Source organism: Uniformispora flossi (assembly GCF_049534875.1).
In the GTDB taxonomy this organism is placed as follows: domain Bacteria; phylum Actinomycetota; class Actinomycetes; order Streptomycetales; family Streptomycetaceae; genus Yinghuangia; species Yinghuangia aomiensis.
Window position 1 is genome coordinate 574,856 of sequence record NZ_JBMULZ010000002.1, and the last position, 55,129, is coordinate 629,984.

At 72.1% G+C, this 55,129-nt stretch carries 55 protein-coding genes, 4 tRNA genes and 1 pseudogene (2 of these 60 cut by a window edge); 43 read left to right on the forward strand and 17 right to left on the reverse strand.

Translation table 11 applies throughout. The features are described from left to right. The 5 genes from ACPA54_RS06850 to ACPA54_RS06870 all read left to right on the forward strand — a co-directional run. Positions 1 to 600, forward strand: partial view of a flavin-containing monooxygenase gene (locus ACPA54_RS06850; RefSeq protein ID WP_423527764.1) — the 3' portion only. It extends 864 nt beyond the left edge of the window; 600 of the gene's 1,464 nt are visible here — the last part of the coding sequence; the start codon falls outside the window, past its left edge; its stop codon occupies positions 598 to 600. A 65-nt stretch (positions 601 to 665) separates the two neighbouring features. Next, positions 666 to 2,315 (forward strand): N-acyl-D-amino-acid deacylase family protein, encoded by a 1,650-nt coding sequence (locus ACPA54_RS06855; protein ID WP_423527765.1) that lies wholly within the window; start codon positions 666 to 668, stop codon positions 2,313 to 2,315. A gap of 1 nt (position 2,316) precedes the next feature. Beyond that, positions 2,317 to 3,135, forward strand: coding sequence for a TauD/TfdA dioxygenase family protein (locus tag ACPA54_RS06860; protein ID WP_423527766.1), 819 nt, complete (start codon positions 2,317 to 2,319; stop codon positions 3,133 to 3,135). A 237-nt stretch (positions 3,136 to 3,372) separates the two neighbouring features. After that, a complete protein-coding gene (locus ACPA54_RS06865) occupies positions 3,373 to 5,043 on the forward strand; it encodes an ABC transporter substrate-binding protein (protein ID WP_423527767.1) in 1,671 nt (556 codons plus the stop codon). Between the two features lie 197 nt (positions 5,044 to 5,240). Further along, entirely contained in the window at positions 5,241 to 6,125 is an 885-nt protein-coding gene (locus ACPA54_RS06870; protein ID WP_423527768.1) for a universal stress protein, read from the forward strand. Positions 6,126 to 6,150: 25 nt separating this feature from the next. Here the strand turns inward: ACPA54_RS06870 and ACPA54_RS06875 are convergent, their stop codons facing one another. Continuing rightward, a complete protein-coding gene (locus ACPA54_RS06875) occupies positions 6,151 to 6,618 on the reverse strand; it encodes a 2,4'-dihydroxyacetophenone dioxygenase family protein (protein ID WP_423527769.1) in 468 nt (155 codons plus the stop codon). Between the two features lie 116 nt (positions 6,619 to 6,734). Here ACPA54_RS06875 and ACPA54_RS06880 point away from each other — a divergent pair, with 116 nt between their 5' ends. The 12 genes from ACPA54_RS06880 (at position 6,735) to ACPA54_RS06935 (ending at position 15,613) form a co-directional block, all read left to right on the forward strand. Continuing rightward, positions 6,735 to 7,190 carry a tellurite resistance TerB family protein gene (locus ACPA54_RS06880; RefSeq protein WP_423527770.1) on the forward strand — a complete coding sequence of 152 codons (456 nt, stop codon included), beginning with the start codon at positions 6,735 to 6,737 and terminating at the stop codon, positions 7,188 to 7,190. A gap of 258 nt (positions 7,191 to 7,448) precedes the next feature. Further along, on the forward strand, positions 7,449 to 7,919 hold the full coding sequence (locus ACPA54_RS06885; RefSeq protein WP_423527839.1) for a cation:proton antiporter regulatory subunit: 471 nt from the start codon (positions 7,449 to 7,451) through the stop codon (positions 7,917 to 7,919). 3 nt (positions 7,920 to 7,922) lie between these two features. Continuing rightward, positions 7,923 to 9,206 (forward strand): cation:proton antiporter, encoded by a 1,284-nt coding sequence (locus tag ACPA54_RS06890; RefSeq protein WP_423527771.1) that lies wholly within the window; start codon positions 7,923 to 7,925, stop codon positions 9,204 to 9,206. 91 nt (positions 9,207 to 9,297) lie between these two features. Then, positions 9,298 to 10,164 carry an alpha/beta fold hydrolase gene (locus tag ACPA54_RS06895; protein WP_423527772.1) on the forward strand — a complete coding sequence of 289 codons (867 nt, stop codon included), beginning with the start codon at positions 9,298 to 9,300 and terminating at the stop codon, positions 10,162 to 10,164. Between the two features lie 57 nt (positions 10,165 to 10,221). After that, entirely contained in the window at positions 10,222 to 10,731 is a 510-nt protein-coding gene (locus tag ACPA54_RS06900; protein WP_423527773.1) for a MarR family winged helix-turn-helix transcriptional regulator, read from the forward strand. Positions 10,732 to 10,919: 188 nt separating this feature from the next. Beyond that, positions 10,920 to 12,269: an MFS transporter gene (locus tag ACPA54_RS06905; RefSeq protein WP_423527840.1), complete on the forward strand. Its 1,350-nt coding sequence runs from the start codon at positions 10,920 to 10,922 to the stop codon at positions 12,267 to 12,269. 6 nt (positions 12,270 to 12,275) lie between these two features. Beyond that, positions 12,276 to 12,845: a cysteine hydrolase family protein gene (locus ACPA54_RS06910; protein ID WP_423527774.1), complete on the forward strand. Its 570-nt coding sequence runs from the start codon at positions 12,276 to 12,278 to the stop codon at positions 12,843 to 12,845. Positions 12,846 to 12,959: 114 nt separating this feature from the next. Next, a tRNA-Gln gene (locus ACPA54_RS06915) sits at positions 12,960 to 13,032 on the forward strand. Between the two features lie 12 nt (positions 13,033 to 13,044). Next, positions 13,045 to 13,117, forward strand: a tRNA-Glu gene (locus ACPA54_RS06920). Between the two features lie 16 nt (positions 13,118 to 13,133). After that, a tRNA-Trp gene (locus ACPA54_RS06925) sits at positions 13,134 to 13,206 on the forward strand. 11 nt (positions 13,207 to 13,217) lie between these two features. Then, positions 13,218 to 13,290 (forward strand) — tRNA-Arg (locus ACPA54_RS06930). 1 nt (position 13,291) lies between these two features. After that, a complete protein-coding gene (locus ACPA54_RS06935; RefSeq protein ID WP_423527775.1) occupies positions 13,292 to 15,613 on the forward strand; it encodes a hypothetical protein in 2,322 nt (773 codons plus the stop codon). Between the two features lie 159 nt (positions 15,614 to 15,772). Here the strand turns inward: ACPA54_RS06935 and ACPA54_RS06940 are convergent, their stop codons facing one another. Next, positions 15,773 to 16,600 carry an SAM-dependent methyltransferase gene (locus ACPA54_RS06940; RefSeq protein WP_423527776.1) on the reverse strand — a complete coding sequence of 276 codons (828 nt, stop codon included), beginning with the start codon at positions 16,598 to 16,600 and terminating at the stop codon, positions 15,773 to 15,775. A gap of 290 nt (positions 16,601 to 16,890) precedes the next feature. Between ACPA54_RS06940 and ACPA54_RS06945 the strand changes: the two genes are divergently transcribed. The 3 genes from ACPA54_RS06945 to ACPA54_RS06955 all read left to right on the forward strand — a co-directional run bounded on the left by ACPA54_RS06945 (position 16,891) and on the right by ACPA54_RS06955 (position 20,685). Next, positions 16,891 to 17,601, forward strand: coding sequence for a neocarzinostatin apoprotein domain-containing protein (locus ACPA54_RS06945; protein WP_423527777.1), 711 nt, complete (start codon positions 16,891 to 16,893; stop codon positions 17,599 to 17,601). Positions 17,602 to 17,862: 261 nt separating this feature from the next. Next, positions 17,863 to 19,053: a DUF1214 domain-containing protein gene (locus ACPA54_RS06950; RefSeq protein WP_423527778.1), complete on the forward strand. Its 1,191-nt coding sequence runs from the start codon at positions 17,863 to 17,865 to the stop codon at positions 19,051 to 19,053. A 51-nt stretch (positions 19,054 to 19,104) separates the two neighbouring features. Continuing rightward, complete coding sequence (locus tag ACPA54_RS06955) at positions 19,105 to 20,685, forward strand: ABC transporter substrate-binding protein (protein ID WP_423527779.1); 1,581 nt, start codon at positions 19,105 to 19,107, stop codon at positions 20,683 to 20,685. Between the two features lie 88 nt (positions 20,686 to 20,773). Here the strand turns inward: ACPA54_RS06955 and ACPA54_RS06960 are convergent, their stop codons facing one another. Beyond that, entirely contained in the window at positions 20,774 to 22,108 is a 1,335-nt protein-coding gene (locus ACPA54_RS06960) for an aminotransferase class I/II-fold pyridoxal phosphate-dependent enzyme (RefSeq protein WP_423527780.1), read from the reverse strand. 155 nt (positions 22,109 to 22,263) lie between these two features. On the opposite strand from ACPA54_RS06960, the gene ACPA54_RS06965 reads away from it, so the two are divergent. From ACPA54_RS06965 to ACPA54_RS06980, 4 genes are all read left to right on the forward strand, one after another. Further along, positions 22,264 to 22,950: a pyridoxamine 5'-phosphate oxidase family protein gene (locus tag ACPA54_RS06965; protein WP_423527781.1), complete on the forward strand. Its 687-nt coding sequence runs from the start codon at positions 22,264 to 22,266 to the stop codon at positions 22,948 to 22,950. Positions 22,951 to 23,043: 93 nt separating this feature from the next. Beyond that, positions 23,044 to 23,640, forward strand: coding sequence for a helix-turn-helix domain-containing protein (locus tag ACPA54_RS06970; protein ID WP_423527782.1), 597 nt, complete (start codon positions 23,044 to 23,046; stop codon positions 23,638 to 23,640). Beyond that, on the forward strand, positions 23,637 to 24,173 hold the full coding sequence (locus ACPA54_RS06975) for a GNAT family N-acetyltransferase (protein ID WP_423527783.1): 537 nt from the start codon (positions 23,637 to 23,639) through the stop codon (positions 24,171 to 24,173). Before ACPA54_RS06970 ends, ACPA54_RS06975 begins: the two co-directional genes overlap by 4 nt. A gap of 1 nt (position 24,174) precedes the next feature. Continuing rightward, positions 24,175 to 24,939: an HAD family hydrolase gene (locus ACPA54_RS06980; protein ID WP_423527784.1), complete on the forward strand. Its 765-nt coding sequence runs from the start codon at positions 24,175 to 24,177 to the stop codon at positions 24,937 to 24,939. Between the two features lie 30 nt (positions 24,940 to 24,969). On the opposite strand, the gene ACPA54_RS06985 is transcribed toward ACPA54_RS06980, so the two are convergent. Next, positions 24,970 to 25,335, reverse strand: coding sequence for a YybH family protein (locus tag ACPA54_RS06985; protein ID WP_423527785.1), 366 nt, complete (start codon positions 25,333 to 25,335; stop codon positions 24,970 to 24,972). A gap of 146 nt (positions 25,336 to 25,481) precedes the next feature. Between ACPA54_RS06985 and ACPA54_RS06990 the strand changes: the two genes are divergently transcribed. The 3 genes from ACPA54_RS06990 (at position 25,482) to ACPA54_RS07000 (ending at position 28,363) form a co-directional block, all read left to right on the forward strand. Further along, positions 25,482 to 26,378, forward strand: coding sequence for a LysR family transcriptional regulator (locus ACPA54_RS06990; RefSeq protein WP_423527786.1), 897 nt, complete (start codon positions 25,482 to 25,484; stop codon positions 26,376 to 26,378). Between the two features lie 183 nt (positions 26,379 to 26,561). Continuing rightward, on the forward strand, positions 26,562 to 27,182 hold the full coding sequence (locus tag ACPA54_RS06995; protein WP_423527787.1) for a hypothetical protein: 621 nt from the start codon (positions 26,562 to 26,564) through the stop codon (positions 27,180 to 27,182). 107 nt (positions 27,183 to 27,289) lie between these two features. Next, positions 27,290 to 28,363 carry a TIGR03617 family F420-dependent LLM class oxidoreductase gene (locus tag ACPA54_RS07000; RefSeq protein WP_423527788.1) on the forward strand — a complete coding sequence of 358 codons (1,074 nt, stop codon included), beginning with the start codon at positions 27,290 to 27,292 and terminating at the stop codon, positions 28,361 to 28,363. 97 nt (positions 28,364 to 28,460) lie between these two features. On the opposite strand, the gene ACPA54_RS07005 is transcribed toward ACPA54_RS07000, so the two are convergent. Together ACPA54_RS07005 and ACPA54_RS07010 are read right to left on the reverse strand one after the other, a co-directional pair. Beyond that, entirely contained in the window at positions 28,461 to 29,258 is a 798-nt protein-coding gene (locus tag ACPA54_RS07005) for a dioxygenase family protein (RefSeq protein WP_423527841.1), read from the reverse strand. 22 nt (positions 29,259 to 29,280) lie between these two features. Next, positions 29,281 to 29,895, reverse strand: a complete 615-nt coding sequence (locus tag ACPA54_RS07010; protein WP_423527789.1) for a GTP cyclohydrolase II — start codon at positions 29,893 to 29,895, stop codon at positions 29,281 to 29,283. Positions 29,896 to 30,009: 114 nt separating this feature from the next. Between ACPA54_RS07010 and ACPA54_RS07015 the strand changes: the two genes are divergently transcribed. The 4 genes from ACPA54_RS07015 to ACPA54_RS07030 all read left to right on the forward strand — a co-directional run bounded on the left by ACPA54_RS07015 (position 30,010) and on the right by ACPA54_RS07030 (position 34,139). Beyond that, positions 30,010 to 30,474, forward strand: a complete 465-nt coding sequence (locus ACPA54_RS07015) for a MarR family winged helix-turn-helix transcriptional regulator (RefSeq protein WP_423527790.1) — start codon at positions 30,010 to 30,012, stop codon at positions 30,472 to 30,474. Between the two features lie 157 nt (positions 30,475 to 30,631). Further along, positions 30,632 to 31,744: a baeRF3 domain-containing protein gene (locus ACPA54_RS07020; RefSeq protein ID WP_423527791.1), complete on the forward strand. Its 1,113-nt coding sequence runs from the start codon at positions 30,632 to 30,634 to the stop codon at positions 31,742 to 31,744. A 376-nt stretch (positions 31,745 to 32,120) separates the two neighbouring features. Next, positions 32,121 to 33,071, forward strand: coding sequence for a glutamate ABC transporter substrate-binding protein (locus tag ACPA54_RS07025; RefSeq protein ID WP_423527792.1), 951 nt, complete (start codon positions 32,121 to 32,123; stop codon positions 33,069 to 33,071). Positions 33,072 to 33,170: 99 nt separating this feature from the next. Beyond that, positions 33,171 to 34,139, forward strand: coding sequence for a tyrosine-protein phosphatase (locus ACPA54_RS07030; protein ID WP_423527793.1), 969 nt, complete (start codon positions 33,171 to 33,173; stop codon positions 34,137 to 34,139). A gap of 26 nt (positions 34,140 to 34,165) precedes the next feature. On the opposite strand, the gene ACPA54_RS07035 is transcribed toward ACPA54_RS07030, so the two are convergent. After that, entirely contained in the window at positions 34,166 to 35,230 is a 1,065-nt protein-coding gene (locus tag ACPA54_RS07035; protein WP_423527794.1) for a GlxA family transcriptional regulator, read from the reverse strand. Between the two features lie 113 nt (positions 35,231 to 35,343). Here ACPA54_RS07035 and ACPA54_RS07040 point away from each other — a divergent pair, with 113 nt between their 5' ends. Next, entirely contained in the window at positions 35,344 to 36,120 is a 777-nt protein-coding gene (locus ACPA54_RS07040; protein ID WP_423527795.1) for a DJ-1/PfpI family protein, read from the forward strand. A 107-nt stretch (positions 36,121 to 36,227) separates the two neighbouring features. Next, positions 36,228 to 37,154, forward strand: a complete 927-nt coding sequence (locus ACPA54_RS07045; protein ID WP_423527796.1) for an LLM class F420-dependent oxidoreductase — start codon at positions 36,228 to 36,230, stop codon at positions 37,152 to 37,154. Between the two features lie 141 nt (positions 37,155 to 37,295). On the opposite strand, the gene ACPA54_RS07050 is transcribed toward ACPA54_RS07045, so the two are convergent. Together ACPA54_RS07050 and ACPA54_RS07055 are read right to left on the reverse strand one after the other, a co-directional pair. Further along, complete coding sequence (locus ACPA54_RS07050) at positions 37,296 to 37,829, reverse strand: GNAT family N-acetyltransferase (RefSeq protein ID WP_423527797.1); 534 nt, start codon at positions 37,827 to 37,829, stop codon at positions 37,296 to 37,298. Between the two features lie 84 nt (positions 37,830 to 37,913). Then, positions 37,914 to 38,633, reverse strand: a complete 720-nt coding sequence (locus ACPA54_RS07055; RefSeq protein ID WP_423527798.1) for a TetR/AcrR family transcriptional regulator — start codon at positions 38,631 to 38,633, stop codon at positions 37,914 to 37,916. Positions 38,634 to 39,102: 469 nt separating this feature from the next. Between ACPA54_RS07055 and ACPA54_RS07060 the strand changes: the two genes are divergently transcribed. After that, a complete protein-coding gene (locus ACPA54_RS07060) occupies positions 39,103 to 39,501 on the forward strand; it encodes a nitroreductase family deazaflavin-dependent oxidoreductase (protein ID WP_423527842.1) in 399 nt (132 codons plus the stop codon). Positions 39,502 to 39,590: 89 nt separating this feature from the next. On the opposite strand, the gene ACPA54_RS07065 is transcribed toward ACPA54_RS07060, so the two are convergent. From ACPA54_RS07065 to ACPA54_RS07090, 6 genes are all read right to left on the reverse strand, one after another. Continuing rightward, complete coding sequence (locus ACPA54_RS07065) at positions 39,591 to 40,058, reverse strand: hypothetical protein (RefSeq protein WP_423527799.1); 468 nt, start codon at positions 40,056 to 40,058, stop codon at positions 39,591 to 39,593. Between the two features lie 150 nt (positions 40,059 to 40,208). After that, positions 40,209 to 40,769: a GNAT family N-acetyltransferase gene (locus ACPA54_RS07070; RefSeq protein ID WP_423527800.1), complete on the reverse strand. Its 561-nt coding sequence runs from the start codon at positions 40,767 to 40,769 to the stop codon at positions 40,209 to 40,211. 72 nt (positions 40,770 to 40,841) lie between these two features. After that, positions 40,842 to 41,048, reverse strand: coding sequence for a hypothetical protein (locus ACPA54_RS07075; RefSeq protein ID WP_423527801.1), 207 nt, complete (start codon positions 41,046 to 41,048; stop codon positions 40,842 to 40,844). Continuing rightward, the gene (locus ACPA54_RS07080) at positions 41,045 to 44,434 is read right to left on the reverse strand and encodes a DEAD/DEAH box helicase (protein WP_423527802.1); all 3,390 of its coding nucleotides are present in this window, start codon (positions 44,432 to 44,434) and stop codon (positions 41,045 to 41,047) included. The genes ACPA54_RS07075 and ACPA54_RS07080 overlap by 4 nt, the downstream gene beginning before the upstream one ends. Before the next feature lie 48 nt (positions 44,435 to 44,482). Beyond that, positions 44,483 to 45,568, reverse strand: coding sequence for a DMT family transporter (locus tag ACPA54_RS07085; protein ID WP_423527803.1), 1,086 nt, complete (start codon positions 45,566 to 45,568; stop codon positions 44,483 to 44,485). 178 nt (positions 45,569 to 45,746) lie between these two features. Further along, on the reverse strand, positions 45,747 to 46,160 hold the full coding sequence (locus ACPA54_RS07090) for an organic hydroperoxide resistance protein (protein ID WP_423527804.1): 414 nt from the start codon (positions 46,158 to 46,160) through the stop codon (positions 45,747 to 45,749). 123 nt (positions 46,161 to 46,283) lie between these two features. On the opposite strand from ACPA54_RS07090, the gene ACPA54_RS07095 reads away from it, so the two are divergent. Continuing rightward, positions 46,284 to 46,913 (forward strand): TetR/AcrR family transcriptional regulator, encoded by a 630-nt coding sequence (locus ACPA54_RS07095; protein WP_423527805.1) that lies wholly within the window; start codon positions 46,284 to 46,286, stop codon positions 46,911 to 46,913. Positions 46,914 to 47,037: 124 nt separating this feature from the next. Continuing rightward, positions 47,038 to 47,190: a hypothetical protein gene (locus tag ACPA54_RS07100; RefSeq protein ID WP_423527806.1), complete on the forward strand. Its 153-nt coding sequence runs from the start codon at positions 47,038 to 47,040 to the stop codon at positions 47,188 to 47,190. A gap of 69 nt (positions 47,191 to 47,259) precedes the next feature. On the opposite strand, the gene ACPA54_RS07105 is transcribed toward ACPA54_RS07100, so the two are convergent. Continuing rightward, on the reverse strand, positions 47,260 to 48,255 hold the full coding sequence (locus tag ACPA54_RS07105; protein ID WP_423527807.1) for an LLM class flavin-dependent oxidoreductase: 996 nt from the start codon (positions 48,253 to 48,255) through the stop codon (positions 47,260 to 47,262). Positions 48,256 to 48,611: 356 nt separating this feature from the next. Here ACPA54_RS07105 and ACPA54_RS07110 point away from each other — a divergent pair, with 356 nt between their 5' ends. Beyond that, positions 48,612 to 49,628, forward strand: coding sequence for an NAD(P)/FAD-dependent oxidoreductase (locus ACPA54_RS07110; RefSeq protein WP_423527808.1), 1,017 nt, complete (start codon positions 48,612 to 48,614; stop codon positions 49,626 to 49,628). Between the two features lie 97 nt (positions 49,629 to 49,725). Here ACPA54_RS07110 and ACPA54_RS07115 read toward each other — a convergent pair whose 3' ends face one another. Further along, positions 49,726 to 50,280, reverse strand: a complete 555-nt coding sequence (locus ACPA54_RS07115) for a hypothetical protein (RefSeq protein ID WP_423527809.1) — start codon at positions 50,278 to 50,280, stop codon at positions 49,726 to 49,728. A 168-nt stretch (positions 50,281 to 50,448) separates the two neighbouring features. On the opposite strand from ACPA54_RS07115, the gene ACPA54_RS07120 reads away from it, so the two are divergent. The 6 genes and pseudogenes from ACPA54_RS07120 to ACPA54_RS07145 form a co-directional block, all read left to right on the forward strand. Then, a complete protein-coding gene (locus ACPA54_RS07120) occupies positions 50,449 to 51,369 on the forward strand; it encodes a glycoside hydrolase family 26 protein (RefSeq protein WP_423527810.1) in 921 nt (306 codons plus the stop codon). 134 nt (positions 51,370 to 51,503) lie between these two features. Continuing rightward, complete coding sequence (locus ACPA54_RS07125) at positions 51,504 to 52,997, forward strand: hypothetical protein (RefSeq protein WP_423527811.1); 1,494 nt, start codon at positions 51,504 to 51,506, stop codon at positions 52,995 to 52,997. A 460-nt stretch (positions 52,998 to 53,457) separates the two neighbouring features. Next, positions 53,458 to 54,234 (forward strand): glycoside hydrolase family 26 protein, encoded by a 777-nt coding sequence (locus tag ACPA54_RS07130; RefSeq protein WP_423527812.1) that lies wholly within the window; start codon positions 53,458 to 53,460, stop codon positions 54,232 to 54,234. A gap of 297 nt (positions 54,235 to 54,531) precedes the next feature. After that, on the forward strand, positions 54,532 to 54,771 hold the full coding sequence (locus tag ACPA54_RS07135; protein WP_423527813.1) for an HNH endonuclease: 240 nt from the start codon (positions 54,532 to 54,534) through the stop codon (positions 54,769 to 54,771). Positions 54,772 to 54,774: 3 nt separating this feature from the next. Then, positions 54,775 to 54,993, forward strand: a complete 219-nt coding sequence (locus ACPA54_RS07140) for a hypothetical protein (protein ID WP_423527814.1) — start codon at positions 54,775 to 54,777, stop codon at positions 54,991 to 54,993. Continuing rightward, positions 54,929 to 55,129 (forward strand): annotated as a pseudogene (locus ACPA54_RS07145) (hypothetical protein) (its annotated part continues 123 nt past the right edge of the window); the annotation flags it as partial. The gene ACPA54_RS07140 and the pseudogene ACPA54_RS07145, both read left to right, overlap by 65 nt.

Below are 55,129 nucleotides of genomic sequence, written 5' to 3' on the forward strand. Positions count from 1 at the left end.
AAACGTCTGCTGCCGTCGAACACGTGGTTCCCGACGTTCACCCGTCCGGATGTGGAACTCGTCACCGACCCCATCGACCGCGTCACCAAATCGGGTGTCCGCACCGCCGACGGCCGCGAGCGCGAGGTCGACACGATCATCCTCGGCACCGGCTTCCGCGCCACCGAGTACCTCGCCGCCGTGGACGTGTACGGGCGCGACGGGCGCCGCCTGCGCGACGACTGGGCCGACGGCGCCGAGGCGTACCTGGGCATGACCGTCAGCGGTTACCCGAACTTGTTCGTCATGTACGGCCCCAACACCAACCAGGGCGGCGGTTCGATCCTGTTCGTCCTCGAAGCGCAGGCCCACTACATCACCCGCGCGGTCCGCACCCTCGCCCGCCGCGGCGTGGCCGCCCTGGAAGTCCGGGCCTCGGCGCAGCGCCGCTTCAACGACCGGCTCCAGCAGGCCATGGACGGCACCGTGTGGCTGGACTGCCACAGCTACTTCCGTGCACCGAACGGCCGCGTCACCACCCAATGGCCCTATCCGGCGCGCCGCTACTGGTGGGAGACCCGGCGGCTGCGCACCCGGGACTACGATCTCCTGCCCCGCTGACCGCCGACCCAGCCCCACGCGCACACCGGCTCGATGACCCGCTGACCCCCGAAGGAGAACGACCCATGGACCTCGTCCTGCGCGGCGCCACCGTCGTCGACGGCACCGGCGCGGATCCGCGCCCCGCCGACGTCGGCATCGCCGGAGGCGTCATCGCCGCCGTCGGCGAGCCCGGCAGCCTGTCCGGGGCCGTCGCCGAAGGGGCCGCCGAAGTCGACCTGACCGGCCTTGTCCTGGCCCCCGGATTCATCGACATCCACACGCACTTCGACGCGCAGGTGCTGTGGGACCCGGACCTGACGCCGTCGTCGTGGCACGGCGTGACCAGTGTCCTGATGGGCAACTGCGGCTTCGGCATCGCCCCGACCCGGCCCGCGCACCGCGACCTGGTGGCGCGGACGCTGGAGAACGTCGAAGGCATGTCCCTCGATGCGCTGCACGCCGGCATCACTTGGGACTTCGAGTCGTTCCCCGACTACCTCGACACGCTGACCGCGGCCCGGCCGCGCCTCAACGTGGCGGCGATGATCGGGCACACGCCGCTGCGCCTGTTCGTGGTCGGCGAGGAGCAGGAACGCCCGGCGACCGCCGAGGAGATCGCCCGGATGCGGAGTCTGGTCGCGGAGGCGATGGAGGCGGGCGCGTTCGGGTTCGCGTCGTCGCGGGCGACGTCGCATCAGGGCGCGGGCGGGCGGCCGGTGCCCAGCCGTCATGCGGAGCGCGCCGAGTTCGACGAACTCGCGTCCGTCGTCGGCGACTCCGGCCACGGCATCATCCAGGTCACGGCAGGCCCCGACCTCGATGTCGATCATTTGATCGACGTCGGTGCCGCCACCGGGCGGCCGGTCACGTTCACTCCGCTGCTCACCGGCATGGGCGCGCCGGGGGCTGCCGTCAAGCGGGCCGACGCGTGTGCGGCCACGGACGTGTGGGGGCAGACGTCGTGCCGTCCGCTGGTCATGCAGGTGACGCTGGCGGATCCGTTCCCGTTCGCGACGATGCCGAGCTTCCAGGAGATCCTCGCGCTGCCCGCCGACGAGCGCGCCGAGCTGTATGCGGATCCGGCGTGGCGGGACCGTGCCCGCGCGCAGGCCGAGGAGCGCTGGGGCAGCCGGCTGGCGAAGACCGACGTCGACGAGACGGAGCTGCCCGGACTCGCCGGCCGGACGCTGCCCGACCTGGCCGCCGAGCGTGGTTCGACGCCGTTCGACGTCATGGTCGACACGGCGCTCGCCGAGGACCTGCGCACCCGGTTCCGGGTCGTGCTGGCCAACGACGACGAGCATGAGCTCGCCGAACTGCTGCGGCATCCGCGCGTTCTCGTCGGTCTGTCGGATGCGGGCGCCCACGCGTCGCAGCTCTGCGACGCCTGCTTCTCGACGCACCTCTTGGAGCACTGGGTCCGGGAGACCGGCCATCTGACGCTCGCCGAGGCGGTCCACCGCCTCACCGGCCAGCCCGCGGCGTTCCTCGGTTTGGCGGACCGCGGCCGGATCGCGCCGGGGCTGGCGGCGGACCTGGTGGCGTTCGACCCGGAGACGGTCGGGGTCGGGGCAATGGAACGCGTGTACGACCTGCCCGCGGGTGCCGACCGGCTCGTCGCGCACAGCGTCGGCATCGTCCACGTGTGGGTGAACGGTCAGGCAGTGCGGGAGGACAGCGCCGACCTGGACGTCGACGTGCGCCCCGGCGTCGTGCTGCGGTCGGGACGCTGACATGCGTGTCGTCCGCACCGGCGCCGCGCTGGGCGCCGAGATCCACGACGTCGACTTCTCCGCCGATTTGGCCGCGGAGACCGTCGACGGCATCCACCGTGCGCTGCTCGACCACCAGGTGGTGGTGCTCCGTGCCCCCGAACTGACGGTCGACCGGCACGTGGCGCTGGCCGAGCGGTTCGGGGAGCCGGAAGTGCATGCGTTCTTCCCCAACCTCGGTGGCGGCCACGAGCGGGTGAGCGTCCTCGATTCGGAGGACGGCACCCGGGCGAGCATGTGGCACGCCGACGAGACCTTCCTGGAGCGCCCGCCGCTGGGGACGCTGCTGCACGCCCAGGTCATCCCCGAGTTCGGCGGCGACACGTTGTGGGCGAGTTGCACGGCGGCGTACGACGCGCTGTCGGCGCCGATGAAGACGTACCTCGAAGGGCTGACGGCGCTGCACGATCTCGCCCGCACCGTCGAACTGGCGTACGTCCGCGGCCATGCGACCGCGGAACGCTACGCCGCGTCGGTCGCGGCGGACCGCACGACCACGCACCCGGTGGTGTGCACGCATCCGGAGACCGGCGCGCGGAGCCTGTACGTGAACCACACGTACACGCGTTCCATCCTCGGCCTGCCGCCGGCCGAGGCGGACGCCGTCCTGGCGTTCCTGTACCGGCACATGACCACCGAACGGTTCACCTACCGGCACCGCTGGTCCCCGGGCGACCTCGTCATCTGGGACAACCGGTGCACGCTGCACAACGCGCTGCCGGACTTCTCCGGGCACCGCCGCATGCACCGCGTGTCTGTGCTCGGGGCCCGTCCGAAGTAGCCGCCGCGACCGCCGGAGCCGCTCCCCCGAGACTCCCAACCCCTATGCGTCTCACGGGCGTTGGGAGTCCCGGGTGAGCGGCCGCGACACCACCGCCAACGGAAACGTTTCCGCATCCGCGGGGATCAACTGATCTTGCCTCTTGTTTTCTTGTCCGAGGCAAGCATCATGGGCTGTCCAGGCGCCCTGGTTCGCACGACCCGTCCGGCTTTTCCTCCTGCTCAGGGAGCGTCGTTGGTGTCTCCGTCCCTGTTCCGCCCCACCGATCCCCCGGCCCGCGACGGCGCCGTCCCGCCCCGCGAGGGCCGCGGAACGGCCCGCCGCGCCCGACCCCGCTTCCGCACCGCGTACCGCACCGCCGCCGCGGCGGTCGTGCTCGCCCTCGCCGCCACCGCGTGCGGCGGCGGCAGCGGCAAGTCGAGCGGCGGGAAAAGCCCGGCCGCCGCCGTTCCCGTCGTGCAGGGCGGGAAGGCGGTCATCCCGCTGCCCGTCGAATCACGCGGCCTCGACCCGTTCACGGCGTCGTACACGGCCACCGCGGACGGCAGCCGCATGACCGCGCTGTACGACCTGCTCGTCTACCTGGACCCGAAGACCGGCCAGGTCAAGCCCAAGATCGCGGAGAGCCTCTCCCCCGACGCCGACGGCAAGGTCTGGACGCTCAAGCTGCGCCCGAACGTCAAGTTCAGCGACGGCACCCCCTACGACGCCGCCGCCGTCAAAGCCAACTGGGACGCGCACGGCGACCCGGCGATGAAGTCGCTGCGCCGCGCGCTGGTCGTCGGCGTGACCACCGAAGTGGTGAACCCGCTCGAAATGCGGATCACCCTGCCGGTGGCCAACCGCAGCTTCGACCGCACGGTCGCGTTCGGCCTGTGCTTCATCGCCTCGCCGACCGCGTTCAAGGCCGACCCCGCGGGCTTCTCCACCAAGCCCGTCGGCGCCGGGCCGTTCACGCTCAAGGAATGGGTGCGCGGCGACCACCAGACGATGGTCCGCAACCCCACCTACTGGCAGGCGGGCCTCCCGAAGCTGGACGAGGTCACCTTCAAGTCCATCGCGGACAACCAGCAGATCTTCAACGCGATGAGCAGCAACCAGGCCGACATCTCCGTCCTGTCGGACGGCGCGGCCAAAGCGGACGCCGACAAGCGCGGCCTGAACTCGGACAGCTACTTCGTCGACGGCGGCCAGTTCTTCATGTTCAACCTGCGCCGCGCGCCGTTCGACGACCCGCGCGCCCGCAAGGCCGTGGCCATGGCGATCGACCAGGACGCCATGATGAAGACGCTGTTCAACGGCGAGGTCACCGCGGGCCGCGGCATCCTGCGCGACAACTCGGCCCTGCTGGAGCCGGGCGTGCAGCAGCAGCCTTCGTACAACCAGGCCGAGGCGCAGCGACTGTTCGACGAACTGGCCGCCGAGGGCAAGCCGGTGAAGTTCACGTTCCTGACCCAGGCGCACGCGACGGCGCGCAAGACGGCCGAGTACATGCAGAGCCGCTTGAACCAGTACCGCAATGTGCACATGGAGATCGAGGCGGTGGAGATCGGCGCCTACATCACCAAGGGCTTGGTCAACCGCGACTTCCAGGCGCAGAACTACGGCGGCTGGCAGGCGGACCCGGACCCGTCGTACGACACGATGTTCCGGTCGAACAGCGCGTCGAACTACGCGGGCTACAACAGCCCGGCGGCCGACGCCGCGCTGGACGCCGCCCGCGCCGCGGCCACCCCCGAGCAGCGGCGTGCCGCGTACACGAACCTGGTGCGCGCCATCGGCAACGACCTGCCGCTGTGGGTCTGGCAGGCGGCGACCACGACGGCGGTGTTCCGCACCAACATCGGCGGAATCCAGCTGGTGAACGAGGGCCAGCTGATCATGGAACAGGTGGGCAAGACGAGCTGAGGCACCTGCCGCTGCCCCCGTCGGTCGAGGCCGGCGGGGGCAGCGGCATGTCCGGCTCCGATCCGGCGGAACCGTCCCGACCTCGGGACTTACGGCCCTGTCTGCGCGGGACCGATGGGGGCAGAGTCGATGATGAACGGCAGGGCGAAGCCAACGACGGCAGACGACGGCACGGAACGGCGAAGGGGATTCACCACATGTCGGAGATCAACGCGCAGGGCCCGCATCTGACCGTGGCGGTCGACGGGTCGGACCACGCGCTGCGGGCGGTGGCGTGGGCCGCGGCCGAGGCGGTGGCGCGGGACAGCGGGTTGCGGATCGTGCATGCGTGGCTGCCCATGCCGGGGCCGGAAGGGCATGCGACGGGTCTCGCGGAAGGCCGTGCGGTGCTGGACGCGGCCGAGGAGCGGGCCCGGGAGGTGGCGCCGGAGCTGGAGGTCCGGTCGGCGTACGCGGCGGACCTGGTCGGCACGATGATCGCCGAGGAAAGCTCGGACGCGGAGCTGTTCGTGGTCGGCTCGCGGGGCCGCGGCGGGTTCCGGAGCCTGTTGCTGGGGTCGACGAGCCTGGCCGCCGCGTCGGTGGCGCGCTGCCCGGTCGTCGTGGTGCGGCCGCCGGCCGAGGGTGACAAGGCGCTGCGTCCCGACGGTTCGGCGCCGCCACGGGAGGTCGTGGCGGGGATCGACGTGCGCGACGAAGCCGACGCGGTGCTGGGCTTCGCGTTCGCCGCGGCGGCCGCGCATCCGGGAACGCGGGTGCGGGTGCTGCACGGCTGGACGATGGGCGCGTCGGCGATCGCGGGCGGCCCGGTGTTCGACGAGGTCGCGGTCGAGGACGCGGTGACGCGCGCGCTGTCCGAGGCCGTCGCAGGCTGGACGGAGAAGTATCCGCAGGTCCCGGTGGTGCGTACCGCCGTGCACGACGCGCCCGCGGCCGCGCTGGTGGACGCGTCCGAGCGGGCGCAGCTGACCGTCGTGGGGCGGCGTTCCGCGGGTACGTCGATGGGCCTGCGGCTCGGCATGGTGGCGCACGCCGTCCTGCTGCACGCCTACGGGCCGGTCGCGGTCGTCCCGCACGACTAGCACCGCAGAGCCCGAGCCCGCCCCCTCAGAGCAGGATCCCCGAAGGCCGCGGAATGCCCGCCGCTTCGCAGCTCGCGTAGTAGCCCTGCAGCGTCGCGGCGGCGTCCGAGACGGCGACGACGTCGCCGTCCGCGTCGAGGTATTCGGTGATGCCGTGCACGATCGTGAGGGTCTCGGTCACTTCGGTGTTGTCCGCGGGCACGAACAACGTGTGCGTGGAGCCGGGCGGTTCGTACAGGTACGAGCCCGCCCGGTTCACGAAGCCGTGCTCGCGGTAGCCCCACGCGCCGGACAGCGTGAACATGTGGACCGCGCCGACGTGCCGGTGGGTGCCGACCGCGAGGCCCGCGGGCAGGCGCCCGGCCATCACGTAGGTGCCTTCACGCAGGTCCGCGCGCAGCAGCCGCATCTTGGTGCCCGGATAGGCGATGTTCTCGACCCACGGGACGTCTTCGGCGCCGGCGTGCACGGCTTCGGGGATCTCGGGAATCACGATGGGCCTTTCCGTGAGGCGACGGGCAACCGCCGTGGCGGCACGTCGACTTCTACAGTGCTGTAGATTTCGGTTCCCCGGGCGAATCCGCCCGTGGTGTCGATTCGGGAGAACTCATGGCCCTGTGGGACCGTTTCAAGCAGTCGGCGCAGACGATGCAGTCGCAGCTGACGGCGAAGAAGAACGACCTGAAGAGCGGCGCGTTCCGCGACGCCAGCATGGCGATGTGCGCGCTCGTCGCGGCCGCCGACGGGTCGGTCGACCAGGCCGAAACCGCCAAGGTCGCCCAGCTCATCGCCGCGAACGACGTCCTGCAGAACTTCGAGCGCGCCGACCTGGAGCGCCGTTTCTACGCCTACGCGAACCAGCTGACGGCGGACTACCAGGTCGGCAAGGTCCAGGTCATGCAGGACGTCGCCAAGGCGAAGAAGAAGCCCGACGAGGCGCGCGCCGTCATCCAGATCGGCATCGTCATCGGCGGCGCCGACGGCAACTTCGACCCGCAGGAGCGCGCCGTCGTCCGCGAGGCCTGCTTCGCGCTCGGCCTGGACCCGGCCGAGTTCGACGTCTGACCGGGTTCGCACGCCACCTCCCGCCGCCCGGTTGCAGAAACGCTTCGCCGGGCGGCGGCCCGGCATGCGCCCCCGGATTGTGGCGCGCCCGCACCGGTCTCGTCCATCGGTGCCGACACCCATATCCGGGGCGGCGCCGCGGATGGCAGCATGGCGGACCGCCCGTTTTGCGGCCGGCGCCTGCCCGCCAGGCAGGAACCGGTGCCGGGACGAAACGTTTTCCCGAGCCCGAGGAGGCCCACCGTGCCCGCTGCGCGGATGCGTTCGACGCCGTTGCCCGGCATCGGCGTCAAGTACGACCTGACCACCCGCGAATCCCGGCACATCTCCGTCGTGGCGCACCGCGACGGCACCCGGACCGTCGGCGTGTACCGCGACGACGACCCGGACGCGTGCGCGCAGTCGCTCCGCCTGACCGAAGGCGAAAGCGCTTCGCTCATCGACGCATTGATGCCCGCGCACCACAGCCCGAGCATCCTGCACACCACCGACCTCGGCCTGGTCGCCGAGCGCATCGAGCTGTCCGCGCAAGGCGTGTGGAACGGCCGGGTGCTGGGCGACACCAAGCTGCGCACCGACACCGGTGTCTCGATCGTGGCGGTGCTGCGCCGCTCGGGGGCGGTTCCGTCCCCCACGCCGGACTTCCGCCTGGCGGGCGGCGACACGCTGATCCTCATCGGCACCCGCGAGGGTGTCGACGCGGCGGCCGAGATCCTCGGTCGGGTGTGACGCGTGCATTCTGCGGTCTTCCTGATCGAATTCGGCGCCATCATCTTGGGACTCGGACTGCTCGGCCGAATGGCCGGGCGTCTGAAGTTCTCGCCGATCCCGCTCTACCTGCTGGCCGGCCTCGCCTTCGGCGAGGGCGGCCTTTTTCCGTTCGGGGCCAGTGAGGAGTTCGTCGCGATCGGCGCCGAGATCGGCGTCATCCTGCTGCTCCTCATGCTCGGCCTGGAGTACACGGCAACCGACCTGGTCTCCAACCTCAAGACGCAGTACCCGGCCGGGCTGGTCGACTGCGCGCTGAACGCCCTGCCCGGGGCGATCGCGGCGCTGCTGCTGGGCTGGGGCCCGGTCGCCGCGGTGGTGCTCGCGGGCGTCACCTGGATCTCGTCGTCCGGGGTCATCGCGAAGGTCCTCGGCGACCTGGGCTGGATCGGCAACCGGGAGACGCCGGTGGTGCTGAGCATCCTGGTGCTCGAAGACCTGGCGATGGCCGTGTACCTGCCGATCGTCACCGCGCTGGTCGCCGGAGTCGGCCTGGCGCAGGGCAGTCTGACGCTGGCCATAGCACTGGGCGTGGCGGCGACGGTGCTGTTCGTCGCGGTCCGGTACGGGCGGCTGATCTCCCGATTCGTGTCCAGCGACGACCCGGAGAAGCTGCTGCTCGTGGTGCTGGGCCTGACGCTGCTGGTCGCGGGCCTCGCGCAGGAGCTGCAGGTGTCGGCGGCGGTCGGGGCGTTCCTGGTGGGGATCGCGCTCTCCGGCGAGGTCGCGGAGGGTGCGCACGCGCTGCTGAGCCCGCTGCGGGACTTGTTCGCCGCGGTGTTCTTCGTGTTCTTCGGCCTGCACACCGATCCGACGAGCATCCCGCCGGTGCTGCTGCCCGCTCTCGCGCTCGCCGTGGTGACCGCCGCGACGAAGGTCGCGACCGGCTATTGGGCGGCCAGACGCGCGGGCATCGGCGTGAAGGGACGCTGGCGAGCGGGCGGCACGCTCGTGGCACGCGGCGAGTTCTCCATCGTCATCGCGGGTCTGGCGGTGACGTCGGGGATCGAGCCGCAATTGGGGCCGCTGGCGACGGCGTACGTGCTCATCCTCGTGATCGTGGGGCCCCTCACCGCGCGGTACAGCGAGACGATCGGCGCCCGCTTCGCGGCGCGCGGGGCGGCGAAAGCCGCGGCCCCGACCGGCGAAGGCGGAGAGGTCGGAGAGGTCGGAGAGGCCGGGGAACTGTCGCCGGTTCCGGCGGCACGCGGCGAAGCCGCGGACGAAGAACCGCGCGACAGCGTCTGACTCCGGGCGCGGCGTGGCCGTCGTCACCCCCCGTGCGCGGCCGTCGTCACCTGCGCGGCAGGCCTCCGGCCACCGATGGTTGACTGCGTCCATGAAACTTGCCAGTAGTGGACATGCCCATCCCGCCGTGCACCGGCTGCCCGGGCCCGACGGTGCGGGCGCGGGCGGCGCGGTGCCCGCGGTCCTGGCGCACGCGACCGGGTTCCACGGGCGCGTCTGGGGTCCGACGGCCCGCCGCCTGCCCGGGTACGCCTGCCACGCCGTGGACCTGCGCGGCCACGGCGACACCCCGGTCCCGGACGGCTACACGTTCCCGTGGGCCGAGTTCGGCGACGACGTACTCGCCGCGGCCGACGGGATCGCCCGGGAGCCGGGCACCGGCCTCGTCGGCATCGGGCATTCGGCGGGCGGCGCCGCGCTGGTCTTCGCGGAAGCCGCCCGGCCGGGGACCTTCTCGGCGCTGTGGCTGTTCGAGCCCGCGGTGTTCGCGCCGCCGCTGCCGGGCGGGGTCCTGGAGAACCCGCTCATCGAGCCGACCCGACGGCGCCGCGCGGCGTTCGCGGGCCGGGCGGAGGCGCTGCGCAACTTCGGGTCGAAGCCGCCGATGGCGTCGTTCGACCCGGAAGCGCTGGAGGCGTACGTCGACCACGGCTTCACCGCCGAAGGCGGCCGCATCCGCCTCAAGTGCCTGCCGGACAACGAGGCCCAGGTGTACGTGTCCTCGGTGGCGTCCGAGGCCTACGACGCGATGGCGGAGATCCGCTGCCCGGTGCTGCTCGTATACGGCGAGCGAACCGGCAGCGACACCCGCCGGCAGCTCACCGACCGGCTGCCGAAGGGCGAGCTGGAGGTCCACGAGGACTTGGACCACTTCGGCCCGCTCACCCACCCGGAGCGCGCGGCGGCGTCGATCGCGGCGTGGTTCGGCGGCCTGGGCCTGGGGCCGGACGAGGGCTGAGCCGAGAAATATACAGTCTTACTTGCGCAGTCCAGACTGCATATCTACGGTGGGGGCATGCCCGAAACACCGCCGGACGAGACTCGCCCGGGTCGGACTCTGCCGGCCGAGACCGCGCCGGATCGGTCCGCGCATGCCGTGTCCCCGTCGTCGCTGGCGGCCGCGCGGGAGGTCCGCGCGGTCTTCAGCAGACTGCGCCGCCGCCTGCGTGATTCGACGGACACCCGCGGGCTCACCCCGTCGCAGACGTCGGTGATCGGCTGGCTGGACAAGCAGGGCCCCGCGTCCGTCGCCACCCTGGCGGCACGCGAGCGGGTGCGGCACCAGTCGATGGCCGCCACCGTCGGCGTCCTGGAGGAGCGCGGCCTGGTCGAGCGCCGCCCGGATCCCGAGGACGGCCGCAGCAGGCTGATCTCGCTGACCGCGGACGGCCGCAGCCTCCTCGAGGACCGCCGCCGGGCCGGCGAGGAGTGGCTGACCCGCACGCTCGACGACCACTGCACCGAGGACGAGCGGCGGGCGGTGCTCGCCGCCATGGCGGTGCTGGCCCGGGTGACGGAGTTGTGACGGCGCCGGCGGGCCGCTGGGCCGCGGCGTTCCGGCGCGGCGGCCGACTGCGCGGCGGTGCGGCACCCGACACGGCACCGACCACGAGGCCGGACACCGGACCGGACACACCAACGGACACAGCACGGGACAAGGGACCGGACAAGGGACCGGACAAGGGACCGGACCAAGCCGCGTTCGACCGGCGGCTGCTCCCGCCGCTGGTCCTCGGGTCGGTCCTCAACCCCGTCAACACGTCGATCCTGGCCGTCTCGTTGGTGCCGATCGGGGCCGCGTTCGGCGCGTCGCCCGCGCAAACGGCGTGGCTGGTGTCGGCGCTGTACCTGGCGACCGCGATAGGCCAGCCGGTCGTCGGCCGGCTCATCGACTTGTACGGACCGCGCCGCCTCTACCTGGTCGGGATGGCGCTCGGCGGCATCGCCGGGCTGGTCGGGACGTTCGCCCCGAACCTGGGTGTGCTCATCGCCGCCCGCGTGGTCCTCGGCTTCGGCACGTGCGCGGGCTATCCGGCCGCGATGTACCTGATCCGCAGCGAGGCCGACCGGACCGGCCGGGACAGTCCGGCGGGCATTCTGACGCTGCTCGCGGTGGCGAGCCAGACCGTCGCGGTGATCGGGCCGCCGCTCGGCGGCCTGCTGATCGCGCTCGGCGGGTGGCGCAGCACGCTGGCGTTGAACGTGCCGCTGGCGGCGGTGGGCTTCCTGTTCGGGATGTGGCGGCTGCCGCGCACCGACGTCCCGCCGCGCCGCGAGGGCACCCGCTTGGCCGCGGAATTGGACCTCGCGGGCATGCTGCTGTTCGCGGGTGCGCTGGTCGCGCTGCTGCTGTTCCTGATGAACCCGCACGTGGAACTGTGGTGGCTGCTCGCGCTGACGGCGGCGTTGGCCGTGGGCTTCGTGGTGCGGGAAGTCCGCGCCGGGAAACCGTTCGTCGACGTGCGCGTCCTGCGCGGGAACCTGCCGCTGGTGACGACGTACGCGCGCGCCCTGCTGGCGTATCTGGTCGCCTACGCCTTCCTCTACGGCTACACGCAGTGGACGGAGGAGGGCCGCGGACTGTCCGCCTCGCAGGCCGGCTTCATCCAGTTGCCGCTGTTCGCCACCGCCATCGTCGTGTCCACCACGATGGGGCGCAGCACCGACATCCGCGTCAAACTGCTCGTCGGCGCGATCGGGCAGGTCGTCGCCTCGTCGCTGCTGTTCCTGCTGGGCGCGGGCAGCGGGTTCTGGCTCCTCCTGCTCGTGTCGTTCGCCTTCGGCATCCCGCAAGGGGTGCTCAACCTGGCGTTGCAGAACTCGGTGTACCAGCAGGCGGACCCGGCGCGGATGGCGTCGTCCGCCGGACTGCTGCGCACCTTCAGCTATCTCGGCGCGATGGCCGCCTCCGCGGCGACCGGCGCCTTCTACCCGCACCGCGCGGACAGCGCCGGGCTGCACGAACTCGCGATGCTGATGCTCGTGGTGGCCGCGCTGTTCCTCGCGGTCACGGTCGCGGACCGCTCCCTGGCCCGCACCGGCTCCTCCCCCGCGAAAGGCTGATCCCCTATGACCGCCCCTGCGACCGCGTTGCTCGTCATGGACCTGCAGCGCAACATGACGGCGAACGTCACCGATCCCGAGTACCTCCCTCGCGTGGCCCGCGCGATCGGCGCGGCCCGCGGCGCGGAGATCCCGGTGCTGTACGTGGTCGTCGGCTTCCGCCCCGGGCATCCCGAAGTGTCCCCGGACAACCTGGCGTTCGCGCGCCTGCGCGGGCAGCCGACGTTCACCGACGCCGACCCGGGCGCGGAGATCCACCCGGATGTGGCGCCGCGGGACGGGGAACTCGTGGTCGCGAAGAAGCGCTACAGCGCGTTCGCGGGCAACGACCTCGACATGCTGCTGCGGTCCGCAGGGATCCGGCACCTCGTGCTGACCGGCATCTCCACCAGCGGTGTCGTGCTGTCGACGCTGCGGCAGGCCGCCGACCTCGACTACCGGCTCACGGTGCTCGCCGACGCCTGCTTCGACCCCGACCCGGAGGTGCACGCTGTGCTCACCGGCAAGCTGTTCCCCCGCCAGGCCGCGGTCGTCGACGCCGCCACCTGGGCGAAGGACCCGACCGGCAGCGCCTGACGCGCCCTTCCCCGCGTTCGTCCACAGGGCGCGTAACTCCGTTGCCCCACGCGCCCTGGTCCCCTTAACGTCGTGTCCGTCGGCGGAACGCGCAAGCACTCCGCCGGCGGACCACAACGTGTAGCTCAGCCAGGAGAGCACCGGGCTCTGGACCCGGAGGGCGCGGGGGCGGGACCCGCCACGTTGGCGATCGGAACATCGGCGTGTAGCTCAGCAAGCAGAGCACCGGGCTCTCAACCCGGAGGGCGCGGGGGCGGGACCCGCCACGTCGGCGATGTCGGGGGACGACGGCATGTAGCTCAACCCAGAAGAGCACCGGACTCCAGTTCCGGAGGACGCGGGGAAGCACCCGCCATGCCGATTCCCCCACCACGACGTGTAGCTCAGCAAGCAGAGCACCGGGCTCCTATCCCGGAGGGCGCGGGGGCAGGGCCCGCCACGTCGGCATGAACGAGATTCACGTGCGGCCCGTCGCCAATCCCGGCTACGCGGATTGGCAGCTGGCCAAGGCATTCGTCACCGCCGCCTCCCATGAGGACGCCGCGACGCGGCGCCGCGCCGACGAGCGCGTGCGCCAATGGACGCAGGTCGGCCGCGGCATGGCCGACGGCTCGCTGTCCGTCGGCTCCCGCACGCCCGTCCGCGGGCTTCCCGCCTGGGTCACCCCGGAGGTCGTGCGCGGCGGGTTCGCGACCGGCGACGCCGCCGCCGGCGGCCCGCTCACCGCGCACGAAAGCGCGGTCGCGGACCGCGCCGGGCTGCGGGCCGCCGACCGGCGCGCGGTGTTCCGCTACTTCCTGACCGACGCCGGCATGGCCGAGCTGCACGCGATGCTCGACGACGGCCGCTACCACGTGGCCGTGCCGGAAGAGGCCGCGCTGCTCACCATCGCGTGGCTGCTCCGGGCCGGCAACCGGGCCGAGGCGTTGGCGCTGCTCGACGAGATCGCCCCGTACGCGGACCGGCTGCGGTTCCTGCCGCGGCCGAGCGACACTCCGGTGCCCGACGGGTCCGCGGTGCACCGCGAGACCGTGGGCGACCTGCGCGCGACGCTCGCGGCGCGGCCGCCGAAGCCCGCGGTGGAGGCGATGAACGAGGCGCTCACGGTGTGGAACCCGTATGCCGACCAGCTTCTCGCGCACTGGCTGGAGACCGTCGACGACGACGGCCCGGGCGCAATCCGCCCGGCGGGCTGGGCCGAGCGCGGCCGTGAACTCCTGAAGCGCTACGACCGCTTGGCCGCGCAGCACAAGCTGTGCTCGAAGCACCGCAACCCGAAGGAGAACTCGGCGATCCTGCGCACGGCCTTGGCCGACACGCTGGGCGTGACGCCGGGCACTCCCGCGCGCACCCTTTTCGGGCGTGCCGCCAAGCCCGCCGCACGCGTCCCCGTCGCACACGGCCTGCTCCGGCATGCCGTGCAGGCGATGGTCGCGAAGCGCGGCGCGCCCGGTTCGCCCGAGCACACCGCGCTGCGGGCCCGCCAGGCCGCGGACGCGTCGACGGCGACGCTGCACGAGCTGGCGCGCGTGCTCATATCCCGGCTGGCGAACCTGCGCGACGAGGCGGGCCTGCCGGATACCGCATGGGTGCTGGAGCCGGTCACCGAAGAGGAAGCCGACCGGATGGGCGTCCGGGCGGGCAGCCCGATCCCGGACAGCCTGCGGCATCCGGTCGAGCGTGCGCTGAGCGCTCCGGTGGCCGAGCTTGTCGAGCGCGGCATCGTGCCGTCCGCGGAGGTACTGGCCGAGCTGGTTCCGCAGTTGGTGGCGGCGACGACGTCGTTGGCGTACCACGATCCGGCGCTGCGCACGCTCATGACCGCGGTGTACGGGGCGTTCGCCGAGCGCCGCTCGCTGCTGCTGCTCAACCTGGAGCACCAGGTGCGGTTGGAGGAACTGCCGTGGGTGAAGGGGGTGTCCAAGTACCGGCGGGTGTCGAGTGACACCGCGGGCAACGCGCGGGCGGCGTTGACCGAGCTTGGCACGCTGACCGTGCGCGCGTTCCCGGGCACGATCGTGCCGAACCCGCTGCTGCAGGAGCTGGGTTCGCTGGCGCGGCAGGCCGATGCGGGGGCGGTGTTCACCGAGGAGCTGGCGGCGGACATCTTCATGGGCACGTTCTCGGCGAAGTTCCTGCGCGCCGCGCAGGCGGCCGGCGAACTGCTCGAAGGGACGTTGTACGAGCGGTACTACGGCATCGACTATGCGGCGATCCGGGCGATCGGCGACGTCAAGCGCGAGCGGGGCCTGGCCGCGGACACCTCGGACGCGTTCGCGGCGCTGTGCCGGGACCGGGCCGGCATCGATCCGCGGGGACGCTGGTGGGTGGCGGCGAACGGGAAGGTGATCGAGCAGGCGCAGATCCTGACCACGCACAACCTGGCGGCGCTCGTGTACCCGATCGGTGTGGAACCGCCGGAGGGCTGGGCGGAGCCGGCCCGGGGCGCGTACCGGACGGTGTGCCGTCTGGTGCAGCAAATCGCGGGGAATCCGCGGCCGTTGGGGACGATCAAGGATGCCGCGTACGCGTGGCGGCAGACCGTGTTCTTCCTGTCGCTGTGCGGTCTCGAGGAGCAGTTCGCGGTGGTCGCGTGGATGGCGGAGGAGACGGCGCGGCGTCCGGAGCACACGGCGCGGCGCCTCGCGCCGGTGCTGGCGGGCCTGCGGCACGTGTTCGTCGGCGGGAGCCTGGACGACACCGCCGTGCCGAACGTGCGCCGTTTCACGGGCTGGGACACCGGCGGCCACTGGATGCGCGACGCGTGACGGCGCAGCCGATGACATGACGCGCGGAAATGCCGCGGGCCGCGGGGAAGTTCCTCGCGGCCCGTCGGCGTTCGGCGCCTCGGTCGGCGCGTCGGGCTTGTGCGTGCGTCAGGCTTGCGGGTTCCTCGGGCTTACGGCTTGCGGCTTGCGGCTTACGGCTTACGGCTTGCGCGCGATGCCGCCGAGGACGAGGCGCTGGGCGACGTCCAGGCTGTCCGCGTCGGTCGGCGCGTCGGGGCGCCACAGGTCGAGGTACACGACGCCGGGTTCGGCGAGTTCGAGCCCGTCGAAGTAGGCCTCGATCTCTTCGCGGGTGCGGAACCGGCCGGTCTTGTGCGAGCCCTGCATCACCCGTTCCAGCGCGTCGGATTCGACGCCGACGGAGAGGAAGTGGGTGAGGAACAGCCAGCTGCCGGACGGCAGGGCGTCGAGGTAGCGCTTGACGAGCCCGGCCGGGTCCTCGTCGTCGTTGATGTGGTGGATGACACCGAGCATCATGACGGCGATCGGCTCGTCGGTCTTGACGAGCCGGGTCAGGTCGGGGTGGCCGAGCACGCCGTCCGGGTCGCGCATGTCGGCGGTGATGACGGTTGTGCGGTCGTTCTCGGCGAGCAGCGCGCGGCCGTGCGCGAGCACGATCGGGTCGTTGTCGACGTAGACGACCCGCGCCTCGGGAGCGCCGTCCTGGGCGACCTGGTGGGTGTTCTGCGCGGACGGCAGCCCGGAGCCGAGGTCGACGAACTGCCGGATGCCCTGCTCGACGAGGAACTTCACGCCGCGGGACAGGATGAGGCGGTGCGATATCGCGCACTCGGCCAAGCCCGGTGCGGCTTGCAGGAGTTCGGCGGCGACGGCGCGGTCGACGGCGAAGTTGTCCTTGCCGCCGAGCAGCGAGTCGTAGATGCGGGCGATGCTGGGCGCCGTCACGTCGATTCCGGTGGGCGTCCAACCCTCCAGCGGATCCTGTGCCTCGTTGCTGTCGGGCATCGCGCGTCACCTCACATCGTCGGCATCCCGGCCGAAAGGCCGGCAGGCATTGATCATACTGATGCGTTGCCCTCCGGATCGCCTTTCCCCACCCGGGTGTTCGTGGGCGAAGCCGACCGCGCGAATGCCGCACGAGTTTCAAAATGCACGCCATCGGACACCCTCTTGCCAAGGTAAGCCTTGCCTAAGTTAATGTGACATCAGTTTCGGGTGCGGCCGTTTTGGCCGTATGAGCCCGTTTCCCGGCCTGCTCGCGCGCCGAGCCGGCCCCTCACCGCTGGAGAACGACCATGACGTCCCTTCGCCTGCCCGCCGGGATCACCATGACCGCCACCGCGGCGGCGCTCGCCGTCGCCCTCGCCGCGCCGAACGCGTCGGCCGCGGGCTCGCTTTCGGCCACCAAGACCGGCAACCTCAAGGTGTCCGGCGAGTCGATCACCGTCTCGGGCAGCGGCTTCGAGGCGAACAAGTCCCTCATGCTGATCAACTGCGACCTGTCGACACAGCGCGGCGAGGGCTGCGACATGGCCGGCACGGCGTCGGTGACCACCGACGCGAAGGGCGCGTTCTCGTCCGCGTTCACCGCGAAGGGCTCCTACGGCACGACCGACTGCACCAAGGTCGCGTGCGGCGTCGTGGTCTACGACATGTCCACGCACACCCTCCCCGCGCGCCTGAAGCTCTCGTTCGCGTCGGCCCCGGCGACGAGCAAGCCCGCCACGAGCAAGCCCACCACAAGCGGGCCGGCCACCAAGCCCGCGACCGATAAGCCCGCCACGAACAAGCCGTCCACCAGCGCCCCCGCCGCGGCCGGCGGCACGTCGGGCGGCACCTCCGGCGGCGCGTCGGCCGCCCCGGCCCCGGCGGGCGAGAAGCTGGCCGCGACCGGCGGCTCCGACCTGACACTGCCGCTGGCCGCGGGCGGCGCCGCCCTGCTGCTGGCCGGCGCGGGCGCCACCGTCGTGACCCGCCGCCGCGGCACGGGCAACCGCACCGCCTGACCGTCCCTTCCCGGCGAATCGATTCTGCGGCGGGCCGGGCACCTTCACCGGCCCGCCGCGGCCCTCGCGCGGGAGACCTCCGCGCCCCGGGCCGACGCCCCGAGCCCCGCTCCTCCGACGGGGTCCGGGGCGTTTTCGCGTCCCGGGACTCCCCCGGCCCGCACGTCTCATGGCCCTTGACTCGGCATGCCGCCCATGCCTTACTGAGGCCCCGCCTTAACTAAGGCAGGGCCTCAGTACGTCGTGAGAAGGGCCTCCGCCGTGACCGATCCGACCACCCCGACCGACGCCTCCGACACCGCCGACGCGTGGGACCGGTTCTGCGCCGAACTGTCCGACCTCGGGCGGGCCGTGCACACAGGTGGGCACCCCGATCCGGCGGACGGGGTGCGGCATCTGTCGCGCGTCGCCGTGCACGCGTTGCAGGCGTCGCTCGAACACGGCGACCCGGCTTTCCCCACGTTCCAGCGCTTCGACGACGACGTCGTCAAGTGGGGCGGTCCCAACGTCGACAACGTGTATCTGCGCGCCCGGGTCGACGGGCGCTACGCGTACGTGCTGACGGGCAACCTCGCGGGTGTCCGCAACGTCATCGTGTCGACCGTCGAAGGCGACATGCAGCTTGAGCAGTACGGGGTCTTCGCGGAGACCGACATCGACGGCCTCGCCGTCGCCCCCGACGGCTCCTTCACCCTGCACGTCGGGGGCGAACGTCCCGCGGACGGTACGCCGTGGCTGCCGCTCGACCCGCGCTCCCGCTACCTGTCGATCCGCCAGTACGTGTGCGACCTCGACCACGACCGCACCGGCGCCTTCGTCGTCGAACGCGTCGGCTCGCGCGGCCGGGCGCCCGAACCGCTGTCCCCCGCGGTGCTGGCCGGACGGATCGACGAAGCACGCACCTGGACGCGCGCCACGATGCAGTACTGGGGGCCGTTCATGGCCGCGGTCTACGAGGCCGCGGGCGGCCCGAACCGCTTCCGCCCGCCTACCTCGGTGCCGGGCGGCGCGGACGCCATCCGCTACGGCGGCGGCATGTACGAACTCGGCCCCGACGAGGCGCTGCTCGCCGAAACCCCGGTCCCGGACGCGGACTACTGGAGCGTGCAGCTCTACAACTACCCGTGGTTCGAGTCGCTCGACCTGCACAACCGGCAGAACGCGCTCAACGGCCAGGAAGTCCACGTCGACGACGACGGCGTGTGCCGGATCGTCGTCGCGCACCGCGACCCGGGCGTGCCGAACTGGCTGGACACCGAGGGCCGCCCGAAGGGCCACGTGTCGTGGCGGTGGATCTGGGCACGCAGCACGCCGACGCCGGTCTGCCGGGTCGTCCGGTTCGACGAACTCGACGCGGCGATTCCCCCGTCCGCGCGCCGCCTGACCGGCGAGGAACGCGCCGAAGCCCTCGCCCGCCGCCGCGCGCACTTCGCGCGCCGCTTCCGCGGCTGACGCCCGAGCCGCCCGCCCCGCCGTCCCCCACTCCCCTGCCGAGGACCCGCCATGAGATCTGTGCGCCATCCCGTCGTGCTGCAAGCCGCCGCCTTGTCGGCAGCCCTCGTCCTGGCGGCGGCCGGGTGCCGGGGCGGCGGCACGAACGGTTCGCCGGGGAGTGCGGGCCCGTCCGGTCCGCCGACGTCGGGCGGCACGCTGACGATGCTGTCGGTCGGCGACTCGACCTCGCTGGACCCGTTCGGCGCGAACTACGGCGGCGCGCCCGCGGACAGCGCGCGCATGGCGGCGCTCTACGACCCGCTGGTGTACCTCGATCCGGCGACCAACACGGTCAAGCCGCACCTCGCCGAGAGCCTGGCCACGGCGGACGGCGGCACCACGTGGACGCTCAAGCTGCGGCCGGGCGTGACGTTCTCCGACGGGACGCCGTTCGATGCCGCGGCCGTACGGACGAACTGGGAGATGCACGCCAAGCCGGAAGTCCGGTCGCAGCACCGCGCCGCCACCACCGGGCTGACGGTGCGGGTCGTCGACCCGTCCACCGTCCAGGCGGTGCTCGCCACGCCCAACCCGAACTTCGACCGGTCGGTGGCGACCGACCTGACGTTCGTCGAGGCACCGTCGGTGCTGGCGAAAGGACCGGACGTGTACCGCACCCGGCCGGTCGGCGCAGGCCCGTTCACCCTGTCGCGGTGGACGCGCGGAGCCGAGCAGGTGTTCGTGAAGAACCCGGCGTACTGGCAGAAGGACAAAGGCCTGCCGTATCTCGACCAGGTCGACGTCAAGGTGATGTCCGACATCGACCAGCAGTACAACACCCTCAAGTCGGGCGGCGCCGACCTGTCCATCGGTGCCGACGCGCTGCTGGCGCAGGCGAAGGGCACGCTCAACACCCGCCCGGTGCAGTCGAATGGCGGGCAAGCGGTGCAGTTCGACGTCACGAAGGCGCCGTTCGACGATGTGCGGGCGCGGCGCGCCATCGCGCTGGCGATCGATCCGGCGGAGATGGCGAAGACGCTGAACCAGGGCGGGGTGCCCGCGCGCGGCTACTTCGCCGCGGAGTCGCCGTACTTCGACGCGGGCGCGGCGCAGCCGGCCTTCGACAGGGCGGAGGCGCAGCGCCTGTTCGACGAGCTGGCGGCTGCGGGGCACCGGGTGGACTTCACGTTCACGGTTCCGAAGGCGACGGTGAGTGTGAAGCTGGCCGAGTACCTGCAGAGCCGACTGGCGCAGTACAAGAACGTGACGATGCGGATCGACACGCTGGACGTGTCGGCGTTCGTGACCCGGGTGGTGGTCCAACGGGACTATCAGGCCACGCTGTTCCAGGACTGGGTGGTCGATCCGGAGCCGCGCGCGTGGAATGCGCTGCAGTCGGCGAGCCCGCAGAACCTGATGGGCTGGCGCAGCCCCGCGGCGGACCGGGCGCTCGCGGCGGGGCGCTCGGCCACCGATCCGGCGCAGCGCAAGGCCGCCTACGTGGACTTGCAGCGGGCGCTGTCCGCGGAGTTGCCGATGTGGGTGTATGCGCAGTCCGCGCAGGGGCCGGTGTTCACGAACCGGGTCGCGGGGGTGGAGTTGTTCAACGCGGGTTCGGTGCTGATGGACCGGATCGGGTTGGCGCGCTGAGCGACTTCCTGGGGACGCGATTCGTCGAGCGGCTTCCCGGCGTGGACTCGTCGACCTGCTTGCGTCCGGGCTGGGGACGATCCGCCCCTCACACGCTCGTATAAGCCTGCTCCCCCAGCCCCGCCCCCACCCGGGGCCCGGTCCCGGCGACCTCGGCGATCGCGTCCGCCGCGGCTTCGGCCTCGGCGGGGGTCAGGGTGGCGATGGTGACGCGGATGGCCGGGCCGGAGGCGATGCGGTAGCGGGTGCCCGGGGCGACGACCCAGCCGCGGGCCAGCAGGCCGGCGACGGCGCCGATTTCGTCGCGGACCGGGACCCACACGTTGATGCCGGAGCGACCGTGGGCGGGGATGCCGCGGGCGGCGAGGGCGTCGAGGAGGAGGGCGCGGCGTTCCGCGTAGGTCCGGCGGGCGTGGTCGACCTGGGCGGCCACGGTGTCGGAGGCCCAGGCGGCGGCGACGGCGTGCTGGAGGGCGTGGCTGATCCAGCCGGGGCCGAGGCGTTGGCGTCCGGCGATGCGGCCGACGGTGGTGGCGTCGCCGGAGGCTACGGCGCAGCGCAGGTCGGGGCCGTAGCCCTTGGCGCTGGAGCGCACGTACAGCCAGTGCCGCGTGGTGTCGGCGAGGGTCGCCAACGGCGGTCCGGCGATGGCGTTGCCGTGGTCGTCTTCGACGACGAGGACGTCCGGGTGGGCGGCCAGGACGCGGCGCAGCGCGGCCGCGCGGGGTGCGGAGACCGCGGCTCCGGTGGGGTTCTGCGCGCGGGCGGTGACGACGAACGCGTGGGCGCCGGCGGCGAGTGCGGCGGCGACCGCGTCGGGGTCGGGGCCGTCGTCGTCGACCGGGACGGGGACGGCGGTGAGGTTGAGGGCGGCGAGGAGGTCGAGGAAGTTCGCCCAGCCGGGGTCTTCGACGACGACGCTGTCGCCGGGGCGCAGGTGTGCGGTGAGGGCGCGTTCGATGCCGTCGAGGGCGCCGGATGTGGCGACGAGGTGGTCGGCGGGCACGCCGTCGGCGGCGAACAGGGCACGGGCGGCGTCCCCGAGGGGTTCGTACAGCGCGGTATGGCCGTAGAGGACGCGCCACGTCCGCGGGTCCGGGAAGGCCGGGTCGGGCAGCAGGGCCGGGTCCGGTTCGCCTTTGGCGAGGTTGTGGGCGCCGGGCGGTGCGGCGGGTCCGACGGCGTTGCGGTCGGTGGCGGCGGGTCGGGCGCGGACCCGGGTGCCGGCGCGGCCTTGGGTCTCGACGATGCCGCGGTCGCGAAGCAGGCGGTAGGCGGCGCCGACGGTGTTGGGGTTGACGCCGAGTTCCGCGGCGAGCGCGCGGACCGGGGGCAGGGCCGCGCCGGGTTCCAACGCGCCGTGCTGGAGGTCGCGTTCCACCGAGGCCGCGATCTCGGCGGCGGTACGCCCGGTCAGCGCCACGGGGAGTCCTCCTGAGCTTCGGGTTGTGCGGTTGCACCGTACGCCACCGCGCGGGCCGGCCCGGTCCGGATATCGCCGTTGACACCCTCCCCCACCGTGGATTTATTGTACTGGCACCAAAGCAGTTTTGACCTAGTACAAAAAATGAGGTCGCCATGAGCGTCGCTTCCGAGACCCCTGCCGTGTATCCGCGCACCGAGGCCACCACTCCGACCCGACTCCGCGACCGCATGCGCTACGACGCCGACACCGTCCACGCGATCCTGGACGAGGCCTTCCTCGCGCACGTCTCCTTCACCGCCGACGGCGTCCCGCACGTCCTCCCGCTCGCCTTCGGGCGGGACGGCAGCCGCGTCTACGTGCACGTCTCCTCCGGCTCACACCTCGCCACCGCAGTCCGGCACGCCGGCGACGACGGGCTCCCGGTCGCGTTCGCCGTCACGCACGCGGACGGTCTGGTGCTGTCCCGGTCCGCGTTCCACCACTCGATGAACTTCCGCTGCGTCATCGCCCACGGCCCGCTGCGCCGGGTCACCGACCCGGACGAGCTCGCGCACGGGTGGTCGGTGCTGCTCGACCACCTGGTCCCCGGCCGCAGCACGGACGCCCGGCCGCCGAACCGCAAGGAAGCCGCCCAGACCGGACTCTTCGCGCTCGATCTCGACCGGGTCGCGGCCAAGGTCCGCGACCACGGGCTCGCCGCGGAAGAGGACGGCGACCTCGAACTGCCGCACTGGGCGGGCGTCATCCCGCTCCGCACGGTCGCGGGCCCGGCGCAGCCGGACACCGGTGTCGGCCCGGTGCCGGACTATCTGGCACGGTGGACGGCGGAACGGGCGTAATCGGGCAGCCGTCGCGACTCGCGGCATATGCAGGTGTGATCCACACGTCACCCCCTTGCCACGACATCCCAGATCCGGGATAGCATCCCGGATATGAGAAGCCCCGCCGGTTCGTCTCCTCCCCCGGCCGCGTCGCTCGACGACCGGCTCGCGCTGCGCATCGCCGCAATGCGGGTCGAACGCGGCTGGTCACTGGAGGACCTCGCCCGCCGCACGGGGGTGAGCCGCTCGACGCTGTCCCGGCTGGAGCGCGCGGAGATCAGCCCGACGGCAGCCCTGCTGGGCAAGCTGTGCGCCGCCTACGGCACACCGCTGTCCCGCCTGATAGCCGAGGTCGAATCCGACGCCGCGGCGGCCGAGCTGCTGCGCGCCGACGACCAGCCGGTGTGGCGCGACAAGACCACCGGCTTCGTCCGGCGCTCCGTGTCGCCGCCGCACCCGGGGCTGCGCGCCGACCTCATCGAAGGCGTGCTCCGGCCCGGCGCGGACATCGTCTACGACGGTCCGCCCGTCGCCGGGTTGGAGCACCACGTGTGGGTGCTGGAAGGCTCCGTGGAGATCACCCTCGACGGAAGCTCCTACACCCTGAATGCCGGGGACTGCCTGCGGTTCCGGCTCTGGGGGACGTCCGAATACCGCTGCCCGGGCCCGGATCCGGTGCGCTACCTGATTGCGGGTGTGATGCCGTGACCGGCCTGTCGATCCTCCCGGTGACCGAAGCGGACTTCACCGCCCGCGTCCCGCACCTCGCCGCGCTGCTGGTGGACGCGGTGGACGGCGGTGCCTCCCTCGGCTTCGCCGCCCCGCTCGCCCCGGCGGACGCCGAAGCGTGGTGGCACACCCGCGCCGGCGACGTCGCCGCCGGCACGTTCCTGGTCTGGCTCGCCGAGTCCGACGGAGTCCCGGTGGGGACGGTGAGCCTCGTGCTGAGCCCGTGGCCGAACGGCCGGCACCGCGCGGACCTGGTCAAGCTGATGGTCCACAGCAAGGCCCGCGACCGCGGCATCGCCAGCCGCCTGCTGAGCCACGCGGAGGACCAGTCTTTGGCCCACGGCCGCACGCTCCTGATCCTCGACACGGAGACGGGCAGCCCGGCGGATGTGCTGTACCGCTCGGCAGGCTGGACGGCCTTCGGCATCGTCCCGGACTTCGCGCAGGACGCCCACGGGACGCTGCGGGACTGCACGTTCTTCTACAAGCAGTTGGCCGGGGCCGAGGACTGACGTGGCGGCACTCTCCGCAACGCACCGGTCCGGCGACCGCCCATCCTCGGACTCGCGGCGGCTCCTCGTCCTGTGGGACATCGACCACACCCTGCTCAGCGCGGGCCCGGTCAGCCGCGGCGCATACGCCGACGCTTTCGTGCACGTGACCGGCCGTGAGCTGGTGCACCTGGCGGACATGGCTGGGCGCACCGACCTGCACATCACGCAAGAGACGCTGCGTCTGCACGGCCTCGAGCCGACGGACGAGGCCGTCCGGGGCATCATGGCCGAACTGCTCCCGGCGTTCCTCCGACGGCACCACGAACTCCTGCGCGATGCACGCCCGTTGCCAGGTGCCGCAGGTGCGGTCCGGGCACTGGCGACCGCCCGGCACGTCGTACAAAGCGTGCTGACCGGCAACCTTCACGCTACGACGCACCTCAAATTGGCCGCGGTCGGCCTGGCCGGGCCGGACATCGACTTGGCGGTGGGGGCCTACGGCGACGACCACCGAGACCGGGAGCGGCTCGTCCCGCTCGCCCGCAGTCGTGCCGCGGCCGCGTACCGCACCGACTTCGGCGGGCGCCGCACGGTGGTGATCGGCGACACCGTGCACGACGTGTCGGCCGCGCTGGCCGGTGGCGCGTCGGTGGTCGCCGTGGCAACGGGACGCGCCGACGCCGCCGTACTGGCCGCCGCCGGCGCGCACGCCGTCCTGCCCGATCTCGCGGACACCGCTGCCGTACTCGCGGCGATCCGCACGGTCTCCGGCGCCGAGGACTGAAGGCTCGGCACCGGAGACCGCGGTCGGCCCTCACTCCACCGGCACCTCCGGCCGGTCGATGATCCGCAGCCACGTTCCGTCCCCCTGACGCTGGGCGACCTGCACCCGCCCGCCGGTTCCGTCCGCCGCGCGCGTCGAGGTCAGCGCGAGGTCTCCGTGCCGCACCGTCGGCAGCGGTGGCTCGACCGCGAAAGGCAGCGGGGCGTAGGCGATCAGCTTCTCGACGACGGCGCGGATCGCGTCGCGGCCGACGGTCACGGACCCCGCCGGGTAGGCCATCACGGCGTCCGGCGCGTACAGCGCGGCAACGCCGTCCGCGTCGCGGGCGTTCACGCGTTCGACGAACAGCCGCGCGAGGTCTTCGGGGGTGGTCGCGACGGCAAGGTTCTCGGTCATGGCGGGCTCCTGGGGGATGCGATTCGGATGGTGCCGCGGCGCGGTCCGGGGCGCTTTCCGGTGCCGCGCTCGCCGTGGTTCCACTCTCGCGTCCCACCGGCCATAAGTCCAAGAGATGGTAAGTCTCACCACTAGAATCAACAGTTATGGAACTCCGGCAGCTTGAGTACTTCGTCGCCGTCGCCGAGGAACGCAACTTCACCCGCGCCGCCGAGCGTGTGCACGTGGCCCAGCCCGGCGTCAGCGCGCAGATCAAACGGCTCGAACGCGAACTCGGCCAGGAACTCCTCGACCGCTCCGGACGGCAGGTGACGCTGACCGAAGTCGGCGCCGCCGTCCTCCCGTACGCGCGCGCGGCCTTGGCCGCCGTGGACGGCGCCCGCCTCGCCGTGGACGAGCTGACCGGGCTCCTGCGCGGCCACGTCGCCGTCGGCGCGGTCACCTCGCACAAGGTCGATCTCCCGGGCATGCTCGCCGAGTTCCACCAGCGCCACCCCGCCGTGGAGATCACCCTTTCGGAGGACGACACCGACAACCTGCTGGACGCCCTGCGCAACGGCCGGCTCGACGCCGCGGTGGCCAGCATCGGGCGCGAGGCACCCGACGGCATCGCGCTCGTCGTCGTCGACGAGCAGCCGGTGGTCGCCGCGGTCGCCCACGACCACGAACTCGCCCCGCACACCGCCATCTCCCTCGACACCCTGCGCGGCCGCCCGCTGATCAGCCTCCCGCGCGGCACCGGCATCCGGCGGCTCCTCGACGACGCGTGCGGCGCGGCGGGATTCCGCCCGCACATCGCCTTCGAGGCCGGCGACCCGGGCACGCTCGCCAACCTCGCCGCCAAGGGCCTGGGCGTGGCGATCCTGCCCGAGATCGTGGCCACGCTCCGACCGGACGAGCTGACCGCCGTCCGCATCGAACGCCCGCCCCTCAGCGGCCGCCTGGTGTTCGCCTGGCGCGCGGACGGCCCGAGCGGCCCGGCAGGACGGGCCTTCGTGACAGCCGCACGGGCGCGACTGGAGGCGGAGCGCTCAGACAGCTAGCCGGCCGAACCGCGGACTCGGCCGGAACACCGCCCCCACGGCACAGCCTCCGCCCGGTCACCCTCACACCCTCCCCCTCCCACCTCACCCACACGCCCGAGACCACCGCGCCCCCACACGCCCGATATGTCACGCTATCTCCCATGTGTCCATGGCCAGACAGGCCGACCCCGGGGGCTCCCGATGCGTGAGCGGCTGCGCCGCGTGCTGCTTGTCGACGGCTCCGCGCCCGCCCGCGCGGCCGCGCTCGTATCCCTCGTCGCGGCGCTGGCGCTCGTCCTCGCCGGTTCGCTCCTGCTGGTCGCCGTGCGGACCGGGCTGGCCGCTCAAGCGGAGTCGGTCGCCCGCAGCCGGGCCGAAGCCGTCGCCCGCGACGTCGCCGACGGCCGCATGCCGCTCACCGGGCTGATCCCGCTCGGCGACGGCAGCCTCGTCCAGGTGACGACCGCCGACGGCCGCGTCCTGACCGCCAGCGACAACCTCGCCGGCCACGGCCCCGTCGCCGCGTACGCGCCGCCCGCGGACCGCCGCAGCGTCGCCGTGACGGTCGAGGTCCCGTTCAGCGCTCCCGAGCGGCTCACCGGCGACATCACGCACACGGAGCCCTTCCGCATCGTCGCGATCCGCACCGACTCCCCCGCGGGCCCGATGATCGCCTACGCGGGCGCCTCGATGACGCCGGTGCGCACCGCCTCCCACGCCCTCCTCTGGGTCATGCTGCCCGGCCTCCCGCTCCTGGTCGCCGTGATCGCCTACGCCACCCACCGCCAGACGGCCAGAGCGCTGCCGAAGCGGGCGGGCTGAGGCCGGCACGGAGCACGGAGAACCCCGGCTGCACGCCTGTTCACCTTGATCCCGCGCGTCCGGTGCCCTATGCCTACGGAATCACGCCCTCACCCGGGAGAGACTCCGTGGATCCGCGCACACCCCCCGCACCGACCGCCGCCCGACCGAACGCGACAGGCGGCACAACACCGCCCACCCGCATCCCCGTCGACACCCTCCTCGACGCCCCGTTGGCACAAGCCGGCGACCGGGCCCGGGAACTGGCCGACGCGGGCTTCGACGGCGTGTTCACGTTCGAAGGCCCCGGCGACGTCTTCCTCCCCCTCGTACCCGCGGCCGCCGCCGGTCTCGACATCATGACCAACGTCGCGATCGCGTTCCCCCGCAGCCCGGTCCACTTGGCGCACGCCGCGTACGACTTGCACGCCGCCTCCGGCGGGCGGTTCCGCCTCGGCCTCGGCAGCCAGATCAAGGCGCACATCGAACGCCGCTACGGCGCCAGCTGGTCACGCCCCGCCGCCCGCATGGCGGAGACGATCGAGGCGGTACGCGCCGTCCTGACCTGCTGGCAGACCCGCGAACCCCTGGACTTCCACGGCGACTTCTTCGACCTCACCCTCATGCCGCCGACCCTGTCGCCGCCGCCGAACCCCTACGGCATCCCCCCGCTCCTCGCCGGCGGCGTGGGCCCGCGCATGCTCGAAGCCGTCGCACGCTCCGCCGACGGCCTGCTCGTCCACCCCCTCAACACCGACGCCTACCTCACCGAACGGCTGCTCCCCGCCGTCACCGCAGGCCTCGACCGAGCCGCGCGCACCCGCGACGAGTTCGCCCTCGTCCTCGACGTCATCGTCGCCGCCGGCCGCACCGAACCCGAACTCGCCGCCGCCACCCAGGCCGCCCGCGCCATGGTCGCGTTCTACGCCTCCACCCCCGCCTACCGCCCCGTCCTGGAAGCCGAGGGCTACGGCGACCTCCAACCCGAAGTCCACGCCCTGATCCGGGCCGGCCGCTGGTCCGACATCCCGGCCGCCGTCGACGACACCCTCCTGCACCGCGTCGTCGCCGTCGGGACCCCCAAGGACGTCGCCGCCACCCTCACCGACCGCGCCCGCCTGGCCCGCGCCGACCGCCTCGGCTTCTACCTCCCCGGCGCCACGGACCCGACGTGCGTCACGGAGGTCCTGGACGCCTTCTAGGCCGTCCTTTCGACTCCGCCTGGGCACCACCCGCATTCGCGATGCGCTGCGGACGCGTTCTCCGCCGGCTCAGACGCGCGGTTTCACCGGGGTCCCGTCACCCGATCTGCACCGACCGCTTCGCGAGGCCGCCCCAGAAGCCGTCGATCGTCGTGCGGGCCGTGCCGAAGTCCGCTTCGCCCGCGCCCAGGGTGACGAACAGCGGGGCGAAGTGCTCGGTGCGCGGGTGGGCGACGCGCGCGGCGGGGGCGGCGTGCTGGAAGTCGAGGAACGCGTCGAGGTCGTGGGCGGCCAGGGCCTCGTTCCCCCATGCGTCGAACTCGCGGGACCAGCCCGGGGCTTCGTCGGGTCCGGCGCCCCACGTCAGGCCGCGCAGGTTGTGGGTGAAGAAGCCGCTGCCGACGATCAGGACTCCTTCGTCGCGCAGCGGCGCCAGGCGGCGGCCGAGGGCGAACAGTTCCCGGGGGTCGAGCGACGGCATCGACATCTGGAGCACGGGGACGGCGGCGTCCGGATACATCTCCTTGAGCGGCACGTAGGCTCCGTGGTCCAGCCCCCGCTCCGGCGCGTCGTGGACCGGGCGTCCCGGGGCGGCCAGCAGGCCGCGCACCCGCTCGGCCAGGTCGGGCGCGCCGGGGGCCGGGTAGGTCACCTGGTAGTACTTGGGCGGGAAGCCGCCGAAGTCGTAGACGAGCGGCACGGTGCGGGTCGCGCCCAGTGTGACCGGCGCGTCCTCCCAGTGCGCCGACACCATCAGGACCGACGCAGGCCGCGGCAGGTCGGCGGACCACGCGGCGAGCTGACCGGGCCACAGGTCGTCGTCGGCGAGCGGCGGCGCACCGTGGCTGAGGTAAACGGCGGGCATCTTCACGGCGGGCACCTCCACGTCGGACATGTTCACGGCACGCACGCTCCCCTCAACTGGCCAATTCGATCGTGTGCCCCGTGTGCTCGACCTTGGCGCGCAGGTAGCGCAGGTTGCTGCCCGACGCGAATACCCCGGTGGCCCGGGTCTCCCGCACGTCGACGCCGTAGCCGCGCAGCTGGGCCGCCTTGTCGGGGTTGTTGCTGAGCAGGTCGACGCCGCCGAGCCCGAGCGCGCCGAGCATCTGGGCCGCCGCGGCGTAGTCGCGCGCGTCTTCCGGCAGCCCCAGGGCGGTGTTGGCGGCGTAGGTGTCGAGGCCGCCGTCCTGCAGCGCATACGCGTCGATCTTGTTGTAGAGCCCGATGCCGCGCCCCTCCTGCCGCAGGTACAGCAGGACGCCGCCGGCGGTGGCGATGCGTTCGACGGCTTCGCGCAGCTGCGGCCCGCAGTCGCACCGGGCGGAGCCGAACGCGTCGCCGGTCAGGCATTCCGAGTGCAGGCGGACCAGCGGGGTGTCCCCCGGCGCGGGCGTGCCGAGCACGAGGGCGACGTGTTCGAGCCCGTCGACCAGGCCGTGGAAGGTGACCGCCTCGGCGTCGACGCGGTACCCGTCGGCGAACCGCAGCGGGATGGTGACCCGGGTGCGCACGGTTGCGGGTGCGTGCATGGCCATCTCTCCGTTCCGTGGTTCAAATTTGAACCACCCTGCGGCGACACTACCCGCCACTCGCACATCGTTCAAATTTGAATGACTTGCGGACCGGCCCTTACCATGGACGGCATGCGCGAACCGCGGTGGCTGAACGACGAGGAAAAGCACGCCTGGTATGCCTTCCTTGCCGCGGGCGCCCTGGTCAACCGCCAGGTCGAACAGCAGCTCAAGACCGACGCCGGGCTGTCCCATCCGCAGTACGAGATCCTCGTCCGCCTCGCCGACACCCCCGACGGCTCCCTGCGCATGACCGACCTGGCCAACGCCCTGCTCACCACGAAAAGCGGCCTCACCTACCAGGTCGGTCAGCTGGAGAAACTCGGCCTGGTCGCCCGCCGCGGCTGCCCGACGGACGACCGCAGCGTGTTCGCCGTGCTCACCGACGCGGGCCGCGAACGCCTCGGCAACGCCGCCCCCGGACACGTCGCCGCCGTCCGCGACGCCCTGGTCGACGTGCTGACCCCCGCCCAGCTCGCCTGCCTGGCCGACGCCCTCGGCACCGTCGCCCGCCGCTTCCAGTCCCCCGGCACCTGACCCGGCGCCCGCCCCGCCCGGTCACCCGCCCGCGCGACCGGCCGAAATACCGGCCCCGCCGGACATGCGGGCGAGCCCCGGCTCGGACACCCTGGAAGGAACACCTCGGGGGGTTCGCCCACGGGCCGACAGGCCCGGGATCGACCGAGAGGCAGCCATGAAGCTGACGGATCTGACCAGCGCGACCCTTGCCGACCTGCGCAAGGTGCGCCCCTTTCCCGCCGTGTCGCTCCTCATGCCGACCCACCGCACCGAACCGGACAACACCCAGGACCCGATCCGGCTGCGGAACATGGTGACCGAGGCGAAGCGTCGACTGGAGTCCGATCCCGACGTACCGCGCGACGCCCGCTTCGACGTGGCCGCGCAACTCGACCAGGCGCTCGGCGAGGTCGACCTGGTGCACTCGCTCGACGGCCTGGTCATCCTGGCCTCCCCCGGCGAGCACGAAGTGTGGTCCCTGCCGCGCGAGGTCCCGGAACGCGTCGTCTTCTCCGACACCTACCTCACCCGCAACCTGGTGGCGGCTCGCGCGCAGAACGAGCCGTACTGGGTGCTGGCGCTGGCGATCGACCACGCGACGCTGTGGGGCGGCACGAACGACCGCGTCGAGCAGGTCTCCCTCGAAGGCTTCCCGCACAAGATCGACGACCTCGACTGGGACGTCGAACACCAGGAACGCGTCGGCAACTTCCCCAGCGTCTACACCGACGAGCGCACCCACCAGTTCATGCGCGAGATCGACACCAAGCTCAACGCCCTGCTGGGCCGCCACCCGCGCCCGTTCTACCTGGTCGGCCTTCCGCCGGTCCTCGCCGTCCTCGACGAGGTCCGCACGAACCACCACACCGAGGCCGGACGCGTGCCCAAGGGCGGCCTCACCCAGGGCCCGCCGCACACCCTCGCCGCGGAGATCGAACCGGCCCGCGAGGCGTACCGCACCAAGCAGATCGGCGACCTGGCGCAGCGGATCGACGCCGCGACCGGCCGCCGGGCGATGACCAGCGGCCTGGACGAGGTGTGGCGGGCGGTCCTCGAAGGCCGAGTCGACACGCTCGTCATCGAGGACGGCTACCGCGAGACCGTGCAGGTGACCGAAAACCATCTGCTGCCGGTGCCGGACGGCACCCCGTCGAACGGCTTCCCGGTCGTCGACGACATCGTGGACGACATCGCCGAGCGCGCGCTCGACCGCGGCGCCCAGGTGTACTTCGTCCCGGACGGCGAACTCGCGGAACGCGGGCACATCGCCGCCACGCTGCGCTTCTGACCCCGCAAGAACGCCACGCAGACGCCACGCACACGCCGCACGGACGCCGCAAAGCGCCAGCGGAACCGCGTGAACGGCAGGCCGCCGGATCCGCTCCGGCGGCCTGCCGCGTTCCGGGGTCCGGACAGCCGCGAGGGACCCCCCTCGATTCCGGCCCCCGCGCTATACATCACCCCTCCCACCTGCAAACCTGCTGCCGTCCGCGCGGACAATGGGGCCCGCGGGGCGGGGTGTGCGAGGGGGCGTGGTGGAACGGTTCGGCGTGCGGCGGCAACGGAGCCGCCGTAGGGGTGTGCAGGCGAAGAACGGCCGCGGGGCGGTCCGGTCGGAGGCGGGGCCGGCGGCCGGCCGCACGGGCCGCCGGCTGGGTGTCGCAGTGACTCTCGCCGCGGTGCTGACCGGCTCGGGGTGTGCCGCGTCGACGGACGTCGGGCCGGTCCTGCCCGCCGCGGTGCCGCGGGTGCCGAATCCGGTCGGGTCGGTCGTGCCGTACACCGCACCCGCACCCGCACCCGACTGCGACGTGCGGCAAAGCCTCACGCCGAGCACGCTGCCGTCGCCGGGCCGGATGCCCGCTGGCGGCACGCTGGCCGCGATCCAGTCACGCGGGTGGCTGAAGGTCGGGGTCGACCAGGCCACCCAGTACTTCGCCGCGCCGAACCCGTCCACGGGGGTGCTCGAAGGCTTCGACATCGCGATGGCGCGCGAGGTCGCGAAGGCCATATTCGGCGATCCCGAGAAGATCCGGTTCCAGGTCGTGACCCCGGCACAGCGCATGCAGGTACTCAAGGACGGCCAGGTCGACCTGGTCGTGGACACGCTGTCCATCACCTGCGACCGGCGCAAGGACGCCGACTTCACCGGCCCGTACTACACGGACAGCCAGATGCTGCTCGTGCCGGTGAACTCGGCCGCGACACGCCTCGAGGACCTGGGCGGGCAGAAAGTGTGCGCTTCGGTCGGGTCGACGCTGATCCAGCGGATACTCGAAACGGACGTGACGCCCAAGCCGATCGCGTACGGCGTCACCGACCGCGCCGACTGCCTGGTCGCGATGCAGCGCGGCGAGGTCGCCGCGGCCACCACGTATCAGGGCCTGCTGGCCGGGCTTGCCGTGCAGGACCCGCAGACGAAGATCGTGGGCACCGCGAGCACCGTGGAGTACCAGGGCTTCGGCGTGCCGAAGGGGCACGAGGACTTCGTCCGCTTCCTCAACGCGCACTTGGAACGGATCAAGGGCAACGGCACGTGGCAGCAGATCTACGACACGTGGATCAAGGGCCACGTGCCCGGACAGGGGCCACCGGCCGCGTCCTACAAGGGTTAGCGCGCTCGTCCGGGCCGCCGCTGTCCGGAAGTGTCGATTCCGATCGTTGGACATACCTGGTACACCGGGTGACTCGTGTCGCCGACCATCGGAGGAAGCATGGTTTCGGGCCAGTTCGGCATGCCGGAAAACGGGGCGGCCGCGCGGCCGGTAGGCCGCCGGCTGTTCGCTGCGGGAATGGCGGGGGCGTTCGCGGCTGCCGTGCTGCCGGGGACGCGCGCCCAAGCGGCCGAAGGCAGCGGCAGCGCCGTCGCCGCCCGGCCCGGCGGAGGCGGGGTCCGGCACATCGCGCTGAGCGGCGCGGTCAACGTCCGGGACCTCGGCGGCTACCGCACCGCACACGGCCGTACCCTGCGCTGGGGCCGGGTGTTCCGCGCCGACGCGCTCAACAAGGTGACCGACGGCGACCTCGGCACGCTGCGCGGCCTCGGCATCCGCACCGTGGTCGACTTCCGCGGCGCTCCGGAGATCGCCAAGGACGGCTCCGACCGCATACCGGCCGGCGCGGCGCTCGTCCTGAACCCGGTGCTGGACGCGGCGGGCGCGACGATGGCCGAGGCCATCGGGCGTGCGCTGGCGACCGGCGACCTGGCGTACCTCGACGAACTGCTCGGCAACGGCAAGGCCGCCGCGCTGATGATGGACGGGCAGCGGTCGATGGTCACCTCGGAACCGGGCCGCGCCGGGTTCGGCGACACGCTGCGCCGCATCGCGTCGAAGGACGAGACGCCGCTGCTGTACCACTGCACGGCGGGCAAGGACCGCACCGGCTGGATGAGCGCCCTGGTACTGACCGCGCTGGACGTACCGGACGAGACGATCATCGCGGACTACATGCTGTCGAACGAGTACCGCAAGGCGTCCAACGAAGCCACGTACGCCTTCCTTTCGTCGCGCGGTATCGACCCGGCGCTCATCCGCCCGCTGATGGAGCAGAGCCCCGAGTACATCGAGGAATCGCTGGCCACGATGCGCGGCGCTTACGGCTCGGTCGAGAACTACATCCGCACGGGGCTGGGACTGTCGCCGAGCACGGTGGGGCACTTGCGGGCGCGGTTGTTGGACTGAGAGGCAGGGATCGACCAACCGTCGGCTCATGCGGGAGCGACCGTCTCCGGTGACGTCCGGCTTCCGGCGCGATGCAGCCGGCGGTAAGCCGACGGTGCGATCCCGTAGTACTCCACGAACGCCTGGCGCAGCGTCTCGGTGCTGCCGAAGCCGCTGCGCCGGGCGACCGCGGACAGCGGCAAGCCCGTCGACGTCAGCCAGTGCCCGGCGGTTTCGGTGCGTACGCTCCGCACGTACCGCGCGGGCGTCGTCCCGAGCTGCGCCGCGAACAGCCGGGTGAGATGCCGTGTGCTGACCCCCGCGATCGCGGCCAACGCGGCGGGCGCGAGGTCGGCGGCCGGATTGCCCGCGATGTGCGCGGCAAGTCGGCGGACCAGCGGATGCTCGGGCGGCGGCGCGGCCAGGAACAGACTGACCTGCGCCTGGTTTCCGGGGCGTTGGAGGTACGTGACGAGCCCGCGCGCCACACTGCGGGCGAGGTCGGCGCCGTGGTCCTCCTCGACGAACGCGAGCGCGAGGTCGATCGCGCTGGTGACGCCGGCGGCCGTGTAGACGGATCCGTCGCGGATGTAGAGCGGCGCCGGATCGACCCGCACGGCCGGGTAGTTGCGGGCGAGGTCGGCGGCCCACGCCCAGTGTGTGGTGGCGCGCCGCCCGTCCAACAGCCCGGCGGCCGCGAGGACGGTCGCCCCCGTGCACACCGACGACACCCGGCGGCACGCCGGCGCAAGGCGTCGCAGTTGCCGGAGCAACGGGCCGATGGCGGCGGCCTCGTCGTGGCCGTGGCCGCCCGCGACGAGCAGCGTGTCGACGCGTCCGGTGACGTCTTCGAGGGCAAGGTGCGCGGCCAGCGTGAACCCGCTCGCACACCGGACCGGGCGGCCGCCGAGCGACGCCAGTTCGACCCGGTACGGCGGATCCGCGCCGAGCACGTTCGCCGCGTCGAACGCCTCGACCGGACAGGCGATGTCGAGCAGCGCCGCGCCGTCGTAGCCGATCAGGACGACGCGGCGCTCGCGGGGAGCGGGCGCGGGCACGGCAGGCGCGAGCGCGGGTACCGGTGCGGGTGCGGCGGGGCGGCGGGCGGGCATGGGGGGACGGTAGCGGGGGTGGGGCGCCGGTGGCGTGGGGGCCGGGAGACAGGGATCACAGGATCCCGGACATCGCCGGGGCGGCCCGGCGCGGGGGTGGGCACGGTGGGGGCATGACTTCTTCTGGTTCTGATGCCGGGTCCGGTTCCGGTTCTGCCGATACCGGCGCGGGTGCGGGTGCGGGTGCCGGCGCGCACGTGCGGACCATCGCGTTCGTGGCGTATCCCGGGATGACGTTGCTCGACTTGGTGGGGCCGCTGCAGGTGCTGGCGGCGTTGCCGCGGCTGGGGTTGCCGTACGAGGTCGTGGTGGTGGCGGCCGAGGCCGGGCCGATGGGGACGGATGCGGCGCTGCGCGTCCATCCGGACCGGACGTTCGCCGAAGTCCCCTCCCCCGACGTGCTGGTGGTGCCCGGCGGCGAGGAGCCCACGTTGGCGGCACTGACCGACGCCGAGTTGATCGGCTACGTGCGCCGGGCGGCGGCGACGGCGTCGCTCACGGCGTCGGTGTGCACGGGTGCGCTGCTGCTCGGCGAGGCCGGGCTGCTGGCGGGGCGCAAGGCCACGACGCACTGGGTGTTCCGTGACCGGCTGCCGGCGTTCGGTGCGACGCCGGTCGCGGAGCGGTGGGTGGAGGACGGTCCGGTGGTGACCGCGGCCGGGGTGTCGGCGGGCATCGACATGGCGCTGTACGTCGTCGAGCGCGAGGCCGGGGCGGCGGTCGCCCGGCAGGTGCAGTTGTTCCTCGAGTACGACCCGCAGCCGCCGCAGGGGCCGGTGGACTGGGCCGCGGTGGACGTCGACGCGTACCGTCCGTTCGCCGAGGCGCAGATCCGGGCGGCGTTGGCGGGGGCTCCGGAGGTGATGGGGAAGCTGCTGGGCACCGCCTGACGGCGGTCGCGGGCGATCTCGTGTGATCGCCGTATTCGGGCAGCCGATGGTCGTATCCCGGCGTCCGCATCCCGGGATACGCCGTCGCGTGGGCGAGAATGATCGGCATGCAACTTCGCATCTTCACCGAACCCCAGCAAGGCGCGACCTACGACACCCTCCTGACGGTCGCGAAGGCCGCCGAAGACCTCGGCTACGACGCGTTCTTCCGGTCCGACCACTACCTGCACATGGGCGACGCGGACGGGCTGCCCGGTCCGACCGACGCGTGGATCACGCTGGCCGGGCTCGCCCGCGAGACCAAGCGGATCCGGCTCGGAACGCTGATGACCGCGGCGACGTTCCGGCTGCCGGGCGTCCTCGCGATCCAGGTCGCGCAGGTGGACGCGATGTCCGGCGGCCGGGTGGAACTGGGGCTCGGGGCGGGCTGGTACGCGGAAGAGCACAACGCGTACGGCATCCCGTTCCCGAAGGAGAAGTTCGCCCGGCTCGAAGAGCAGCTGGAGATCGTTACCGGACTGTGGGACACGCCGGTCGGCAAGACGTTCGACCACGCGGGCACTTACTACACGCTTACCGACTCGCCCGCGCTGCCCAAGCCCGTGCAGCACCCGCATCCGCCGGTGCTCGTGGGCGGCCACGGCCGGACCCGGACGCCCGCCCTCGCGGCCCGGTTCGCCGACGAGTTCAACACGCCGTTCTCGACTCTCGACGAAGCCGAACGCGAATTCGGCTGGGTCCGCGAGGCCATGCGCACCGCCGGACGCGCCGAGGACAGCATGGTGTTCTCGAACGCGCTGGTCGCCTGCGTCGGCCGTACCGAGGCCGAGGTCGCCCGCCGCGCCGCCGCCATCAAGCGCGAGCCCGACGAGCTGCGCGGCAACGGCCTCGCGGGCAGCCCGGCCGAGGTCGTCGACAAGATCGGCCGCTTCGCGGAACTCGGGTCGACGCGGATCTACCTGCAGATCCTCGACTTGTCCGACCTGGACCATCTGGAGCTGATCGCGTCGGAGGTCATGCCGCAGGTGGGGTGAGGCGTCTTCGGGTCCCGGGGGCGCGCCTGGCGCCCTCGGGACGGTCTTTGTGCCGCGTGCCCCAGGGTCGGGTGCCCAGGGTCGGGTGCCCGCGGTCGGGTGCCCGCGGGCGGTAACGGGTTCCGGGCGGCCGTCGACGCGTCAGGCCGCCCCGGTCAGCGTCTTCTCGAAGGCCAGCAGGTGGAACTTCGCGCCGTCGGAGCCGGTCTCCACGACGTCGGGCAGGGCCGTGTAGCCCGTCGCGAGGTAGAGCGCTTTCGCTTCCGGTTGGCGGGGGCCGGTGGTCAGCGTGACCTTGGCGTAGCCGCGTTCGCGTGCAGTGCGTTCGAGTTCGTCGAGGACGCGGCGGGCCAGTCCGCGGCGCCGGTGCGCGGAGTGGGTCCAGATGCGCTTGAGTTCGGCGGTGTCTGCGTCGTAGCGGCGGAAAGCGCCGCCGGCGACGGCTTCGCCGTCTTCGAACACCAGGAGGAAGGCCCCGTCCGGGGGATCGAACTCGTGAGCGGGGAAGCGCCGCATTTCCTCGCCGGCGAGCGGTCCGTAGCGGGTGCCGTACTCGTCCGCGAGTTCGCGGAGCAGCGGTTCCGCCGACGGGTGGGTGATCGCCAGGTGGCGCACCTCGAACACCGGTACGGAGGTGGGGTCGAGCGCGTCGGGCGGTATCCGGCTCAGGGTCATGCGGCGGCTCCCGGGGTGGGGTGACGGCGTCAGTTGATCATCCGGTGTACCGCAACGTCCACCGGGTTCCGTTCATTTCGCGGGTCAGCCGGTGGAGTGGGAATCGTCCGCATCGCGCAGCCCCACGAAGTCCGCCATGCGTTCGACCGCTTCGGCGAAGAACGCGTCGGCGGGATCCATGCTGCCGACGAGCTGCCCGAACAGTTCGAAACTGATCATGCCGAAGAGCTGCGTCCACGCCACCACGGCCCGGGTCATCGCCGCGGGCGGCACGTCGAGACCGGTCAGCTCGGCCACCGCCTGTGCCTGCGCGGCGAGTTCGGGAGCGAGATCGAGGTCCGGGACGGCGAGCCGCCGGTTCTCGTGCGCGTCGCGGACCACGGTCAGCAGCGCGATCGGAATACGGCTCGCCGACGTGACGGTGTCGGCCGGGGCCTGGTAGCCCGGAACGGGGGTGCCGTACACGAGCCCGAACTCGTGCGGGTGACCGCGCGCCCAGTCGCGGGCCGCGTTGGCGACGGCGCGCCAGCGCCCGCGCTCGTCGGCAGCGGGGATGTCGGCCACGGCGGCATCCGCGGCGTCGGCAATGCCCTCGTACGCGTCGATGATCAGCTGGGTGAGCAGGTCGTCGCGGCTCGGGAAGTAGCGGTAGAGCGCGGACGACACCATGCCCAGCTCGCGCGCGACCGCCCGGAGCGAAAGCCGCTGGGCTCCTTCGACGGCGAGCTGACGCCGGGCGGCTTCCTTGATCTCACGGGTCAACTCGGCGCGGGCCCGGTCGCGGGCGGTTCGGGAGGCGTTCATGAGGCCATCCTGACAGTTTCGAGAACGCCGAACAATTACGAGAGCACTGCTCTTGCGTTGGCGGGGTGAATGCGTGCATGCTGTTCTCAGACGAGAGCAGTGCTCTCGGAAAGTGCGACCGGACCGGCCGTCGAGGACCGGGCCGGCGCCAACGAAGGGGAGAAACACGATGCGCGAGCAGACGGCGACGACCGAGCGGAACGCGACGAGCGAGCGGGGCGAGATGACGACGGGCGGGCGTGACGACGGGTTCACGGACGGAGTGGTGACGGCCGGAGAGATGGCGGAAGCCGCGGGGACGGGCGCCGCCGACACGGGTGTTGCGGCCGTGGGCGGCGCGGCTGCGGGCGGAGTGGTTGCGGGCGACACGACCACCGGCAACGCGGCTGCACCCAACGCTCCCGCCACCGGCTCCCCCACCCCCCGCTACCTCCGCCCCGGCCGTCCCACCCGGGTGTTCAACGTGGTGATGGCGTGGCTGACCCGGCGAGGCATGAGCGTCCGCGGCAGCCGGGTCCTCGCGGTGCGCGGCCGCACGTCGGGCGAGTGGCGGACCACGCCGGTCAACCCGCTGACGTACGGGGGCGAGCTGTACCTCGTCGCACCGCGCGGCGTCACGCAGTGGGTGCGGAACTTGCGCGCGGCCGGCGACGGCGAGCTGCGCCTGGGCAAGCGCGCGGAGGCGTTCACGTACGTGGAGCTGCCCGACGACGAGAAGCCCGACCTGCTCCGCGCCTACCTGCGCACCTGGAAAATGGAGGTCGGCGTGTTCTTCGACGGCGTCGGCCCGGACGCCTCCGACGAGGAACTGCGGCGGATCGCCCCGGGCTACCCGGTGTTCCGTGTCGTGCTCGCCGACGCGAGCTGAGGCGGAAATCAGCGGGGCACCTCACCCGCCGCGGCACTGCGCCGCCGCGCGCATCCGGGGCGGAGGGCGGCCCGCGGCACGCCCCGGTGCTAGAACGGCGGGCGCAGCGTGCCGTTCTCCTTCTTGATCAAGATGTTGCCCGCCGCCCTCGCGAGGAGGTCCGCAAGCGAAGGGTGCGTCAGGACGGCCCACCGGGGAAGATCCGTCGGATCCACAGGGGCGCCGAGGGTGAACGGACCGTGGCCGGTCAGGGTGACGACGGTGCCGTCCTCCCGGACGCCCAGGTACAGACCCCCGCGTGAATCGCCGTCCCAGACGTCGAGTGGCCAGCCGTGCCCCACGACCGTCGTGACGGTCTTGCCGCTCCAGCGCTTCTGCCGGTAGCCGTTGATCGGCACCGGAGCCACCCCGTGGTTGCGGCAGAAGGCCACGAACTCCAGGCCCTCGGGCGTCGGCGTGGCCGCGCGTGCCTGGCGCGCCTCCGCAGCCGTCGCCGCGGCGGCGTTCTTGTTCCGCTGTTCGTCCGCCAACCTGCGGGCAGCGTCTTCAAGGCTCACGGCCGCACGCTATCGCATCGGCCCCAGGCGTCGGCGTGGTCGCGAGGTGCGGGATTGCCCGGCGTCAAGGCCGGACGAAACACGGGTCGCATGAGCAGCGGGATGGTGCCCGGGAACCTCATGGCGTGGCCACCCAAGCCGGTCGACGGCTCAATCCTCGGGAAACGCCTCGACCCCCGCCGGCGCCTCCTCCACCTGCCGGGGCGCCAGCTCCGTCTGGTAGATCACCGTGTCCAGCCACCGTCCGAACTTGAAGCCGACCTCCGTCAGCCGTCCCGCCTCCGTGAAGCCGAAGGACTTGTGGAGCCGGACCGAGGAATCGTCGTCCCCGTCCGCGATGACCGCCAGGACCCGCCGGATCCCGGCGTCGGCGCAGAGCGGCAGCAGTGTGGACAGCAGCGTGCGCCCGATGCCCTTCCCCTTGTGGTCGGGCGACAGGTAGATGGTGTCCTCGACGGTGTGCCGGTAGGCCGGCTTGGGACGCCACGGTCCGGCATAGGCGAAGCCCACCACTCGCCAGTCGTCCTCCGCGACCAGGAACGGCAGTCCGCGTGCGCCGAGGTCGTCGGCCTTTGCCGCCCACATGTCCACGCCGGGTGCCACCTCGTCGAAGGTGGCGACGCTATTGGCCACGTAGTGGGCGTAGATCGCGGTGACGGCCTCGAGGTCGTCGTAGTGGACCGGCCGGATGCGGACGGACTCGGCGGACATGACACTCCTTTGGTTCCGGCCCGCCACGTGCGCGGGCCGCGGGGAAAATCCTGCCTTGCCTACCGGGATGACTCACCGGGAGGTCATGGCCTGGTACGCGGACCGCAGCCAATCGGCCGAAATCCGTCCGCGAATGGCGCGCGGCAGCGGGGCAAATCGGGCGTACGCCGGATCGGGCACGCCCGGCGGTTCGTCGGGCGCAAGCGGTACCGGGCCCCCGCCCCAGAAGTCGGCGAGGGACAGGTCGCCCGTCTCCCCGTCACCCGGGAGTCCGCTCATGTCGCCTCCTCGTCGCGCAGCGCCACCAGTTCCCGCAGCGCCTCGGCCGACCAACCGGTCAGCCACCCGCTCCCCGAGCCGTCCGACCCGCCGCCGTCCCCGATCACCGCATCCGCCAGCACCCGCTTGCCCGCGATCAGCGTGTCGACGTGTTCCTCCACCGTCCCCGCGCACACGAACTTTCTTACCTGTACGGCCTGTTGCTGTCCGATCCGGTGCGCCCGATCGGTGGCCTGGTCCTCCACCGCCGGGTTCCACCACCGGTCGATGTGGATGACCTGCGTCGCGGCGGTCAGGTTGAGGCCAGTGCCGCCCGCCTTGAGCGACAGGACGAACACGCTTGGCCCGTCCGGGTCTTGAAAGCGGTCCACGAGGTGCACCCGCTGCCGGCCGCTCACTCCGCCGTGCAGGAACAGCACTTCGGTGTCGAGTCGTTCGGCGACGTGTGCGGAGATCAGGCGTCCGAACGCCGCGTACTGCGTGAAGACGAGGGTCTTGTCGCCCTCCGCGATCGCTTCCTCCAGGGTGTCGACGAGCCGTTCGACCTTGCCGGAACGCCCGGCAATGCGCGTCAGGCCGTCCGGCTCCTTGAGGAACTGCGCCGGGTGGTTGCAGATCTGCTTGAGCTTGCCGAGCGTCGCCAGCATCAGGCCCTGGCGCTCGATCGCCGGAGTGTTCGCCAGGCGGTGGAGCATGTCGCCCACGACCGCCTGGTACAGCCCGGCCTGTTCCGGCGTGAGCGTGCACCGGACGGTGATCTCCTGCTTGTCCGGGAGGTCCCGCGCGATCGCCGGGTCGGTCTTGCGCCGCCGCAGCAGGAACGGAGCGGTGACGCGGCGCAGCGCGGCGAGGGCGCGTTCGCTGCCGTTGCGTTCGATGGCGATGGCGTAGCGGGCTTTGAAGTCCTCGGCGCTGCCGAACAGTCCGGGGTTGGCGAAGTCGAGGACGGAGTGGAGTTCGGCCAGCCGGTTCTCCATCGGCGTGCCGGTGAGCGCGATCCGGTGCCGGGCGCGCAGCGAACGGATCGCCTGGGACTGGCGGGTGGCGATGTTCTTGATGTGCTGGGCCTCGTCGGCGACGATCCGGTCCCAGGCGACGTCACGCAGGGCGTCGATGTCCCGATGCGCGGTCTCGTACGTGGTGATCACGATGTCGGCCGACCGCAGCGCATGTGTGTCGTCGGTGCGCGTGGCGCCGTGGTGCACGTGCACCCGCAGGCCGGGCGTGAACCGCCGGGCCTCGCGCAGCCAGTTGCCGACGAGGGACATGGGGCAGACGACGAGAGTCCGGCGCCCCCTCGCGGAAGCGGTGGCTTCGGCGGCTTCGGACGCCACCAACGCCAAGGTCTGGACGGTTTTCCCCAGCCCCATGTCGTCGGCCAGCACCGCCCCGAGCCCGAGCCGGGACAGGAACGCCAGCCACGCCACGCCGTCCCGCTGATACGGGCGCAGCTCCGCGGCGAACCCGGGCGGTTCGGCGGCAGACCCGGGCGGTTCCGCCACAAACCCCGTCGGCCTCCCCTTGCCTTCCGCGCCCTGTCCCTCACCTTGCCCGCGGAACGCCTCCGCCCCCGCCAGCAGCTCGCCCAGCCACGCGTCGGCGTCGATCCCGAAGACCGGCAGCCCGGCCACGCTCGCGCCGGGGTCCACGGCCATGCGCACGACTTCGCCGACGCCCATGGTTCCGGTGCGTTCGCGGTCGAGGAATTTCAGTGCGGCGGTGATGGCGTCCCGGTCGGCTTCCATCCACTGGCCGCGGAAGCGCACGAGCGGCTGTTTGGCAGCCGCGAGTTCGCGCAGTTCCTCTCCGGTGAGCGGCTGGTCGCCGAGGGCCGCGCGCCAGCCGAAGTCGACCACCGCGTCGCGGTCGAGGACGCTGCCGCCGGTGACGACGCCGGGTGTGGTCGTCCGCGCGGACAGCATGAGGCCCAGACGGGGCGGCCGCCGCCACCACGCGGGCAGCAGGACGCCGAACCCGGCATCGGCCAGGGCGGGCGCGGCTTCCCGCAGGAATTCCAGGGCGCCGGCCCGGTCGAGGGGGACGGACGCGGGGCGGGCGTGCGTGCGGGTTTCGGCGAGCGCGGGCCAGATGCGGGCGGCGCGTTCGAGGTCGGTGCGGAGGGCTTCCTGCGGACGGTGCTGCTTGCGTTCGAAGGCGTCGAGGACCGGGCCGGCCGTCCACACGGTTCGGGCGTCGACGATGAGCGAGGGCTCGTCGGGTGCTTGGACGAGGATGTCCAGGCGCCAGTTGTCGTCGGTGGGGCGGCCCAGGAGGTCGGCCGGGTCGGGGCCGAGCGGTTCGACGAGGCGGAAGCAGGTGCGGAGGGGGCGTACCGTTCCGATTTCGGTGGCGTGCCAGGCCGCGACGGCGTCGGCGAGGGACGCGGCCGCGTCGGGGGCGAGCGCGAACCGGCCGGAGGGGGCGGCGAGCGCGGCCAGCCACTGCTCGCCGGGTACGGCGGCCCGCGGGACGACCCGTCGGGAGTCCGGCGAACCGAACCCGTGAATCGTGCCACCGCCGTCGAGCACGGCCCGGACCTCCCGGTCCACCAGGGCGTCCAGCAGATCCGCGAGCAATGCCGTCGGCGTCGGCGGCCGACCGGCGTCTTCCGCCCGGCACACCGGCGGGCACGCCGCCGCGAGGTCGCGCATCAGCTCGTGCTCGTCCTCGTTCGGCGCCGGAGACCACCGCGCGTAGGCCGCGGCCTCCGACCGGTGGCCGGCAGCGGCCTCCCCCGCGGCCCCCGAGGAGCACGCCGCTCCGTCGACCCGCACCCCCGGCAGCACATGCCCGCGCCCGACCATCCGCCAGGCCAGGTCGTGCACGGCCGTGAGCCACCGCAGGGACGCCCCGTACGGGACATCGACGGCGCCGACACCCGCCAGCTCGGTGCGCAGCGCCGCGTGCCGGGGTTCGAACAACGCGCCGAGGAGTTGCGCCGCCTGATCGGCGTCGAACACCAGTGCGGGCACGGTCCAGGACGCAAACGCCAGGTCGGGTCGCGGCCCGCGCACCGGCGGTCCGGGAAGTTCCGGCGACGGCTGCGGCAGCGTCCCGCCGAACGTCGGCAGCCACAGTACCGCGGCCCCGGTATCGGCCTGGGCGACCAGCCACGCGAGGCCGGACCCGACGCCGGCGAGGAGTCCGGTGAGGACCGGAACGCCGCACACGTACGGGTGCACGGCTGCCGCTGCGGACATGCCGGATGCCCCGGCGGGGTTGGTGACCGGGGCATCGGCTGCGCGGGCGGCCGCCGAGGCGGCCGGATCGAACGGGGGAACCGGGCGGGGCAGGGGTGCGGTGTCGGGCTCGTCCGTCGGCCGGGCGTCTTCGCCCCAGACCGCGAGTGTCCGGTCCGCGCGCCAGAGCGCGTGCAGCACGAACACGTGGAGCCCTCTCGTCGTACGTCAAACCATGCCGGTACGACAAGCAGCCTACGCATGCCTCCGGACAACGCCGGAAACCACGGGCGCGCCCTCGGACCAGTCGGCGGCGTCGGACACCGGCGTGGCAGCGGCCGCCCCCTCGGCCTCCGCAGGGGAGGCGGCGTTCTCGTTTCCGGCCGCCGCGGCCGTCTCGCCGCGCCGCCGCGTCAACGCGATCCCGCCCAGCACGATCGCGATGCCGACGGCCATCCGCGCCCCGAACGGTTCGTCGAGCGCCAGGGCACCGAGGAGCACCGAAACCGGCGGCATCAGGTACGTGACCGTCGACGCGACCGCGGGCCCGTCGTCGACGAGCAGCCGGTAGTTGAGCCACACCGCGACGCCCGTCCCGAGGACCCCGAGAACGGCGACGGCCGCGAAGGCGTCGGCACGCGGCGTGACCGCGATGCCGCCGGAGGAGCCGAACACGCCGGAGAAGGGCAGCACGACCGCCAGCATCCCCGCCGCGGCGGCGAGCTGCGCCCCGCACATCGCCACCGGGTCGAGGCCGCGGCCGGCGACGAAGCGGTCGATGTACATGTAGCTGACGGCGTAGCTGAACGCCGCCACGACGATCAGCGCCGCGCCCGTGCCGAAGGCTCCGCCGCTCTGCCAGGGCGCGAGGATCAGCAGGACGCCGCCGAAGCCGAGGAACAGGCCCAAGACCTGTGCGGCACCGAGCCGGGCCCCGGTGCCAACGAGGACGGCGAGCAGCATGGTCCACAACGGCGTCGTCGCGTTGACCACACCGGCGACGCTGCTGTCGACGTGCTGCTCGCCGAACGCGAACAGGGCGTAGGGCAGGGCGTTTTGGAAGAACGCCGCGGCCGTGAGGTGGCCCCAGGTCCCGATTCCGCGGGGTAGCGGCACGCTGCGGGCCCGGGTGAAGGCGAGCAGGACGAGCGCCCCGAGGGTCACGCGCACCAAGGCCACTTCGATCGGCGAGAATCCCCGCAGGGCGATCTTGATCCACAGGAAGCTGGATCCCCAGATGGCGCCGAGCAGCATGAGCCGCGAGATGCTCCCCCACCGCTTTCCGCCGCCCCGCCGTCCGGTCATCCGTCCGGCCATCCGTCCGGTGGTCTGCCCGCTCATCCGCCCGCCCCTCCGCCGTGTCGTCCCGACCCCGGGGCGGCGCTGCTGCGCCGCCCGCTCGGGATTCAGGCTCCCGCGCGGAGACTGTTTACGTCCATCGAATGATTCCGACGCATACCCTTAAGCAGTCGCTAATCATTCGCTATGCGCGGCGGCCATGTCGGCGACCGACCACCGACTACTCGACGACCAGCTCGACCGGGATGTTGCCGCGCGTCGCGTTCGAGTACGGGCAGACCTGGTGCGTCGCCTCGACGAGTGCGGTCCGCTGCTTCGCGGTCAGCGCGTCGGGCAGTTCGACGCGCAGCACGACCTGGAGGCCGAACCCGCCGTCGCCGTTGGCGACCAGGCCGACCTCGGCGGTGACGGACGCGTCCGCGGCGTCGACCTTCTGACGCTTGGCGACGAGCTGCATGGCGCTGGCGAAGCAGGCGGCGTAGCCGGCCGCGAAGAGCTGCTCGGGGTTGGTGCCGACGCCGGTTCCGCCGAGTTCCTTCTGCATAGCGAGGGTCACGTCGAGCCGGCCGTCGGAGCTGACCGCGCGGGCGTCGCGGCCGGAGGAGGTGGCGATGGCGGTGTAGATCGGAGCCATGAGGCGTCCTTCCGAAAGAACTGAATGGGCAGGTCACGTACGCGGTCCAAGAGAACGAACAGACAGGTCTGTCCGCCTCACGGGACAGCACTCTAGACAGACCTGTCTGCTAATCTCAACCCCATGAGCCCCGCAACCGCCGCTTCCCCCGCCGCAGCGGCCGACGCCGCCGCCGACCGCCGGGCGGCCAGTCCGGCGCGCCGCCGGGTACTGGAGACCGCGAGTGCGCTGTTCTACGCCGAGGGCGTGCACGCGGTGGGCATCGACCGGATCATCGCGGAGGCCAAGGTCGCGAAGGCGACCTTCTACCACCACTTCCCGGCCAAGGACGCGCTCGTCGACGCGTACGTCGCCGAGCAGTTCCGCTTCCAGCGCGAGATCGCGGAAGCGTTCCTCGCCGAGCCCGCCGACGGCGACCCCCGTGCCGCGTTGGTGCGCATCTTCACCTACATGACGAAAGCCGGCGCGGACCCCGCCTTCCGCGGCTGCCCGTTCGTCAACGCCGCGGCGGAGTACCCGGACCCGGAGCACCCGGTACGCCGCACCATCGCCGAGCACCGCGCCTGGTTCCTCGACCTCATGCGCCGCTTGCTCGCCGCCGCGGACGACCCGGCGCCGGACCGCACCGCGGGCATCCTGCTGCTGCTCCGCGACGGCCTGACGGTGCGCTGCTACCTGGACGACGCGTCGGATCTCCGACCGGTCGTCGAAGACGCCCTGGAGCGGGTGCTGGGCGACCCTCCGCAGAACTGATCACGCGAACGCCAGGCCGGGTCGCGCCGATCGCGCGGACTCGGCGCGGTTTACGAGGGGCTGGAACGCACGGGCGGAGTTGCCGCCGGATCGCATCGTCCGATCCGTCGGCAAAGGCGACTTCGTGTCGTACGTCCTCGACCCGGACGTCCTGGACCCCGCGGGTCACCCGAAGGTCGTGTGCTGGGCCTGGAAGGACTGGGGCCTCCACGGCCACCTGCAGTTCCGGGACCGGTTCGACTCGGCCGGCGTGACGCCGGTGTTGACGGAGTGGTAGCCCCCGACAACGTCCGCGCCACGCCGTCCCGGCCGACGCACGGCCGCTCGGCCCGTTCTCAGCCCGTTCTCAGCCCCGCGGCGCCACCCCGAGCGCCTCGGCGAACGCGCGCAGTTCGCGGGGCTTGTCGGGTCCGACCGGCTGGTAGGCGAGTTCGGTGACGCCGTTCTTCTCCATTTCCGCGACGCGGGCGCGGACCTGGTCGGCGGTGCCGGTCAGGGTGAGCTGGGGCGCGAGGTCGCGGGACTGCTCCCAGATGAGCCGGTCGTGGCGGTTGAGGCCGACGAGGTGGCCGTCGTGCACGGACAGGTGCCGGGCGTCCTCGGGGGCGAGTTCGACGGACTCGCGCCAGGTCCGGCCGCCCGGGAAGCCGTCGACGCCGGCCCCGGCGCGCTCGTAGACGGCGTGGTAGATGACGGCGACCGCGGCACCCGCGGCCTCGCGGACCCGCTCGGAGCCCATGTCCTCGCCCTCGTCCAGGACCGTGCCGAACTGCAGCGTCGCCCGCCACGGGAACGCGCCCGCCTTCTGCACGGAACCCACCGAGAAGACGCCGTCCGCGAGCCGTTCCGCGGCGGCGAGGCCCTTGGGGCCTTCGGCGCCGAGCAGGATCGGAACGTCCTCGACCGGCCGCGCCGCGCCGTGGCCGGGCGGCTGAAGCATGCGCAGCGCCTTGCCCTCCCACAGGATTTCCTCGCCGCGGAGCAGTGCCCGGACGGCGGCGACGTACGGTTCGACCTGCGCCCACGGCATCGGCCGCTGCCCCAGCATCATGCGGCCGGTGAAGCCCGCGCCGAGCGTCACCGCGACGCGCCCGGGCGCGAGTTCGGCGAGGTGCGCGATGGCGGCGGCGTTGACCATCGGATGCCGCAGGCTGGGCACCAGGACGGCGGGGCCGAGGCCGATCGTGCCGGTGCGCTCGGCGGCCAGGGCGAGGGTCATCCACACGTCGCCGTAGAGCACCGGGGAGTCGTAGCACCATGCGCGGGCGTAGCCGAGGCGTTCGGCTTCGGCGATGAGGGCGGGGGCTTCGGCCGACGGCGGCAGGGCGCAGGAGATTTCCATGGCGGGGACCCTAGTGATCCGCGGCGGGGAAGAGAACCCGGAAAGAGAACAGGTTCTCGTACGCGGCCGCCGACGCCGCGCCGCCCCTGCCGCCACTTGCGGCCCTCCGCTGCTCTCTCACCCCTCCCCCGCCCCGCGGCCATCCGAGCGAACCTCCGCCATCCCGCACAAGCCCGACATCCCGCCAAACAAAGGACCGTTCACGGCTTTCCCCGATGTGACGCGGGGCACGTATTCAGGTGACGTGAAGTCACCGTCGGTATGGTCGTCGCGGCTTCTGCGGCTGGCCAACATCAGGGCTGGTCAGCCGATCAGGACACCTCATCTGCGGACGCCCCTTAGCGGAGGGAGCCCTCGTGTCCCAGCCCGTTCAGCCCCCAGTACCACCCGGTGACACCGCGCCGGTCGAGGCCGACCTGCTGATCGTCGGCGCCGGTCCTACCGGCTTGTATGCGGCGTACTACGCCGGCTTCCGCGGCCTGAAGGTCGCGGTCCTGGATTCGCTTCCGGAGATCGGCGGGCAGATCTCCGCGATGTATCCGGAAAAGATGATCTACGACGTGGCCGGGTTCCCCGCCGTCAAGGGTCAGGACTTGGTCGACGCGCTCGGTGAACAGGCGGCCCAGTTCGATCCTTTGTACCTGCTCGGGCATCGCGCCGAGCGGCTCGACCACGGCGACGACGCGGTCACCGTCACCTGCGACACGGGACTGACCGTGCGCACCAAGGTGGTGCTGATCAGCGGCGGTATCGGGACGTTCAGTCCGCGCCCGCTGCCCGCGGCCGACGTGTTCACCGGCGAAGGCATCCGGTACTTCGTCCCGAAGCTGGCCGAACTCGAAGGCCTCGACGTGCTGATCGTCGGCGGCGGCGACTCGGCGTTCGACTGGGCGATGAGCCTGGAGCCGCTCGCGAAGTCGGTGACGCTCGTGCACCGGCGCGACAAGTTCCGGGCGCACGAGCACAGCGTGCGCAAGGTGATGGAGTCGAGCGTCGAGGTCATCACGTCCGCCGAGGTGGCCGCGCTGCACGGCAACGGGCGGGTCGAGTCGGCGGACATCGTCGCCAAGCTGGACGGCGCGGCCCGCACGATTCCCGCGCAGGCGGTCGTCGCCGCGCTCGGGTTCGTGGCCGACCTCGGGCCGATGAGCACGTGGGGGCTGGAGCAGCGCAAGAGGCACATCCTCGTGGACTCGACGATGCGCACCAACCTGCCGCGCGTGTTCGCGGCGGGCGACATCGCCGACTACGACGGCAAGGTCAAGCTGATCGCCACCGGCTTCGGCGAGGCGGCGACGGCGGTCAACAACGCGATGACGGTGATCGACCCGTCGGCGAAGGTGTTCCCGGGCCACTCGTCGGACTCGGGGTGACACGGGAGGCGGGGGCGTCCCGGTGGCCCGGACTCCCCCGCCTTCACTCCCCCGCCGCCCGCCACTCGCTGCTCGCCCGCCGGCTGGTCCTTCGGGCTCAGTGCCGGCGCAACGCCGACACGCGATCCACCATCCCGAGCGGGCCGCGCCGGTAGCGGCGGGAGGGCAGTGACGCCTCGGACGTCATCGCCGTTCCGACGTCCATCGCTCCGACGCCGCGCCCCGCGCTGCGGGCTTTGAGCCGTTTCGCCAGCACCCCGATCACCGCCGGAAGCAGCATTTCGGCAAGCGTGATCGACACGCGCACCGGAAGACCGGTGCGTTTTGCGATCCTCCGCGCGGCCGGCCCCGCGGCCTTGCGGACGACCAGGACCAGGATGCCGCCCTTGATCCCGGTCAGCGCGGTGCGGGGCTTCTTCCCCGCGGCGGGACCGGCGACCGGCATGGCCTCGTTGATCGCCCCCGCGACCCGGGTGGCTTCCGTACGGTTGCGATCCACGTCGGAGACGAGCGCGGAGACGACCGGGGCCACGGACTCGTGCGCGATACGGCGCGCGGCGGTCTCGTCGACGCCGAGCAGGGCGGCGATCCGGCGGATGCTGTCGTTGCCGAGCCGCTTGACCACGTCGTCCGCGAAGGAACGGGCGTGCATGAGGCCTCTCCTTTCGCCGTTTCGCCGGCCTCTCCAGGATGCCAAACTTGGACAAAACGGTAGTCGACCCGCTGGGTGGCCGCACGCACGTTGCTGTGCGTCACCAGTGATGACTCGGAGGCGGCCCGGGACGGCTCGGGGTGACTCGGAGCAGTTCGGGAGTACGACATGACCGACGGCACCCCCCGCGTCGGGATCTACCTCGGCACGGCCGCGATCCCCGCCGTCGACGCCTTCGCCTCGTGGCTGGGCCGGGGACAACTCGACGCCACCGACTACACCGACCCCGCCGACGCCGAATCCGACCAGGCGGACGCGAACGGGGCGGCGTGGACACCGGTCATGAGCGACCGGTGGGGCGGCTGGGCCGCCGCCGCGCCCGACGCCGACAACCGGCGCTTCATCCTCGGCCTCCCCCTCACGCCCAAGCCGGACGGCTCGCTCGCCGAGGTCGCCGCCGGTCTCCACGACGGCCTGTTCTACGCCACTGCCGCCACCCTCGTCGCGCACGGCCTGACCGACACCGTCGTCCGGCTGGGCTACGAGCCGAACAACCCGGGGATCGGGCCGTGGCACGGCACGACCGACCCGGCGGTGTACCGCGCGGCGTTCCGGCGCGCGGTATCCGTGCTGCGGTCCGTCGCCGGCGGCCGGTTCACCGTCGAACTCGACCAAGCCGTCGGACCGGCAGGCGCGGCAACGTCGTTCGACGTGCTGTACCCCGGCGACGACGTGGTCGACATCGTCGGCCTCAACATCTACGACGTGTGGTGGGGCACCACCGCCTCCCCCGCCGAGCGCTGGACGTACATCCACGACCGCCCCATGGGCATCGCCGACTTCCTCGCATTCGCGGCACACCTCGGCAAGCCGCTCGCCTTCCCCGAATGGGGCCTGTACCGCCCCGGCGACCCCTACCACGGAGGCGGCGACAACCCGGACTTCATCGGCCGCATGGCCGACCTGTTCACGTCGTCGAACGCGGTCTTCCAGTCCTACTTCGCCGCGGACTGGGGCGGCGGCACCCTCGACGACTTCCCGATGGGGAAGGCCGCCTACCGCGCGGCCTTCGGCGCCGCGGACGTTTGATGGGCTGTGCAACCGATCAACGCGTTTTGCCCCGTAGGGAGTTGACCGGCTGACAGAATTGTCGGGCCGCCGCCCGCCGTGACGTTGTCCCGTCGCGGTGTGTCGTACGCGGCGGGGGGATTGGGGGCACGGCGATGACGGAGCAGACGATCGGCGGCGCGGGCGGGACCCCGCCGGACCGTCCCGCGAACGACGAGGAGCTGAAGCCGGCTCTCGCCGTGGTGCTCAAGGGCCAGGCGAACGCCGCCGTGCAGAAGTGGAAGGACGACGCCAACGCCCTGGTCGAGCAGCAGCTCGCGCACATCGCCGACCCGGAGCGCCGGGCGGTGTGGAAGGCCCAGATGGCCGCCCTGATCGACGACCTGGCCCGGAAGATGTTCGACGACCTGAAGGACTCCGTCGTCTCGTCGGTCGAGGAGGCCTATGAGGAACTGATCCTCGTCGAGCACAGCGACATCATGTGCCTCGACGTCACCCGCGCCAAAATGACGTCCGCCACCAGGGAGCGGCTGCGCTCGTTCACGTCGTCGACCGGGCTGATGAAGGGCCTGGACGCCGCCCAGCCGGGCGCCGCGAGCAAGCTGGCGGCACTCGCCCAGCAGTCCACGGCCGTCGAGGCGCACCGGACGAACACGCTGGCGATGTGCAACACCGCGCTCACCCAACTCACCGTGACGGTCACCGACGCAAATGCCGCCGTGCAGTACGTCGCGACGCTCCAGCTCACCGAAATCCTCGCGCCGCTCACCGCCCCGCTGCTCAAGCACCGGGCCACCGCCGAGCAGTTGCTGCTGCAGACCAGCATCGTTCAGCTGGGCCAACAGATCGACACCCGGCTCAAGGCGTCCTTCTCATGCACCGCGGCCGAGCAGAACCAAGCGATCACCGAGATCTGCACCCCCGCGTCGACCGCCCTGGTCAACGCGCATTTGAACCTGAGCGGCAGCATCACCCTGGTGCGCCCCGAGGTCGTCGACCGGTTCTCCTGCCTGTCGAACATGGGCTTGCCGGCCCTGTCCATGTGCACGTCGATGGTCGGGTTCTACGGCAAGCCGTGGCTGGTGTGCATCGCCGGGCTGGAGCCGGCGGAGATCGGGCAGGTGCTCCTGCACTGCCAGAACGCCACGATCCTCACCGCGGTCAAGAAGAAGATGCCGGCGCAATCGACGGCGCTCCAGCTGTCCAAAGCCGTCGGCATCCTCGCCTGGAGCGGCGAGGACTGGACCACCGTGTGCGCCGCCATCAACAAACTCGGCTACACGGAGATCCAGCTCCCGGCGACGGTCACCGCGGTGACCTGGATCCCGATCCATCAGTCGTGGGTCCCGCGCGCGTTCTGCACCGCGAGCATGGAGACCGACCTGGCCTGCCTGAAGCACATGAAACAGGAGACCGGGGCGACGCCCTCGCCGAGCAAGCTCGCCTCGTACTTCGCCGAACTGTCGAACGCGTGTATCGCGGCCTGCGCGGAGTGGCGGCAGGCCGGGAGGCCGGCGAGCCTCCAGGTCCAGGTCGCCCAGGGCGTTGCCACATGGAGCATCCACGTCCGCAACCTGTACGGGAAGCCCCAGGTGTTCCACGTGGACAGCGGCTACGCCAAGTCTCCGTGGGCCAAGCGACCGAACTGACCCGCCGAGGGCCGGATCCGTTTTCCGGATCCGGCCCTCTTGCACGTTTTCGATGACGCGTGGGGCGGGGCTTATCAGCGATACCGGTGTGATTTCTGCTCGTTGCATACGGGATTCCGGCCACGTACGTTGCTTCGGACCCGGAACACGCTCGACGAAATTGGACTGGTTCATGCCCGGACGTCTGCGCCTCTCAACTATGGCCGTTGCCGCGTTCGCCGCCGCAGCGGTTTTTACATGCGCACCGCAGGCTCAGGCCGGACACAAGCCGAAGGCGGCGCCGACGCCCACGGCCACACCCACCGCTACACCCACGCCCATCGCTACACCCACGGCCACGGCCACGCCCACGGCGCAGCCGGTCGCGTTCACACCCGGACACCTCGGCGTCTATTCCGGCACCGGATCCACCGGCGGCGCGGCCGCGGTCGGTACGTTCGCTTCCTGGCTCGGATCGCCGGTGCCGGTCGCAACCGACTACATCGACCCGTTCGGCACCTACTACCCGACGCAGCTCGGCGCGTGGAAGGACACCGGCCGGCGCCTCGCCCTCGGCCTGCCGCTCGTTCCCAGCGGCGGGAACTTCGCCGCGGTCGTGTCCGGCACGTACGACTCGGCGTGGAAGGGCGTCGCCGCGAAACTCGTCGCGAACGGGCTCGCCGACACGGTGGTGCGGGTCGGCTACGAGGGCAACAACTGCGGCATCGGACCGTGGCAGGCGTGCGACGACCCGGCCGGTTACGCGGCCGCGTTCCGGCATGTCGTCGATGTGATGCGGACCGTCCCCGGCCAGCACTTCACGTTCGATTTCGACTCGGCCACCGGATTCCCGACCGGGCGGAAGCTCACCGGCTACGCCGACTACTACCCGGGCGACGCCTGGGTGGACGTCATCGGCCAGAACTTCTACGACGTCTGGTGGGGCCACCAGACGGCGACGCCGCAGGACCGCTGGTCGAACCTGGTCAACCAGCCCGGCGGACTCGCCGCGCACAAGGCCTTCGCCGCGGCGCACGGAAAGCCGGTCGCGTTCGACGAGTGGGGCCTGTACGCACACAACGGCGACTCGTACGCCGGGGGCGGGGACAACCCGTACTTCATCGACCAGGCCGCCATCTGGTTCAACGCGTCCGGGCCGCTCTTCCAGTCGTATTTCGACCAGGACTGGGGCGGCGCCACACTCGACGCGTTCCCGAACGGCAAAGCCGAATACCGGGTGACGTTCGGGAGCCTGTGATTCCGAAGCCCTGAAGCTGCTTTCGGGCGGTGCCGCCGATTTGCCGCGGCACCGCCCTTGGCATTTCTCCGTCACCTATTCCTGCAACAGGTATGGTGCGGGCTTTCGGATCACATGTTGATCATGTGTTCTGGCACTCCGCTGGCCTGCGGCTAACGCACCCGGGCGCTTCTGACCTGCGCAAACGCCTCTCACTACTTCTCATCGTTCCGCACTGATTCCGGGTGGCGTGTGCCCTGGATGTGCCCTCGCAGGGGCCGGAGGCTGCCATGGGCGCCGAGAAGTACGTCATCGCCTATGTCCCGGGCCGCGGTTCGCACGCTGCTTCACACCCGGCAGGACGGCTTGTGCGGCATCTGCGACGAGGAGCTTCCGTCGGGGTTCCTGCACTCGCGGCACGTGAACCTCGACCACACGCGTCCGCGGTCGCACGGCGGCCCGGATCACCCCAACAACATCACCCTGACGCACCGCCGCTGCAACCTCGCCAAGGGGTCATCGTGCGCGGGCTGCGAGGGGTGCCCGAAGGAGGGCTGACCGGTGACACCGCAGTACGAGCAAGGAACGCATCTCCTGATCACGCGCGAGTTGGCGACACGCAGCGTGCGCCTTTCGGGAGTGGTCGTCGAAGACCGAGGTTCGGCCGGGATCGTCTGGCGTGACGGGGACGGGCGCCGATACCAGGTGGCAACCGATGCGGATCTGCTCGCGCAGTACGGCATCACGCAAACCGTGGTCGTCCTCGGGGAAGGCGAGTGAGGGCGTGGCTGGCCACGTCTGCAAGGACTGCTCGACGGAGTTCGGCGGTTTCCCTTCCCCGGCGCGTCAGAAGCGCCCGGCTCCGTATCCGGGCCCGCGGTGCGCGACGCATCACCGTGCCGAGGTGAAGCGGCGC

What these genes read in the sequence shown, in the direction of transcription:
- ACPA54_RS06855 (WP_423527765.1), top strand. Translation starts at nt 666, where the DNA reads ATGGACCTCGTCCTGCGCGGCGCCACCGTCGTCGACGGCACCGGCGCG.
- ACPA54_RS06860 (WP_423527766.1), top strand. Translation starts at nt 2,317, where the DNA reads ATGCGTGTCGTCCGCACCGGCGCCGCGCTGGGCGCCGAGATCCACGAC.
- ACPA54_RS06870 (WP_423527768.1), top strand. Translation starts at nt 5,241, where the DNA reads ATGTCGGAGATCAACGCGCAGGGCCCGCATCTGACCGTGGCGGTCGAC.
- ACPA54_RS06880 (WP_423527770.1), top strand. Translation starts at nt 6,735, where the DNA reads ATGGCCCTGTGGGACCGTTTCAAGCAGTCGGCGCAGACGATGCAGTCG.
- ACPA54_RS06885 (WP_423527839.1), top strand. Translation starts at nt 7,449, where the DNA reads ATGCGTTCGACGCCGTTGCCCGGCATCGGCGTCAAGTACGACCTGACC.
- ACPA54_RS06895 (WP_423527772.1), top strand. Translation starts at nt 9,298, where the DNA reads ATGAAACTTGCCAGTAGTGGACATGCCCATCCCGCCGTGCACCGGCTG.
- ACPA54_RS06900 (WP_423527773.1), top strand. Translation starts at nt 10,222, where the DNA reads ATGCCCGAAACACCGCCGGACGAGACTCGCCCGGGTCGGACTCTGCCG.
- ACPA54_RS06910 (WP_423527774.1), top strand. Translation starts at nt 12,276, where the DNA reads ATGACCGCCCCTGCGACCGCGTTGCTCGTCATGGACCTGCAGCGCAAC.
- ACPA54_RS06935 (WP_423527775.1), top strand. Translation starts at nt 13,292, where the DNA reads ATGAACGAGATTCACGTGCGGCCCGTCGCCAATCCCGGCTACGCGGAT.
- ACPA54_RS06940 (WP_423527776.1), bottom strand. Translation starts at nt 16,600, where the DNA reads ATGCCCGACAGCAACGAGGCACAGGATCCGCTGGAGGGTTGGACGCCC.
- ACPA54_RS06945 (WP_423527777.1), top strand. Translation starts at nt 16,891, where the DNA reads ATGACGTCCCTTCGCCTGCCCGCCGGGATCACCATGACCGCCACCGCG.
- ACPA54_RS06955 (WP_423527779.1), top strand. Translation starts at nt 19,105, where the DNA reads ATGAGATCTGTGCGCCATCCCGTCGTGCTGCAAGCCGCCGCCTTGTCG.
- ACPA54_RS06965 (WP_423527781.1), top strand. Translation starts at nt 22,264, where the DNA reads ATGAGCGTCGCTTCCGAGACCCCTGCCGTGTATCCGCGCACCGAGGCC.
- ACPA54_RS06970 (WP_423527782.1), top strand. Translation starts at nt 23,044, where the DNA reads ATGAGAAGCCCCGCCGGTTCGTCTCCTCCCCCGGCCGCGTCGCTCGAC.
- ACPA54_RS06985 (WP_423527785.1), bottom strand. Translation starts at nt 25,335, where the DNA reads ATGACCGAGAACCTTGCCGTCGCGACCACCCCCGAAGACCTCGCGCGG.
- ACPA54_RS06990 (WP_423527786.1), top strand. Translation starts at nt 25,482, where the DNA reads ATGGAACTCCGGCAGCTTGAGTACTTCGTCGCCGTCGCCGAGGAACGC.
- ACPA54_RS06995 (WP_423527787.1), top strand. Translation starts at nt 26,562, where the DNA reads ATGCGTGAGCGGCTGCGCCGCGTGCTGCTTGTCGACGGCTCCGCGCCC.
- ACPA54_RS07005 (WP_423527841.1), bottom strand. Translation starts at nt 29,258, where the DNA reads ATGTCCGACGTGGAGGTGCCCGCCGTGAAGATGCCCGCCGTTTACCTC.
- ACPA54_RS07010 (WP_423527789.1), bottom strand. Translation starts at nt 29,895, where the DNA reads ATGCACGCACCCGCAACCGTGCGCACCCGGGTCACCATCCCGCTGCGG.
- ACPA54_RS07015 (WP_423527790.1), top strand. Translation starts at nt 30,010, where the DNA reads ATGCGCGAACCGCGGTGGCTGAACGACGAGGAAAAGCACGCCTGGTAT.
- ACPA54_RS07020 (WP_423527791.1), top strand. Translation starts at nt 30,632, where the DNA reads ATGAAGCTGACGGATCTGACCAGCGCGACCCTTGCCGACCTGCGCAAG.
- ACPA54_RS07030 (WP_423527793.1), top strand. Translation starts at nt 33,171, where the DNA reads ATGGTTTCGGGCCAGTTCGGCATGCCGGAAAACGGGGCGGCCGCGCGG.
- ACPA54_RS07035 (WP_423527794.1), bottom strand. Translation starts at nt 35,230, where the DNA reads ATGCCCGCCCGCCGCCCCGCCGCACCCGCACCGGTACCCGCGCTCGCG.
- ACPA54_RS07040 (WP_423527795.1), top strand. Translation starts at nt 35,344, where the DNA reads ATGACTTCTTCTGGTTCTGATGCCGGGTCCGGTTCCGGTTCTGCCGAT.
- ACPA54_RS07045 (WP_423527796.1), top strand. Translation starts at nt 36,228, where the DNA reads ATGCAACTTCGCATCTTCACCGAACCCCAGCAAGGCGCGACCTACGAC.
- ACPA54_RS07050 (WP_423527797.1), bottom strand. Translation starts at nt 37,829, where the DNA reads ATGACCCTGAGCCGGATACCGCCCGACGCGCTCGACCCCACCTCCGTA.
- ACPA54_RS07055 (WP_423527798.1), bottom strand. Translation starts at nt 38,633, where the DNA reads ATGAACGCCTCCCGAACCGCCCGCGACCGGGCCCGCGCCGAGTTGACC.
- ACPA54_RS07060 (WP_423527842.1), top strand. Translation starts at nt 39,103, where the DNA reads ATGGCGTGGCTGACCCGGCGAGGCATGAGCGTCCGCGGCAGCCGGGTC.
- ACPA54_RS07070 (WP_423527800.1), bottom strand. Translation starts at nt 40,769, where the DNA reads ATGTCCGCCGAGTCCGTCCGCATCCGGCCGGTCCACTACGACGACCTC.
- ACPA54_RS07075 (WP_423527801.1), bottom strand. Translation starts at nt 41,048, where the DNA reads ATGAGCGGACTCCCGGGTGACGGGGAGACGGGCGACCTGTCCCTCGCC.
- ACPA54_RS07085 (WP_423527803.1), bottom strand. Translation starts at nt 45,568, where the DNA reads ATGAGCGGGCAGACCACCGGACGGATGGCCGGACGGATGACCGGACGG.
- ACPA54_RS07090 (WP_423527804.1), bottom strand. Translation starts at nt 46,160, where the DNA reads ATGGCTCCGATCTACACCGCCATCGCCACCTCCTCCGGCCGCGACGCC.
- ACPA54_RS07095 (WP_423527805.1), top strand. Translation starts at nt 46,284, where the DNA reads ATGAGCCCCGCAACCGCCGCTTCCCCCGCCGCAGCGGCCGACGCCGCC.
- ACPA54_RS07105 (WP_423527807.1), bottom strand. Translation starts at nt 48,255, where the DNA reads ATGGAAATCTCCTGCGCCCTGCCGCCGTCGGCCGAAGCCCCCGCCCTC.
- ACPA54_RS07115 (WP_423527809.1), bottom strand. Translation starts at nt 50,280, where the DNA reads ATGCACGCCCGTTCCTTCGCGGACGACGTGGTCAAGCGGCTCGGCAAC.
- ACPA54_RS07120 (WP_423527810.1), top strand. Translation starts at nt 50,449, where the DNA reads ATGACCGACGGCACCCCCCGCGTCGGGATCTACCTCGGCACGGCCGCG.
- ACPA54_RS07125 (WP_423527811.1), top strand. Translation starts at nt 51,504, where the DNA reads ATGACGGAGCAGACGATCGGCGGCGCGGGCGGGACCCCGCCGGACCGT.
- ACPA54_RS07135 (WP_423527813.1), top strand. Translation starts at nt 54,532, where the DNA reads ATGTCCCGGGCCGCGGTTCGCACGCTGCTTCACACCCGGCAGGACGGC.